Source organism: Neorhizobium petrolearium (assembly GCF_017873175.1).
GTDB classification, from domain to species: Bacteria; Pseudomonadota; Alphaproteobacteria; order Rhizobiales; family Rhizobiaceae; genus Neorhizobium; species Neorhizobium petrolearium.
In genome coordinates this window covers 1-56,203 of the sequence record NZ_JAGGJW010000010.1, presented here as the reverse complement: position 1 = coordinate 56,203, position 56,203 = coordinate 1, and the positions used below count along the sequence as shown (strand labels likewise).

Annotated in this window: 56 protein-coding genes and 3 pseudogenes (1 of these 59 cut by a window edge); 24 read left to right on the top strand and 35 right to left on the bottom strand. The window is 61.1% G+C overall.

Features of this window, described 5'->3' with window-relative positions:
- From J2046_RS19315 to J2046_RS19205, 23 genes and pseudogenes are all read right to left on the bottom strand, one after another.
- On the bottom strand, positions 1–59 hold the start of the coding sequence (locus tag J2046_RS19315) for a transketolase family protein (protein ID WP_210054639.1). It extends 943 nt beyond the left edge of the window; 59 of the gene's 1,002 nt are visible here — the first part of the coding sequence; its start codon is at positions 57–59; the stop codon falls past the left edge of the window.
- A complete protein-coding gene (locus J2046_RS19310) occupies positions 56–931 on the bottom strand; it encodes a transketolase (RefSeq protein ID WP_210054637.1) in 876 nt (291 codons plus the stop codon). Before J2046_RS19310 ends, J2046_RS19315 begins: the two co-directional genes overlap by 4 nt.
- Before the next feature lie 58 nt (positions 932–989).
- On the bottom strand, positions 990–2,657 hold the full coding sequence (locus tag J2046_RS19305; protein ID WP_233470104.1) for a N,N-dimethylformamidase beta subunit family domain-containing protein: 1,668 nt from the start codon (positions 2,655–2,657) through the stop codon (positions 990–992).
- An 83-nt stretch (positions 2,658–2,740) separates the two neighbouring features.
- Positions 2,741–4,987, bottom strand: coding sequence for a N,N-dimethylformamidase beta subunit family domain-containing protein (locus J2046_RS19300; protein WP_210054634.1), 2,247 nt, complete (start codon positions 4,985–4,987; stop codon positions 2,741–2,743).
- Positions 4,977–5,327, bottom strand: a complete 351-nt coding sequence (locus tag J2046_RS19295; protein WP_210054632.1) for a hypothetical protein — start codon at positions 5,325–5,327, stop codon at positions 4,977–4,979. The genes J2046_RS19300 and J2046_RS19295 overlap by 11 nt, the downstream gene beginning before the upstream one ends.
- Before the next feature lie 110 nt (positions 5,328–5,437).
- Entirely contained in the window at positions 5,438–6,505 is a 1,068-nt protein-coding gene (locus J2046_RS19290) for an extracellular solute-binding protein (protein ID WP_210054630.1), read from the bottom strand.
- Between the two features lie 42 nt (positions 6,506–6,547).
- Positions 6,548–7,339, bottom strand: coding sequence for an ABC transporter permease (locus J2046_RS19285; RefSeq protein WP_233470099.1), 792 nt, complete (start codon positions 7,337–7,339; stop codon positions 6,548–6,550).
- A complete protein-coding gene (locus J2046_RS19280; protein ID WP_210054628.1) occupies positions 7,339–8,214 on the bottom strand; it encodes an ABC transporter permease in 876 nt (291 codons plus the stop codon). Before J2046_RS19280 ends, J2046_RS19285 begins: the two co-directional genes overlap by 1 nt.
- Entirely contained in the window at positions 8,211–9,314 is a 1,104-nt protein-coding gene (locus J2046_RS19275) for an ABC transporter ATP-binding protein (RefSeq protein ID WP_233470097.1), read from the bottom strand. The genes J2046_RS19280 and J2046_RS19275 overlap by 4 nt, the downstream gene beginning before the upstream one ends.
- 129 nt (positions 9,315–9,443) lie before the next feature.
- A complete protein-coding gene (locus tag J2046_RS19270) occupies positions 9,444–10,232 on the bottom strand; it encodes a shikimate dehydrogenase family protein (RefSeq protein ID WP_210054624.1) in 789 nt (262 codons plus the stop codon).
- Between the two features lie 20 nt (positions 10,233–10,252).
- Positions 10,253–10,900 carry a class II aldolase/adducin family protein gene (locus J2046_RS19265; RefSeq protein ID WP_210054622.1) on the bottom strand — a complete coding sequence of 216 codons (648 nt, stop codon included), beginning with the start codon at positions 10,898–10,900 and terminating at the stop codon, positions 10,253–10,255.
- Positions 10,897–12,183, bottom strand: a complete 1,287-nt coding sequence (gene otnK, locus J2046_RS19260; RefSeq protein WP_233470096.1) for a 3-oxo-tetronate kinase — start codon at positions 12,181–12,183, stop codon at positions 10,897–10,899. The genes J2046_RS19265 and otnK overlap by 4 nt, the downstream gene beginning before the upstream one ends.
- 96 nt (positions 12,184–12,279) lie before the next feature.
- The gene (locus J2046_RS19255; RefSeq protein WP_210054620.1) at positions 12,280–13,176 is read right to left on the bottom strand and encodes a DMT family transporter; all 897 of its coding nucleotides are present in this window, start codon (positions 13,174–13,176) and stop codon (positions 12,280–12,282) included.
- A gap of 229 nt (positions 13,177–13,405) precedes the next feature.
- Positions 13,406–13,753: pseudogene (locus J2046_RS19250) on the bottom strand (sugar phosphate isomerase/epimerase family protein); the annotation flags it as partial.
- A 40-nt stretch (positions 13,754–13,793) separates the two neighbouring features.
- A complete protein-coding gene (locus tag J2046_RS19245; RefSeq protein WP_210054618.1) occupies positions 13,794–14,603 on the bottom strand; it encodes an HpcH/HpaI aldolase family protein in 810 nt (269 codons plus the stop codon).
- Between the two features lie 22 nt (positions 14,604–14,625).
- Positions 14,626–16,047, bottom strand: a complete 1,422-nt coding sequence (locus J2046_RS19240) for an FAD-binding oxidoreductase (protein ID WP_210054616.1) — start codon at positions 16,045–16,047, stop codon at positions 14,626–14,628.
- 59 nt (positions 16,048–16,106) lie between these two features.
- Positions 16,107–17,123 (bottom strand): DctP family TRAP transporter solute-binding subunit, encoded by a 1,017-nt coding sequence (locus tag J2046_RS19235; RefSeq protein ID WP_210054614.1) that lies wholly within the window; start codon positions 17,121–17,123, stop codon positions 16,107–16,109.
- A 47-nt stretch (positions 17,124–17,170) separates the two neighbouring features.
- On the bottom strand, positions 17,171–18,448 hold the full coding sequence (locus tag J2046_RS19230) for a TRAP transporter large permease (RefSeq protein WP_210054612.1): 1,278 nt from the start codon (positions 18,446–18,448) through the stop codon (positions 17,171–17,173).
- Positions 18,445–18,948: a TRAP transporter small permease gene (locus J2046_RS19225; protein WP_210054610.1), complete on the bottom strand. Its 504-nt coding sequence runs from the start codon at positions 18,946–18,948 to the stop codon at positions 18,445–18,447. Before J2046_RS19225 ends, J2046_RS19230 begins: the two co-directional genes overlap by 4 nt.
- Positions 18,945–19,670 (bottom strand): SDR family NAD(P)-dependent oxidoreductase, encoded by a 726-nt coding sequence (locus J2046_RS19220; RefSeq protein ID WP_210054608.1) that lies wholly within the window; start codon positions 19,668–19,670, stop codon positions 18,945–18,947. Before J2046_RS19220 ends, J2046_RS19225 begins: the two co-directional genes overlap by 4 nt.
- Positions 19,667–20,530, bottom strand: coding sequence for an isocitrate lyase/PEP mutase family protein (locus J2046_RS19215; protein WP_210054606.1), 864 nt, complete (start codon positions 20,528–20,530; stop codon positions 19,667–19,669). Before J2046_RS19215 ends, J2046_RS19220 begins: the two co-directional genes overlap by 4 nt.
- Entirely contained in the window at positions 20,527–21,219 is a 693-nt protein-coding gene (locus J2046_RS19210; protein ID WP_210054605.1) for a GntR family transcriptional regulator, read from the bottom strand. The genes J2046_RS19215 and J2046_RS19210 overlap by 4 nt, the downstream gene beginning before the upstream one ends.
- A 646-nt stretch (positions 21,220–21,865) precedes the next feature.
- Positions 21,866–23,485, bottom strand: coding sequence for a XylR N-terminal domain-containing protein (locus J2046_RS19205; RefSeq protein ID WP_210054603.1), 1,620 nt, complete (start codon positions 23,483–23,485; stop codon positions 21,866–21,868).
- Positions 23,486–23,770: 285 nt separating this feature from the next.
- Between J2046_RS19205 and J2046_RS19200 the strand changes: the two genes are divergently transcribed.
- The 10 genes from J2046_RS19200 (at position 23,771) to J2046_RS19155 (ending at position 31,684) form a co-directional block, all read left to right on the top strand.
- Complete coding sequence (locus J2046_RS19200; RefSeq protein WP_210054601.1) at positions 23,771–24,286, top strand: 2,4'-dihydroxyacetophenone dioxygenase family protein; 516 nt, start codon at positions 23,771–23,773, stop codon at positions 24,284–24,286.
- A 29-nt stretch (positions 24,287–24,315) separates the two neighbouring features.
- Positions 24,316–25,149: an SDR family NAD(P)-dependent oxidoreductase gene (locus J2046_RS19195; protein ID WP_210054599.1), complete on the top strand. Its 834-nt coding sequence runs from the start codon at positions 24,316–24,318 to the stop codon at positions 25,147–25,149.
- A gap of 66 nt (positions 25,150–25,215) precedes the next feature.
- Positions 25,216–26,511 (top strand): ABC transporter substrate-binding protein, encoded by a 1,296-nt coding sequence (locus J2046_RS19190; RefSeq protein WP_210054597.1) that lies wholly within the window; start codon positions 25,216–25,218, stop codon positions 26,509–26,511.
- 76 nt (positions 26,512–26,587) lie between these two features.
- Complete coding sequence (locus J2046_RS19185; RefSeq protein WP_210054595.1) at positions 26,588–27,313, top strand: ABC transporter ATP-binding protein; 726 nt, start codon at positions 26,588–26,590, stop codon at positions 27,311–27,313.
- On the top strand, positions 27,310–28,044 hold the full coding sequence (locus tag J2046_RS19180) for an ABC transporter ATP-binding protein (RefSeq protein ID WP_210054593.1): 735 nt from the start codon (positions 27,310–27,312) through the stop codon (positions 28,042–28,044). Before J2046_RS19185 ends, J2046_RS19180 begins: the two co-directional genes overlap by 4 nt.
- A complete protein-coding gene (locus J2046_RS19175) occupies positions 28,031–28,888 on the top strand; it encodes a branched-chain amino acid ABC transporter permease (RefSeq protein WP_210054591.1) in 858 nt (285 codons plus the stop codon). The genes J2046_RS19180 and J2046_RS19175 overlap by 14 nt, the downstream gene beginning before the upstream one ends.
- Before the next feature lie 4 nt (positions 28,889–28,892).
- A complete protein-coding gene (locus J2046_RS19170; protein ID WP_210054589.1) occupies positions 28,893–29,963 on the top strand; it encodes a branched-chain amino acid ABC transporter permease in 1,071 nt (356 codons plus the stop codon).
- A complete protein-coding gene (locus J2046_RS19165) occupies positions 29,960–30,970 on the top strand; it encodes an alcohol dehydrogenase catalytic domain-containing protein (RefSeq protein WP_210054586.1) in 1,011 nt (336 codons plus the stop codon). The genes J2046_RS19170 and J2046_RS19165 overlap by 4 nt, the downstream gene beginning before the upstream one ends.
- Positions 30,971–31,151: 181 nt before the next feature.
- Positions 31,152–31,397 (top strand): CopG family ribbon-helix-helix protein, encoded by a 246-nt coding sequence (locus tag J2046_RS19160; RefSeq protein ID WP_210054584.1) that lies wholly within the window; start codon positions 31,152–31,154, stop codon positions 31,395–31,397.
- Entirely contained in the window at positions 31,394–31,684 is a 291-nt protein-coding gene (locus J2046_RS19155; RefSeq protein ID WP_210054583.1) for a type II toxin-antitoxin system RelE/ParE family toxin, read from the top strand. The genes J2046_RS19160 and J2046_RS19155 overlap by 4 nt, the downstream gene beginning before the upstream one ends.
- A 196-nt stretch (positions 31,685–31,880) precedes the next feature.
- On the opposite strand, the gene J2046_RS19150 is transcribed toward J2046_RS19155, so the two are convergent.
- The gene (locus J2046_RS19150; protein ID WP_210054581.1) at positions 31,881–32,021 is read right to left on the bottom strand and encodes a hypothetical protein; all 141 of its coding nucleotides are present in this window, start codon (positions 32,019–32,021) and stop codon (positions 31,881–31,883) included.
- A gap of 176 nt (positions 32,022–32,197) precedes the next feature.
- Positions 32,198–33,094: a LysR family transcriptional regulator gene (locus J2046_RS19145; RefSeq protein ID WP_210054579.1), complete on the bottom strand. Its 897-nt coding sequence runs from the start codon at positions 33,092–33,094 to the stop codon at positions 32,198–32,200.
- A 114-nt stretch (positions 33,095–33,208) separates the two neighbouring features.
- On the opposite strand from J2046_RS19145, the gene J2046_RS19140 reads away from it, so the two are divergent.
- Genes J2046_RS19140 through J2046_RS19125 form a run of 4 tightly spaced genes read left to right on the top strand, consistent with a single transcriptional unit; the run spans position 33,209 to position 36,938 of the window.
- Entirely contained in the window at positions 33,209–34,291 is a 1,083-nt protein-coding gene (locus tag J2046_RS19140) for a 4-oxalomesaconate tautomerase (protein ID WP_210054577.1), read from the top strand.
- Positions 34,292–34,336: 45 nt separating this feature from the next.
- Positions 34,337–35,338 (top strand): ABC transporter substrate-binding protein, encoded by a 1,002-nt coding sequence (locus tag J2046_RS19135; protein ID WP_210054575.1) that lies wholly within the window; start codon positions 34,337–34,339, stop codon positions 35,336–35,338.
- 12 nt (positions 35,339–35,350) lie between these two features.
- Complete coding sequence (locus J2046_RS19130) at positions 35,351–36,181, top strand: ABC transporter ATP-binding protein (protein WP_210054574.1); 831 nt, start codon at positions 35,351–35,353, stop codon at positions 36,179–36,181.
- Positions 36,165–36,938 (top strand): ABC transporter permease, encoded by a 774-nt coding sequence (locus J2046_RS19125; protein WP_210054572.1) that lies wholly within the window; start codon positions 36,165–36,167, stop codon positions 36,936–36,938. Before J2046_RS19130 ends, J2046_RS19125 begins: the two co-directional genes overlap by 17 nt.
- Positions 36,939–37,136: 198 nt before the next feature.
- Here J2046_RS19125 and J2046_RS34350 read toward each other — a convergent pair whose 3' ends face one another.
- From J2046_RS34350 to J2046_RS19085, 9 genes and pseudogenes are all read right to left on the bottom strand, one after another.
- On the bottom strand, positions 37,137–37,358 hold the full coding sequence (locus tag J2046_RS34350; RefSeq protein WP_411828525.1) for a glutathione S-transferase family protein: 222 nt from the start codon (positions 37,356–37,358) through the stop codon (positions 37,137–37,139).
- 153 nt (positions 37,359–37,511) lie between these two features.
- Positions 37,512–37,736: pseudogene (locus J2046_RS34345) on the bottom strand (glutathione S-transferase N-terminal domain-containing protein); the annotation flags it as partial.
- 3 nt (positions 37,737–37,739) lie between these two features.
- The gene (locus J2046_RS19115) at positions 37,740–39,104 is read right to left on the bottom strand and encodes an MmgE/PrpD family protein (protein ID WP_210054567.1); all 1,365 of its coding nucleotides are present in this window, start codon (positions 39,102–39,104) and stop codon (positions 37,740–37,742) included.
- A gap of 24 nt (positions 39,105–39,128) precedes the next feature.
- Complete coding sequence (locus tag J2046_RS19110) at positions 39,129–40,484, bottom strand: MmgE/PrpD family protein (RefSeq protein WP_210054565.1); 1,356 nt, start codon at positions 40,482–40,484, stop codon at positions 39,129–39,131.
- A gap of 5 nt (positions 40,485–40,489) precedes the next feature.
- Positions 40,490–41,878 carry an MmgE/PrpD family protein gene (locus tag J2046_RS19105; protein ID WP_210054563.1) on the bottom strand — a complete coding sequence of 463 codons (1,389 nt, stop codon included), beginning with the start codon at positions 41,876–41,878 and terminating at the stop codon, positions 40,490–40,492.
- 56 nt (positions 41,879–41,934) lie between these two features.
- Positions 41,935–42,702: an amino acid ABC transporter ATP-binding protein gene (locus J2046_RS19100; protein WP_210054561.1), complete on the bottom strand. Its 768-nt coding sequence runs from the start codon at positions 42,700–42,702 to the stop codon at positions 41,935–41,937.
- 21 nt (positions 42,703–42,723) lie between these two features.
- On the bottom strand, positions 42,724–43,830 hold the full coding sequence (locus J2046_RS19095; RefSeq protein WP_210054559.1) for an amino acid ABC transporter permease: 1,107 nt from the start codon (positions 43,828–43,830) through the stop codon (positions 42,724–42,726).
- Positions 43,831–43,833: 3 nt separating this feature from the next.
- Complete coding sequence (locus J2046_RS19090) at positions 43,834–45,027, bottom strand: amino acid ABC transporter permease (protein ID WP_210054557.1); 1,194 nt, start codon at positions 45,025–45,027, stop codon at positions 43,834–43,836.
- An 82-nt stretch (positions 45,028–45,109) separates the two neighbouring features.
- Positions 45,110–46,147, bottom strand: coding sequence for an amino acid ABC transporter substrate-binding protein (locus J2046_RS19085; protein ID WP_233470088.1), 1,038 nt, complete (start codon positions 46,145–46,147; stop codon positions 45,110–45,112).
- 129 nt (positions 46,148–46,276) lie between these two features.
- Here J2046_RS19085 and metC point away from each other — a divergent pair, with 129 nt between their 5' ends.
- The 3 genes from metC to J2046_RS19070 all read left to right on the top strand — a co-directional run bounded on the left by metC (position 46,277) and on the right by J2046_RS19070 (position 49,856).
- Complete coding sequence (metC, locus tag J2046_RS19080; protein ID WP_210054555.1) at positions 46,277–47,440, top strand: cystathionine beta-lyase; 1,164 nt, start codon at positions 46,277–46,279, stop codon at positions 47,438–47,440.
- 172 nt (positions 47,441–47,612) lie between these two features.
- Positions 47,613–48,215, top strand: coding sequence for a GntR family transcriptional regulator (locus J2046_RS19075; RefSeq protein WP_233470087.1), 603 nt, complete (start codon positions 47,613–47,615; stop codon positions 48,213–48,215).
- Positions 48,216–48,554: 339 nt separating this feature from the next.
- The gene (locus J2046_RS19070; RefSeq protein ID WP_210054551.1) at positions 48,555–49,856 is read left to right on the top strand and encodes a PQQ-dependent sugar dehydrogenase; all 1,302 of its coding nucleotides are present in this window, start codon (positions 48,555–48,557) and stop codon (positions 49,854–49,856) included.
- 116 nt (positions 49,857–49,972) lie between these two features.
- On the opposite strand, the gene J2046_RS19065 is transcribed toward J2046_RS19070, so the two are convergent.
- Positions 49,973–50,803, bottom strand: coding sequence for a helix-turn-helix transcriptional regulator (locus tag J2046_RS19065; protein WP_210054549.1), 831 nt, complete (start codon positions 50,801–50,803; stop codon positions 49,973–49,975).
- 94 nt (positions 50,804–50,897) lie between these two features.
- On the opposite strand from J2046_RS19065, the gene J2046_RS19060 reads away from it, so the two are divergent.
- The 7 genes and pseudogenes from J2046_RS19060 to J2046_RS19030 all read left to right on the top strand — a co-directional run bounded on the left by J2046_RS19060 (position 50,898) and on the right by J2046_RS19030 (position 56,111).
- The gene (locus tag J2046_RS19060; protein WP_210054547.1) at positions 50,898–51,791 is read left to right on the top strand and encodes an SDR family oxidoreductase; all 894 of its coding nucleotides are present in this window, start codon (positions 50,898–50,900) and stop codon (positions 51,789–51,791) included.
- A 169-nt stretch (positions 51,792–51,960) separates the two neighbouring features.
- A pseudogene (locus J2046_RS19055) lies at positions 51,961–52,185 on the top strand (tyrosine-type recombinase/integrase); the annotation flags it as partial.
- Between the two features lie 207 nt (positions 52,186–52,392).
- The gene (locus J2046_RS19050) at positions 52,393–53,121 is read left to right on the top strand and encodes an HXXEE domain-containing protein (RefSeq protein WP_210054545.1); all 729 of its coding nucleotides are present in this window, start codon (positions 52,393–52,395) and stop codon (positions 53,119–53,121) included.
- 248 nt (positions 53,122–53,369) lie between these two features.
- Positions 53,370–54,302 (top strand): HEPN domain-containing protein, encoded by a 933-nt coding sequence (locus tag J2046_RS19045; protein WP_210054543.1) that lies wholly within the window; start codon positions 53,370–53,372, stop codon positions 54,300–54,302.
- Positions 54,303–54,439: 137 nt separating this feature from the next.
- On the top strand, positions 54,440–54,886 hold the full coding sequence (locus J2046_RS19040) for a MerR family transcriptional regulator (protein ID WP_210054541.1): 447 nt from the start codon (positions 54,440–54,442) through the stop codon (positions 54,884–54,886).
- The gene (locus J2046_RS19035; protein ID WP_210054539.1) at positions 54,876–55,454 is read left to right on the top strand and encodes a PIN domain-containing protein; all 579 of its coding nucleotides are present in this window, start codon (positions 54,876–54,878) and stop codon (positions 55,452–55,454) included. The genes J2046_RS19040 and J2046_RS19035 overlap by 11 nt, the downstream gene beginning before the upstream one ends.
- Positions 55,455–55,604: 150 nt before the next feature.
- The gene (locus J2046_RS19030; protein ID WP_210054537.1) at positions 55,605–56,111 is read left to right on the top strand and encodes a hypothetical protein; all 507 of its coding nucleotides are present in this window, start codon (positions 55,605–55,607) and stop codon (positions 56,109–56,111) included.
- The last annotated feature ends 92 nt before the right edge of the window (positions 56,112–56,203 follow it).

Below are 56,203 nucleotides of genomic sequence, written 5' to 3'. Positions count from 1 at the left end.
GCGTTCCGGGCATTGAAATCCGCCACTTCCAGTGACTTTCGGTGGTCCGCTTCGCTCACTTCCGCTCCTCCCCGCCATGGGTTTCGTCGAGAGCCGTCAGCGCTTCGGCGGCGATCTCCGGCGGCAGCTTGAGATTGTGGGCCAGCAGGCCTTCGAGCGACGGCACGCCCTTGCCGGCCATGGTCGCGGCGACGAGGCAGGTCGGTTTGTGACATCCGCGCGCCCTCTCCAGTGCGGCAAGAAGTGCCGGAATGTCATGCCCGTCGACCTCCTCCACAGCCCAGCCGAAGGCGCGGAATTTCCCGGCGATCGGGGCGACCGAAACCACTCTGTCGATATGTCCTTCGACCTGCATGCGGTTGTCGTCGACGATCAGGCAGAGATTGGAAATACCGGCGCTGCCCGCAAACAGCGCAGCCTCCCAGAGTTGCCCCTCTTGCAATTCGCCGTCGCCGAGCACGACATAGACGCGGCTCGGCGACAGACGGCGACGGGCGGAAAGCGCCATGCCGATGCCGACCGAAAGCCCCTGCCCCAGCGAGCCGAGCGTTGCTTCGATCGCCGTGCCGACGCGCTCGGAGGCGTTGATCTCAAAGGGCGATCCGTCCCTGCAATAGTCCCTGACGGCAACCGGATCGACGATCCCGCGGGCCGCCAGCGTCGCGTAGAAGATCGCCGTGTTATGGGCGGTCGAAAGCAGGAAGCGGTCGCGATCCGGCCAGTCCGAATCGGCCGGATCGAGCCGCAATTCGGCGAAATAGAGAACGGCGAAGAGGTCCGCCGCGCCAAGCCCCTGCTGCACATAACCCTGGCCTGTCGGCGCCACGAGATCGATGACGTCGCGGCGTAGCGACCGGGCTATGCTGGCAAGCTGCGCCGGATCGCGAACTCGCAGGGCAGGCTGCCGGTCTCGGCTGTTGACATTACTCATCGGAGCAGCCTTCCCAAACCGCCAATCAAACGTGACATATCATATATCAAAACTTGCCTCAGCCGGCCGTGAACCGATCCAGGACGTTGCGGGTAATGCGCTGGGTGAAAGGATCGCCGCGTTTCAGGCCCATGACCCATTCGCAGGTCGCCGCGGTCAGCACCTCGCCGGCCCCCCGGGTCATGTGCACCATCATGCCGGAACCGTATTTGTAGCGGGCGAGCCCTTCGGGCGTCACCTCGCCGGTCACGCATTCGACAAGCCCTTCGTGGTCGCTGCCGCGCACGTAGTAGCGGAAGCCTTCGCCCTGCGGCTCGTCCTCGGCCAGCACCGCTGGGGCCATGGCCAAGATCTCGATCGTCTCCGGCTGGCCTTCGACCGGCACCGGATAAGGCAGGCCGTGCCGGAAGGTATAATCGAGCCCGTCGACCTCGTAGGCGAAGATGCGCTGCTTGTCGCCGAAGATGTCGGCATAATGCAGGCCCGTGCCGGCGAAGGCCCAGTGGGTCGGCCGGTAGACGGTCAGGCCCTTCTGGCCGTTCGGGGCGAAGCCGCCCCAGGAGGCATACATGCCGTGCGCACCGTTGACGCCGACCGTGGAAGCGCCCGGCCAGCGGACATTGTGGTCCTCCCAAGCGCTGGTCAGCAGATGGCCCTTGTCGGTGCCGGCCACCGGGTCCTTGTGAATCGCCTTGAACTTGTGACACACCTGCCGCCTGCCGTCGTCTTCCAGCCGGATCTGCCAGAGGAAATTGGCGCCGAAACGGGCGAGCCGGCCTCCCTTTTCCACATAGCGTTCGATCGCCTCGCGCATTTCCCAGGTCCAGTACTCGTCATGGCCGATGATGGTGACGCAAGGATAGGCGTCGAGCAGTTCCGGCCGGTAATGCAGGTCGGTCTGGGTGATCATGTCCAGCTCGTAGCCCTCCTTCTCGGCCCAAAGCACGAAATGGCGGTCGAACTGCGCCCAGCCGGCGGCGGCGTAATACTGGCCGAAACCGTTGGCGAAGGCCCATTCCTTCATGGGATAACGCGGCGCGTCCCCCATTTCTGGCCCGGGATCGGCGCAGATGCGCGGCGCGCCGGCTGGCAGCCAGACGATGCCGCGCGTCCAGGGCCGTTCCAGCGACAGGACCGGCGAAGGCTGGCAACGGTCCTCGCCCTCGACGCCGAAATAGTGGTTGGCGCCGCCGAAATCGTTATAGGCCGTCCAGGTGCCGGTCGGCAGGACCATCAGGATCTTCGCCTTGCGGGTCTTTTCGGTCGGACGCACGACGAAGAAATGATGCTGCACGAAGCGGGTGCCGTTGCCCCGTTCGCAGGAAGAGACGACGCGGTAGAAGCCGGATCCGAGATCGGCGGGCAGTGTCCAGCGATGGCTGACCGGCCATTTGCAGCCGTTGCGATAGGCATCCCTGGGGGTCGGCGTGAAAACGCCCTCGATCGACTCGACCTCATGCACTGTCTTCGGCCTGTAGCCGTCGCGATAGATCTGCAGCCGCCATGTCGCGGCGGTCGAGGTCGAGTGGAAGACGACCTCCTCACCCGGATCGTAGGAAATCGAATTGGTGTAGGTATAGACCTCGGGGACATTCGGGTCCTCGCGCGGCGCCTCGTACCAGGGCTGGCTCTGCCAGTGCTCATCGGCAAACATCGGCCGCGTCCTGCGCTGGCCGAGATTGACCATGCCGAGTTCGGGGGATTGGAATTCGCTTTCGTTGGCCATGACCGTCTCTTGCAAAAGGTTTGCGGCGTCGGGCCGCCTGAAATCCGCGGGCCGCACTTTGCCGTGCGGCCCGGTCGAAGGCCTTATGCCAGGGCAGGCATGGCGAAGGGCTCGGGATCGAGGAAACGTTTCACGACATTCAGCGTGATGGCGCTGATATTGTTGTCGTAATTGTTGTAGCCGAGCGACATGCCGAATGTGATCGAGCCCGAGGCGAAGACCGCGCCACCATTGGGCGTTTCGAAGAACACCATGTCGGCGCGCACCAGCGCGTTCTGCGTGCCGTCGAGCCCGTCGACCATGGTGCGGAATTCCTCCGGCGTCGGTAGCGCGCCGGCGCCGAGACCTTCGGACGTGGCGAGCAGCAAGGCATGACGCGGCGTGCCGAGCTCGTAGTCGAGCCGGTCGATCTCGCTGCCGACGGCGCCGTTGTAGCGGAAGCCGAAATCGCCGAATTTCTCGCGCCGCCCGGTGCCTTCGAAGATGAAGGCGGCGCGCGGGTCCTCGCTGTCCGGCTGGCGCAGGTAGTAACCGCAGGTATCGTTGATCATCGCCGAAAAGCCGGCACCGACCAGCTTCTGGGGCGCAAAGCCGCTGTGGCGCCACAGCGAGCCGGGTTCGCCGGTGCCGGCGAGATGCACCTCGCCGGGAGCCGATTCCCAGGTGCGCGTGCCGGCCATGCCGCGGCGCACTTCGAGCGCCTCCGGTGCAGCCGGATGGAAACCGCAGCGCCAGTAGAACCCGTTGCCGCCCATGGAAATATGCCGGCCGCCGGCATTCTGGTACTCCATGATGCCGTTCATCATGTTGAACGAGTAATATTCCGGGTGGGTCGGCGTCATCATGGCGCGATAGGGCTTCAGCGCCCTCGAACCTTCGCGGTCCAGCTCCACGTCGGTGATGACGTCGTAGGCGATGCCCTTTTCCTCCAGCCAGTCGAGGATATGGGTATCGTTGATCAGGTTGAACCAGTAGCCGCGCGGCCGCGTGCTCAGCACCGGCCGCAGCCACGAACTGTAGCAACGGCCCGAACCGTCCACATGGCAGTCGTAGGTGGATTGGCCGATCTCGGGATGCTCCTGCATGAACACGTCGTCCATCGGCAGCCACAGCACGTGCTCCATCAGCGTCTCGAAATGCACTTGGTAGAGGCGCAGCGCGCTGTTGGCATAGGCGAGATAGGTGGCGACCGAGAGCACGACGACGAGATCGGCGCGCTTCGTCTTCTTGCCCGGCGTCACGAAAAAGGTGACGTAGCTTTCGCAATCGGGCTCCGGCGTGTCGCCGACCGGCGTCAGCCGCAGGGAATAGACGCCGGTGCGCCAGCCGTCTGGCACGTCAAGCATCAGGGTCGTCTGCCACTGGCAGTCGTAGATGTCGTCGCTGTGGAAATGGATCGCCGCATATTCCTTCGGCGCCAGGCGGAAGTCATGCACCGCGCCGGACCAGAAGAAGCCGGTGACGCCGCGGCGCGGCAGCTGGTGCAGCCGGCCGTTTAGGCAGTTCGGCGAGATATCCTTGACCGATAGCCCGGTAATCCCGTCAGAGAAATCCCAGAAGGCGACGAGGCCGGCGGTCGTCGCGCCGGTGCGCGGCTGCCAGTCGAACACTCGCAGCATCTCGGCATCGAGCGCCCGGGAAAAGACGCGCGGCGCCTCGATCTTGCCGTCGAAATGGGCGGTGTATCGCGCCGCCTCGTCGAGATGCTGGGCGGCAATCAGGAAATCGAGCCCGGAATCGAGCGCCGGATCGCCCGACAGCGCGAAAGTCTCAGCATGCGCCATTGTCGGGACAGTACTATCTGCCGGCACGATCAGCGACAATGTCGCCGTCTTCCTCACGGGATCGAGCGTCGCGGAAACAAACGACCAGACCCGTGCGGCCACTTTCACCTTCAGCGCAAAACGTGCCGCGCCGAGCACCAGAACGGGATAGCCCTCTGCATCGATTTCGAGCGCATAGCCGCGCTCCGTGGCCGCGCACCAGTTGCCCATGATGGCCTTGGCGTTGTCGGCAATGAGGGTCGGCCAGACATAAGCGCCGAAGGACCAGGCCGCGCCGCTGGGCACTAGTGCACCGCCATGCTCGATGACGGCGCAGGAGCCGGGGCGGATCTCCTGGTCGAGGCAGGCATGCACGCCGTCGACGCCGCTTTCCATCACCTCGTACTTGAAACCGGGGCCGGCGGCGTCGACATCGCCGCAGCGCAGCCGCAGCACCTCCACATTGACCTTGTCCCGCTTGCTCGACAGCTGGAACTTGACCGTTTCCCCGGCCGGAACGCTGATGCGGTCGGGATAACCGAGATATTCGTTGGTCCTATAGATCACCTTGATACTCCGGGGGTAGCGTGACGCCGGTCATGGCCTGCCAGCGGATCTTAAAGACATGCCATTCCGCCGCGGCCAGCGACGTGAAGATGCGCTCGTCGACGAAGGGCATCGGGTCGCCGCGGCGTTCGGGAATGCGCGACAGGCGCCAGGCCTTACCGGCTTCCAGCACGACCAGCACGAGGCGCCCCTGGGCCTTACCCCACCGCATCCTGGCGAGCATGGCGCGCAGCTCCGGACTGTGGACGCCGAGCGGGCTCTTGCGGAATTCGGCGACGAGGTCGAGCCGCTCCGGATCGATGACGTAACGCATCGCATTGGGGTCACTGGTGTGATCCATTTTCCAATCCTGTTCTCGGAAATGCCGTCAGGAACGACATCATGGCGATACCCGATCATTCGACGCCGTGTCTGAAAGGGGCGGCATGGCCGCCCCGGGATTTTAAGCCGTTACCGGTTCAGCCAGGCGGTCCAGCGCTGGCGCAGCTCTTCGCGATGGGCGCCAATCCAGGCGAAGTCCGGCTTGACCAGTTTCGCGTAGTTTTCCGGCGAGGTCGCGTAGAGATTGCGTTCTTCCGGCGGAAGCAGGTCGATGACCGTCTTGCTGCCCGTCGCGTAGTTCACGTCGCGCATGAAGGGAATGTGAGCGTCGGAATTGGCGTAGAAGAAGTCGAGATAGGCAAGCGCCGCATTCTTGTCCGGTGCCCCCTTCAGGATCGACATGTAGCCGGTGTCGCGGATGGCCCCGTCCCAGGACATGCCGGCATGCACGCCTTCCTTGATGACCGCCAGCGCGCGGCCGGAATAGCTCATCGTCATGACGACTTCCTTGTTGCGCATGATCTGCTGCACCTGGTCGCCAGTCTTCCACCATACCCCGACATAGGGACGGATTTCGTCGAGCTTCTTGTAGGCGCGGTCAAGATCGAGCGGGAAGAGTTTATCCGGCGCCACGCCGTCGGCCAGAAGAGCTGCCACCGGCACCCACCAGTCGCGATCGCCCGTGTCGGGAAGCCCGCGCGGACCGGGGAAATCCTTGACGTTCCAGAAGTCGGCCCAGTTCTTCGGGGCCTTGTCCTTGAAGACGTCGGTATTGTAGTTGATCAGCATGCCGCCGGTCGTGCGCGCCACGCCATATTCGGTACAAGCGTCAGAAACGCCGTATTTGAGGACATTCGGCAGCTTGGAGCAATCAATCTTTTCAAGCATGTTGGTACGGGCAACAAGGTCCGGACCGGTCGAGGTGACGATATCGAATTCGATATTGCCGGTGCGCATCATCGCTTCGGAACGGGCCCACTGGTCGGGAACCTCGATGGCCACTGGAACGACTTCCACGTCCTTCGCCTTCGTGAAGGGATCGTAGAAATATTTCTGGAGCGAATTGCCCATCAGGCCGCCGGTCGTGGCGATGACCATCTGGTCTTCCAGATCCTCGGCCATGGCGGGCGCCGTGCCGGCGAGCACCGCAGTCAGCGCGATGCCTGCCACTGTCCATTTCCAGGTATGTTTCGGCATAGACGTTCTCCTCTGTTTTTTGCCGTTTGCTGTTTTTCCCTGTTAGTTCTTGGTGCGTGATCGCATCAGGTGCGCGCCGAGAAGGACCACGATGGAAAGGACGATGAGCAGCGTGGCGATCGCCGGGATGATCGGCGTCAGATTCTGCTCGATGTCTTCGAACATGCGGCGCGGCAGCGTCTTGTAGCGCACGCCCGACAGGAAGAAGGACACGACGGGCTCGTCGAACGAGATGATGAATGCGAAGAGCGCGCCGCTGACGACGTTCGGCAGGATCAACGGCAGCGTCACCAGTCGGAAGGCCGAGAAGCGGGAGGCTCCGCAGCTCATCGCCGCCGCCTCCAGGCTCGCATCGACCTTCCCGAGCGCCGCCGTGGTGGTGAATACCACGAAGGGCAGCGCCAGCACCGTATGGGCGAGCACGAAACCGGGGACCGTGCCGGAAAGCCCGATCGTCTGGAAGAACAGATAGAGCCCCACCGCGAGCGCGATATGCGGCACGATGATCGGCCCGATCAGCAGGATCTGGAACAGCGTGGCGAGCCGTCCGCGGCCGCGCACCATCGCATAGGTCGCCGCCGTGCCTATGACCGAAGCGCAGATCGCCGTCAGGAACGCTACTTCGACGCTGAGCGAGGTGGCGCTCCACCATTGTCGACTGCTGAAGTATTCAGCATACCACCTTAGGGTGAATCCCTTGGGCGGGAATTCGAGATAGTCGTTCTGGCCGAAGGACATGGGGATGACGATGACCAGCGGAATGACGATGAAGGCCAGCACGGCATAGACATAGGTGCCGAGCGCAAGCGATCCTTTGTCGATGGACGGTTTCATCACTGTGCCCCCATCAGCCGGTCGAAACGCAGCGTCTTGCTGAAGATCAGCGCAAGCAGCGTGACGAACAGGGTGAGCACGCCAACCAGCGCGGACGCGAAGGGCCAGTCGAGCACCTCGCGGATCTGTTGCGAGACGAGCGTGGCGATCATCAGCTCCTGCGGCGAGCCGAGCAGCGCCGGCGTGATGAAGAAGCCGAGCGCCGTCAGGAACACCAGCAGTGAGCCGCTGGCGATGCCGGGCAGGCTGAGCGGCAGGATCACTTCGAGGAAGGTGCGGAACCGGGGCGCGCCGAGCACCGCCGCCGCCCGCATGTAGTCGTCCGGGATGCTGCGCAGCGCGCCGAAGATCGGCAGGATCATGAAGGGCAGCAGCACATGGGCCATGGCGACGACGACCGCGCTCTGGGTATAGAGCAACTTCAGCGGTTCGGACGTGATGCCGGTCGCCATCAGCCCCGAATTGACGAGCCCCTGGCGCTGAAGCAGAAACGACCAGGCGGCGGTGCGTACCAGCACGCTCGACCAGAGGGGCAGGATCACGCAGACGCCGACGAAGGCGGCAACCGCCGCCCGCGCGCGGCTCATGTAATAGGCGACCGGGAAGCCGAGGATGACGCAGAGGCCGGTCACGAGCACGGCCGTCCACAGCGTGCGCAACAACACGCGGGCATAGACCGGATTGGTGACGACGCGGGCATAATTGTCGAGCGTCGGCTTCGGCTCCGTGAAGCTGATCCAGAGCAACTGGCCGATCGGATAGACGAAGACGAAGGCGATGATCGCGAAAAACGGCAAAAGCAGCAGGAGCGTCGAAAGACCGGAAAGCCGCCGTCCATCCGAATGCCAGAACTGGGAACGGATACCGCTGGTCATTTCGCTCCCCCGGCGTAAAGCAGGATCGCTTCCTTCGGCACGCTGAAGACGGCCGTGGCGCCGGGGGTGAGCGTGCTGAGATCCGATGCGCCGGGCAGGCGGGCGCGGATCTCCGTGCCATCCGGCAGATGACCGATCAGAAGCAGGGCCGAACCGGCATAAACGATATCTGCGAGCTTGACGTGAAACGCGAAGGCCGCCCCCTCCCCGCCGATCTGGAGACGTTCCGGCCGCACTGCGAGCACCGCTTTCTGCCCGGCTTGCAGTGGGTCCACGGCAGAGGTCGACGGCACATTCCAGTGCTCGCCGGAAGGCAACGAGACGGCGATCGCCTCGCCGACGCTCTCGACCGTCACGCCGATGAAGTTCATCTCGCCGATGAAGCCGGCGGTGAAGAGATTGGCCGGCCGTTCGTAGAGTTCGCGCGAGGGACCGATCTGCTGGATCCTGCCGTCCTTGAGCACCGCCACCCGGTCGGCCATGGTCAGCGCCTCGCTCTGGTCATGGGTGACGAAGATAACGGTGATGCCGAGCTCGGCATGCAGCCTCTTGATTTCTAGCTGCATGTCCTCGCGCAGGTTCTTGTCGAGCGCGCTCAGCGGCTCATCCATGAGCAGTACGCGCGGCCGGTAGACGATGGCGCGGGCAAGCGCCACACGCTGCTGCTGGCCACCGGAAAGCTGGCTGGAAAAGCGTTCGCCATAACCGGCCAGCCGAACGGTCGCGAGCGCCTCCTCCGCGCGAGCGTAACGTTCGGGCTTCGCGACGCCGCGCATCTTCAGGGGAAAAGCGACATTGTCCAAAATCGACATGTGCGGAAACAGGGTGTAGTTCTGGAACACCATGCCCAGATTGCGCTTGTTGGCCGGGACATAGGTCAGGTCCTCGGAACCGATGACGATGTTTCCGGCTGTCGGAAACTCGAACCCGGCGAGGCTCATCAGGATCGTGGTCTTGCCGGAGCCGCTCGGCCCCAGCAGCGCAAGGAACTCGCCGGCCGAGATGTCGATATCGACCCCGTCGACGGCTGATACGTTTCCGAAACGCTTTTCCAGACGGCTGATGCGGATGGAGGCGCCTGCCGTCTGTTCTCTGTTCATTGCCATAGTCACTAAAGCCTGTTCCCACTTTTATTGTCTGGCTTGGGTGAAGGGATGGAGTTTCAGCTGCTTGGTTGGTCCGTTCTGGTTTTGCCGATCTCCAATATCATATTTGATATATCACGGATGCTAGCGCCTAATGAAATCGGCGACAAGGGCCATTTGTTCGTTGAGCATGGCTTTTCCGCCGATCGCCTTGGCGCCGCGGGCTTCCGCAAGCGCCATCAGGCGGGTAACGGGCGGATTGACGATGATGTCGTACACGATGGTTGCCGGCCCGATACGGTCGATATCGACCGGCAGGGCGTCGTCGGGCTTCATGCCGAGCGAGGTCGTGTTGACGACAAGGTCGAAATCCTCCGCCGACGCCGCTCCCGCCGTCACCTTCACCTCCCGGTGAAGTGCCGCGACCGCCTCGGCGAGCGCCTGCGCCTTGGCCCGGTCGCGATTGGAGATCACGAGTTCGGCGGCACCCGCCCGGGCTAGCGCAAGCGCCGTCGCCCGGCCCGCACCGCCTGCTCCGACCTGCAGTACCCGCTTGCCGGCCACTGCATGGCCCTGCCGGGCAAGGCCGGCGATAAAGCCCGGCGCATCGAGATTGTCGCCGATCAGGCATCCCTCGTCCGTGCGCTTCACGAAATTGACGGCGCCGATGGTTTCGGCGATCGGGGTCACGGCATCGAGATGCGGGATGATCGCCACCTTGTGGGGGATCGTCACGCCGAAACCGACGACATTGCCCATCCGCCGGATGGCATCGACGACGGTCGCGAGATCGTCCGGCTGCACATGCAGCGGCGAGGTCGCGACGTCCTGCCCGATCGATTGGAAATAAGCGTTCAGGACGGCGCTGGCACGGACATGGTCCACGGGGTTTGCCAGCACGAACATCAGCTTCGATCTGCCTGTGATCTCCATGGATTGCACCCCTTTCCGGCTCAGCCCGGCAACCGGCTGCGGCCGTATCCCTTGTAGCGTTCGAGCACCCGTTCGATCTCGTCGTCGGGAATGATGGCCGATTCGCCCGCCTGCTGGGCGAGAATGTATTGGCGGGCTAGCGTTTCGAGCTTGACGGTCAGGTCGAAGGCCTGCTGCAGGCTCGCCGCCGCGACGATCATGCCGTGGTTAGCGAGCAGGCAGGCCTTGCGCTCCTTGAGCGCCGCAACCGCGCCGTCGGCGAGCGCGCGGGTGCCGAAGGTCGCATAGGGCGCGCAGGGCACGTCGTTTCCGCCGAAGCTCGCGATCATGTAATGGAAGGCCGGAATGGGCTTGGCGAGACAGGAAAGCGCCACGCAGCAGTCGGCATGGGTGTGGACCACCGCCCGGACATGCGGATAGGCATTCAGGATCGCCAGGTGCATGTGCCATTCGCTGGAGGGAATGCCCTCGCCGACGTTCTTGCCCTCGGCATCGAGGCGCACCAGCTTGTCCGGGGTCATGTTGGCTCTGTTGCCGCCGGTCGGGGTGATGAGGACATCATCACCGATCCGGCAGCTGACATTGCCGCTGCTGCCGTGGTTGAATCCCTTGTCTTCCAGTTTCGCGACGACGTCGAGGAGGGATCGCCGAAGTTCCAGTTCGCTCATGCCGCCTTCTCCGGGTTCTGCATCGAGGCGAGTGCCGCCGTAAAAAGATCGACAGGCCCGAGCTTGCCGGACTTGAGGCACAGCGCGACGGGGTCCGGCCCCTCGGTCACGGCCGTTCCGATGCCTGGCCCGCCGTAAGGCCCGACCAGAAGGCTGCGGATGCCGAGCCGGTCGACCACCGCGCCGGAAGTCTCCCCGCCCGCCACGACGAAGCGCCGCACGCCCGCCTCCCGTAACGCGACCGCGAGGTCGCCGACGATATACTCCGCCAGGGCGGCGGCACCGTCGCGGCCGTAACGCACCTGGGCAGAGGCCACGATTTCCGGCGTGGCCGACGTGGAGATGCCGACCGGACCGGCTTCGAGCTTCGGCAGTGCCCAGCCGAGCGCCACCTCCCCGGCGGCAGCCCGGCTTTCGACCGCCGTCAGATCGATACGCAGCACCGGATGGTTTTTCTCGAAGTCGGCGAGCTGCTCCAGCGTGCGCTCCGCGCAACTGCCGGAAAGCACCACGCCCCTACCCCCGACCGCCGGCAAATTACGCTTGTGCGGCACAGCAGGAAGGAGACCCTTCGCGCGCCAGATCGCCGGATAGTGCTGCACGATCGTGGCATTGCCGGTCATCAGCTTCCAGTCGCCGGTCAATGCCGCGATACTATCGAGATCGCTGTCGTAGATCGTATCGGTGATGAAATAACGGACGCCCTGGCGAGTCTGATCGGCAACGGCCTGTTCGAGCGCACTGCCGCCAGCGCTCACGGCCGGGTGAGCCAGCAGCCCGACCTTCATTTTCGTCTGTCGCTGCAGCACCCGTACCAGATCGGGATCGGTCATCGGCGTCAGCGGATCACGACGCTTGGGCGAGTCCGAAACGAGCTCCGTGCCGAGAAACAGGTGGCCGTTGTAGACGGTACGCTTCAGGCCCGGCGCGGAGGGGCAGAAACCGGTGAAGGAAGCCCCTGTAACCTCCATCAGCATGTCTGAGACAGGGCCGATATTGCCCTTGTCAGTGGAATCGAACGTGGCGCAGTATTTGAAGAACAGTTGCCGCGTTCCTCGTGCCGCGAGCGCCCGGGCGGCCTGCTCGGTCTTCGCCACCGCAATATCGGGCGCGATCACGCGTGTCTTCTGCGCGACGACGATCGCTTCGACGGGGCCGAGCGCCTCCAGCATGTCCGGATCGGTGACAAAGGCGCAATCAAGGCCAGCGGCGACCAGCATCGCCGCGGTCTCCATTCCGCCGGTCAGATCGTCGGCGAGCACGCCAAAAATCGTTTTCGTCATGTGCCTGTCCCAGTTCCGGCGTTATCGCTCGATTTTTCAATACATGATATATCAAATATTGAGAAAAGCAATTCCGTCGTCTCCTTTTTCGATCTTTCAGGAAAAATGCCGGCGCCCGTTGGCTTCGGTCTTGCGGGCCTGCTCATGCCGGATCCTTTCGCGGACCACGGTAAAGAGCCCGGCGCCGCCGATCACCGCGAGGCCGACGATCGCCAGCGCGTCCGGATATTCGCCGAAGATGGCGGCGCCGAACAGCACGGCCCAGGCCAGTTGCGAATAATGCATCGGCGCCATCTGGTTGGCGTTTCCGTGGCGCGCGGCCAGGACGAACGCCCATTGGCCGAGGCCGTAGCTGACGCCTGCAAGGCAGAGAAGCGCGGCCTCCCGCAGGGTCGGCACGCGCACGCCCAGGAAGCACATCATGATCGCGTTCATGACGAGCAGATAGCTGACCAGCATGCCGAGGATGCTGGTCGTTTTTGCCCTGCCGCCCAGGCCGCGCAGGATGATCACCGCGCTCCCCGTGCCAATTCCCGTTCCAACGGCGGCGAGATGCCCCCATTCGAAGGCCTGGTAACCCGGCTTCACGACGAGAAGCACCCCGACGAAGCCGACCAGCACCGCCGACCAGCGCCAGGGGCCGACCTGTTCCTTCAACACCAGCGCCGACATGATGGTCACGAACAGCGGCGCCAGGAAGACCAGCGCATAGGCTTCGGCAAGCGGTATCGTGGTGAAAGCATAAACGCCGCAAAGGCTGGCAACCAGGCCGCACACCGCCCGCCCATGCACCGCCCAGGGGCGATCGATGCGCCAGAAATCCCGCCATTGCTCATCGGGATGGCGCGTCAGCAGCAGGGTCATCGCCGCGAAGACGTTGACCAGGAAAGCGGTTTCGAAAACGGATAGATGGGAGCCAGCAGCCTTGACCGACGAATCCGTGAGGGAAAAAGCCGCATAGGCGACCAAGGCAAGCACATACACATTTCTCACGCCGTTGGCCCTTCCCTGCATCTGACGCCGCGAGAAAATGATTACGATATATCATATGTCAACAGGAATCTCGCCGTGAACACGCGATCCGCCCGATTCCGGGAACGCAAGGACGTGGTGCGGCGGCGTATGAGGTCTCGCTGCCCTCGACGTTCTCGATCAACTGGAGACAAAACGGTCGGAACTTTCCGCACAACTGGTGGCGCCAGTGCAGACGGCTTGCGATAATATCGGCTGAGCGCGGACGATTGGTCGAGAGCGAGACCGGATAGCCGTTGGAGCAGACCAGAACGAGATCGGTGCCAAGTTCCTGCATCACGTCGAACTTGCGCTAGGCCCGATCAAAGGTGCGGGTGCGGTGCGGCTCCGGCATACCCTCAAAGCCGCGGAATGGCTGGAAGAGGCTGATCTCCAGCCCGAAATCGCGCACCAAGCGGCCGACATCGCGCGGGCTTCCGTCAAAGGCGAGAAAGTCGTTCTCGAAGATCTCCACCGCATCGAAACCGGCGCCGGCAATGGCTAAGAGCTTGGCAGGCAGATCTCCGCTGATCGAAACCGTTGCTATCGACGTCTTCATCTTTCCACTCCCGGCAAGCGTCTCTCTCTCTCTCTCTCTCTTAGTAGCGCGAGATCGGTGCTCCCTCCGCCGGTGCGCCCGTGATGCCCAGCATCTCGTCCCGCTCACTTGCGGCTTGTCGTGCGCCGTTGACGATCAGAGAGACGTCATTGGGTCCGATCACGAGACGATAGCCGAGCGCGCGGAGGTCGCCCCAGCTTCGCCCCGCACCGACGATCGTCGCCAGCATCCTGTTCTGCCGAGCGCATTCGTCCTCGACCTTCTTGATCAGGGCCTGGGGCAAGGGCTCCAGCATGCGTTCCAGATGATTGGCCGAGCCGGAAAGATCGTTTGGACCGATGAATATCGCGTCGATGCCGGGTACGCTTGCGATCTCGCCGATATTCTCGACGGCATCGACGTGTTCGCACTGGATCATCAGCAACAGTTCTTCATGCGCCTCCTCCAATGCATAGCGTTGCCTTGCGCCAAAGCCGGAGGCGCGGACAATCGGCGCTGCATAACCGCGGCTGCCATGGGGCGGATAACGACAGAAGTCGGCAATGGACCGTGCCTCTGCGGCCGAATTGACGCGCGGAACCAGGATTGACTGGAAACCACGGTCGAGCGCGCGATTGAGCATCCATTGCTCTGCATTGGGGACGCGCAGGATAACCTGGCCACCAGCGGCCTCCACTGCGCGCGCAACGGCGACCCATTGTTCCAGGTCACCTATGCCATGTTCGCCGTCGATGAGGATGACCGACCATCCGTTTCGGACCATGGCTTCCGCATTGTCGGGAGAGCCCATCTCGGCCCATGCGGCCGTGACGAATTCGCCGGAAAGCAGACGTTGCTTTATTCTATTCACAGGAGCCTCCTTGTCGGACGGGTTATGGCGCGGATGGAAGATCGAAGACCTTGCCGGGATTGAGGATGCCTTTGGGATCGAGGGCCGCCTTGATGCGGGCCATCAGCGCCATTTCCTCGGGCGAACGAGTATAGCCGAGATAGGGTTTCTTCACCGTCCCGATGCCGTGTTCGGCCGATATTGTTCCGTCGAATTCCCGGACGGTCTCGTAGACGACGCGGGAGATCTGTGCGGCCGGCTGCGGAGAGGCTCCCCGTTGTAGCGCCACGATATGGATATTGCCGTCGCCGATATGTCCGTAATAGACCGACAGTATGTCGGGAATGGCATCCGCCAGCCGCTGACGGCAGGTCCGGGCGAAGGCGTCCATCCGTGAGACGGGCAGGCCGATGTCGAAGGCGACATGCGGCCCGAGAATGGTCTGGAATTCGCCGGCGGCGTCGCGCGTGCGCCAGAACATTGCAACATCCGCCATGCTCTGCGCGATCGCTGCGTCCTCGATAAGGCCCGCTTCAAACTGGTTTTCCAACCACCCCATGAACCGCGGGCCGTCAATATCCTCCGAGAGGCCTTGGGCCTCGATCAGCACATAGAAGGCGTGCTGACCCTCAATGGGCTTGCGCACCCCGGTGACCGTTTCGGTAGCTTCCTTCCAGTAATCCGGCCACATCACCTCAAAAGCGGAGAGAAGCGGGCCGAGGCCACGCCGCGCGGCCCCCAGAAGGGAGACGACATCGTCATAGCTACCGACGCCGCAAAGCGCGGCCAGCGTGCAACCCGGACGCGGCTGGAGGCGCAGAACCACCCTAGTTATGATGCCCAAGGTGCCCTCGGAGCCGATGAAGAGCTGCTTCAGGTCGTAGCCGGCATTGTTCTTGATCATCTTGTTAAGGCCGGTGACGAGGGTTCCGTCGGCAAGCACATATTCCAGCCCCAGCACCATGTCCCGCGTCATGCCGTAGCGGATAACCCGGTTTCCCCCGGCATTCGTCGCGAGATTGCCGCCGATAAGGCAGCTGCCGCGTGCTCCAAGGTCGAGGGGGACAAAAAAACCAGCGTCAAGCGCGGATTGTTGTATCACCTCAAGGGGCGTCCCGGCCCTGACCGTCATGGTCGCCGCCGCTGCATCGATCTCCTCGATGCCGCTCAGCCGCTCCACCGAGATTGCAACTGCGCCAGGTACGGGATGAGCCCCACCCGCGAGCCCGGTCAATCCTCCCTGGGGGACGATTGCCACGCCATGAGCTGCGCAGATTCGCACGGCGTCGGCCACGCCTTGGGGGGTATCGGGCCGCACCAGCGCGATCGGCCTCGTTCTCGGCAGAAAGCTGGTATCCGCCTCGTTGCGGATCGGAACGTCTTCGCCAGCAAGGCAGGTTGCTGGGGAAAAATGTGCCGCAAGAGCGGCGAGGCATGCGGTCTGTTGGGGCGAAAGCTCGGCCATTCGATTTACCTGGTTGGGTGGAGGCGCCGCCGCATCAAAGCGGCGGCGCCTTGAGTGGATCAGTGACCGCGAATGACCTTGAGCTCCGTCGTCATCTTGTTGTAGTTTTCCTCGCCGATGGTGGGCAATGCGGCTTCGTAGACAGGTGCCACGATCTCGCGCAGCTTCGTCATCTCGTTCGCCGGCAGCTCCGACACTTCCATGCCTGCCGACCTCAGCTTTTCGAGCGCTTCGTTCACCGCTTCACGGGAGCGTGCGATCTGGGCCACGCGGCCTTCCTGCGCGCATTTTTCAAGCAGGGCCTGTTCATCGGCGTTCAACTTGTCCCACACCATCTTGGAAATCAGTACGGGCGTCGGTGAATAGGCATGGCGGGTCAGCGTCAGGTATTTCTGGACCTCGTAGAAGCGGCTCGCCTCGATCAGCGGCAACGGATTTTCCTGGCCGTCCACGGCCTTGGTCTCCAGGGCCGTGAAAACCTCCCCGAAAGCCATCGGCACGGGATTGGCCCCTAGCCGGCGGAAGGTGTCGAGGAAGATGTTGTTCTGCATCACCCTGAAATTCAGGCCTTGGAAATCGGCGACGGCCTTGATCGGATGCTTGGAATTTGTCGAGTTGCGGAACCCGTTTTCCCAGATCGAGAGGAGTACGAGGCCATGTGCCGGCATTTTCGCCGCGACATAGTCGAAGTAAGGGCCGGTCATGATTGCGTCGACTTCTGCGTCATTGGCAAACAGGAACGGCAGTTCGAAAGCGCTCATGGCCGGTTCGATACCGCCGATGGCGGCGGCTCCGGTCACAACCATCTCGATCGAACCGGATCGCACCGACTGGGTCGCTTCGGCATCATCTCCCAATTGGCCATTGTAGAAGCCGCGAAGCTTCATCTTTCCGTCCGATGCCTTCTCCATACAGGCCGACATGCCCTTGACGCCCGCCGACACGGGGTGATCTTCGGCTGCGCCATTCGACACCTTGAAGGTCCGTGCGTTATATTTGGCACTGGCGGGCATCGCCGACAGGACGGTTGCAATCGCCAGCACGGACGCGGCGATAAGATTGGCAGAGCGTTTCATTTCAGCATTTCCTCCCATTGAAACGACAGGTTGGTTGGTCGTGGCTGTCAGCGCAACCACGCCATTGGCGTCAGAACCAGCTCGGGAAACATCACGAGCAGGAACATCACGAAAATCTGGGCGCACAGGAACGGAAGGGCTCCGACTATGACGCGGTGCATCGGGACCTGAGAAACGCCCGATGCCACGGATAGAACAATGCCGACGGGCGGGGTTACGAGCCCGATCGCGTTGTTGATGACGAAGAGCACGCCGAAATAGATGGGATCTATGCCCGCTGCGGTGACGACCGGCAACAACACCGGTGCGAGGATCAGGATGGTGGGGCCCATATCCAGCGCGGTGCCCACGGCCAGCACCAGCAGCACGATGACGAACATCAGCAGCTTGGGATGCTCGACGAGCGGCTCCACCAGATCGAGCACGATACCCGAAAGGTCCGCGATGGAGATGAACCAGGAGGTTGCAAGGGCCGCGGCGGCGAGCAGCATGACAACGGCCGTGGTCATCGCCGCATTGCGGAAGGCCTCGAACAGCTGACTGATCTTCAGTTCCCGATAGATGAAGAGCCCGACGAAGAGGGCGTAGACGGCCGCCACCACGGCCGCCTCGGTTGGGGTGACAACCCCGAAGCGAATGCCGCCGAGGATGATGACAGGCAGCCCGAGCGACCAGAGCGCCTCGTAGGTGACGCGGACACGTTGCGACCAGCTCTGCCGCGGCAGTGGCGCGACGTTGTCACGACGGGCAACGACGATCCAAGCGATCAGGGCGCCGAGACCCATCATCACGCCGGGAACGATGCCTGCCATGAACAGCTGGCTGATCGACAGATTGGTCGCGACGCCGAGGATGATATAGGCGATCGAGGGTGGAATGATGGGGGCGATGATACCGCCCGATGCCATGAGGCCCACAGCGCGCGCCTCGTCATGGCCGGCTGCGCGCCTCATCGGCAGTAGGATGGCGATCAGCGCCGCCGTATCGGCGGCGGCCGAGCCCGAAAGGGAGGCGAGAATGATGGACGCGAAGATCGCCACCACGCCAAGGCCGCCGCGCAGGTGTCCGACAAAGGCCATGGCAAAGGCGATGATCCGCTTCGACATGCCGCCCGCATTCATGAGTTCGCCGGCTACAAGGAAAAACGGAATGGCAAGCAGCGCAAAGCTGTTGGCACCGACGACCAGCCGCTGGGTGATGATCTGCGGATCGAACATGTCGAGCGCGAGGCCCATGGTGACCGCGCAGATGATCAGTGCGAAGGCGACCGGTACGCCGGTGGCAAGGGTTGCGGCCAGCGTGAAGAGGAAGATGACGAGTGTCATTCGTGAAGCTCCGCATTGGCCTGCGGCACATTCTCGAGCCGGCCGGTGATATAGCCGACGAAGCGGAAAGCGGCCATGATGCCCACGAAAAGACTCATCGGCAGTGCAACGCCGAACAGCCAGGTCATAGGCAACCCGCTGACGGGTGCAATATTCGTGGAGTTCACCTTCCACTGCATGATCGTGCCGACGAGGATCAGAACGCAGCAGCCGAGGACCAGCGCGTTGGCGATCGCAAGAAGGCTGCGTCGTGTTCGGGGCCCGACCGAGATGACAAGAAGATCAAAGCCCATATGGAGGTTGCGTCGCATCGCAGAGATCGATCCGAGAAAGATCAGCCAGACGAAGAAGAACCGCGACATCTCTTCCGAAATGTCGATACCCGACCTGAAGCCGTAGCGCAGCACGACATTGCCGAACACCATGATCGTCATGCCGGCCAGAAGCAGAACCAGCAGCCAGTCCAGTGCCCTGAACATCACATCCACAGCCTGTTTCATATCCGTCCTCCCGCGACCCGGATCATCTCGCCCGTGGTGTAGTGCGCGCCGAAGAGCAGCCAGCCGGCCGCCTCGGCGACGTCATCCGGGGAACCGAGCCTTTTCTGCGGGATTGCTGTCACCACTTCCTGCAGAGCCGCCTCCGAGGCAAAGACTCCCTTCTGCATGTCTGTCGCGATGATGCCGGGGGCTATCGCGTTGACACGGATCTCCGGCGCAAGATCCCGGGCCATGGCGCGGGTCAGCGCAAGAATGGCACCCTTGGTAGCGCCATAGACCGACAGCCCCGGCGCCCCGCCGTTGACACCCGCGATCGATGTCATGTTGACGATCGCGGCAGACTGCAAAGGACGCCGTGCCCGCAGAAATGCGGAGGTGGCGAGCAGCACGCTCCGCAGATTGACAGCCAGTACCCGGTCGATCTCATCCGGGTCCATCTCGTGGAAGGACATCTTTCGCCCGAGAATTCCAGCGTTGTTGACCAGGTGCGTCGGCGCCCACTCACCGGTCAGCTCATTGATCGCCAGACCGACCGCGTCCGCCTCGGACATGTCCACGACCAGGCCGCGCGCGAGCGGGCCAAGAGATTCCAGCGCGGTATCCAGTAAGGGGTTGTCACGATCCAGAAGGACCGCCCGTTGACCGCGCTTCACAACGTCCCGTGCGATGGCAAGACCGATCCCGCGCGCCGCGCCCGTGATGATGACGCTCGCCTCGCTCATGATCCGAACCTGTCACCAAGCGCCTGATGATCGGCCAGCCCGACCACGCCGGAGAAATCGGCATAGCTCATCGATGCGGGACCGCCGGCCGGTGTGCCGGCTGCCTTCAGGTGTGTCAGCGCATCCGCCGCAGCCCGGGCGGCAGCAAACAGGGTAGTTACCGCATAGAAAACCATGGAAAATCCCATGGCCTGAAGGTCCTCGCGACTCAGTCCGGTGGTCTCGTTGCCGTCGACGATCGAGACGACCTTCGGTCCTTCCAGACCGCGTGCGACCGCCTCGACCTCCGCGATCGTCTTGATGCCATCTACGAAAACCAGATCGACACCGGCGTCCTGATAGCGTTTCGCGCGATCGATCGCTTCAGCGGCGCCCAGCGCAGGCAGGGCGTCAGTGCGGCCGATCATCAACAGCGGGTCCTTGCCCTTCGCCTCGACTGCCGCCTTCAGGCGAAGGGATGCTTCGATGGGATCGATCAGCTTGATCCCCGCGAGCTGGCCGCAGCGCTTGGGGGCAACCTGGTCCTCCAGATGCAGTGCCGCCACGCGCGCCTGCGTATATTCCTCGACCGTGCGCTTGATGTTCGATATCCCGCCATATCCCGTATCTGCATCGGCGATCACCGGAATATCGACTGCCCGCACCATGTTCCGAGCGTGCTCCGCCATCTCGCTCAGGGTCAGGAGGCCGATATCTGGCTGACCGAGCCGCATGGCCGTGGCGCCGAAGCCCGTCATGTAGACGGCCGGGAACCCTGCCCTTGCGACGAGACGAGCCGTGAAGCAGTCCGGAGCTCCGGGTGCCGCGACGATCTCGCCCGACGAGAGGAGGGTGCGCAGCGTCAGGGCATTTTTGTTCATCGCGAACCTCCTGCCGACGGCGGGGAAAGGATGGAGCGCACGCCCCGCATCGTGCGGCCAACATGTTCGCTCATCAATTCCTGGAAACGGTCCCAATTTCGCTCGCGCAGCGCGTCCGCAATCATGCAATGCTCGGAAAAGCTCAGCTCGCGCTGCTCCTTGTTCGGAGCCGTCAGGATTGTACGGATGGTCGCGATCCGCCCTTCCGCGAGTTGATAGGCGTCCTGCACCAGACGGTTGCCGCAAAAGGTGAAGAAGTTCTTGTGAAAGGCCGTATCTGCGCGCCCGTAGCCACGATCGTCGCCGGCTTCAAGCGCATTGCGCATGGCGCCGGTCGCCTTGTCGAGAGCTCCGGTAAAGGCATCCGGCGCTCGACGCATGGACAGAATCGCCGCCTGCGTTTCCGCGATCAACCGGAACTCGCAGAGCTCTTCCACGTCCTCGATGGAGGGCGCGAAGATGAAGCTTCCTCTCTTGGGGCGAACCTCCACCAGGCCCTCAAACTCCAGAGCTTTGAGCGCCTCCCGGACAGGGCTCCGACTCACCCCGAACACCGCCGACAACTGGTCTTCGGACATGCTCTCGCCGAGCTGGAAGTCACCGTCGATGATGGCCTGCCGCAGGCGCTCCGTCACCATCGACGTCAGCGCCTTCGGGTGCTCCAAACGCAACCTATCCGAGTCTCGCATGCATCTCCTCCCAATATGCGGCCCTTATATGTAACATGTAACATGGCAGTCAAGAGACTTGGGGTTTGGTGTGCTGTTTCGAGGGCAGAGAGGCACCTTCTTACGATTTCGCTTTTGTTTCAGTGGACCGGCCCGCCGGGGAGCACCACAAGCTCAAGGGACATGCGGCAGTCGGAGCCTGCTTGAATCGAGCTGCTTCAAATCACAGCGACATTTGCGACGCTTCCTCACCATTGTGATTCGATCGGCAACCTGCTCCAAATCCCTCGCCACGACATCTGCTCCCGCCATCACCGCGAGCTGCGTTCAGAGGCAATGAACCTCTGGACGAAAATAGCCTGAGCATGAAGCGCCGGATCCAGGCCGGCTACGACTGCCTCGCCTTAAGTTTTGCGATGCCTTTCCGACACGGCTCAAGGTCCGACATGGCACGCAGAGGTGCTGAAGCCTCGCATTTGATAAGAGTGGACTCGCTGACACATTGCCGCTCCGCGCCGCATTGTAGAGGTAGAAATCGGCGGGATCTGCGACCATAATTTACAAAGCAGTCCCTGTGGCGTTCACCTTCAAGGCGTCCGATCAAGGAGAAAGCGGGATCGTCATCGGGATTCGAAGTCGACTAGCCATTTTGGTAGCGCATAGGTCCTCATATTGGGCCCTTCGTTGCATGTAGTCTGTAGGCAAGTTGCGGTCTCGTCAGGCCAAGCAACTGCGCAGCCCGAGCGACATTTCCTGCGGCGCGTTCCATGGCAAGTGCATAAAGCATCTCATTCAACCGTTCGATTCCAAATCCTTCCGCATCGAGGGCCAAGAGGGCGGCGACCTTGAGAGGTTCGGTAATGTCCGGGGTTGTCGTATCCACGCGGAGTTCGGTCCATGCTTTTTCAATCGAAGCTGCCTCGATTTGCTGCAGCGGTGACGCCTCCAGCATCGCTTTGGTCAAGATTGACTCAAGGCAAACCAGGTTCTCTCGTAATGGCAAGTCCGAAAGAAGGCGTGTTGCTCCCGGGCTTAACTCTCGGAAGGGCACATGCATTCTCAAGGCAATATTCTCGGCAATACTGCGCGCAATTTCCGGAATATCGCTGCGGCGCAGTGACAGCGGCTGCATCACGATCTGAGCTGTCATCAGGATGCATCGAAGCGCTGGACGCAGGCGACTGTCGGCACTGAAGGCTGCAGGCGACGATTCAGTCAACATGATCAACAGCGGGGCATGACGTGACATATCAGGAGCGGTTCTCAGATGGTTCTCCAGCAATGCCTGAACACCCGCATCCAGCACCTCCGGATTCTGCACCACAACCACCTTCCGCATACCGGACCGGCTTGTCGATGGCGCGAGCAAGGCAAGCAGTTTCTCCCGTGTCAATCCATGTCCAGGCACGAAGTCCAGCGACTTGGTTCCTGGAGCCGCAAGCTTTGCGAGGTAGCTGGCAGCAATCGACTTGCCGCTGCCGACGGGGCCGCTGATAAGGGCCGGGAGGCTCGATGTGGCAATTCGCTCAAGCTGCACGCGCACGGGTTCCACGACGATGGCTTCAAGCCGCGCGGCCGCATCCTTGGGTATCGGCCGCGGACTGGCCTGCGGCGGCCGCGCGCGGATTTCCTCACTGAGATAACGCGGCATGATCTGTCGGCGAAACAGTTGCACCGTGGGATCGTCCTCGCTCCAAACCTCCGCTGGCTTTCCCACCACACGGCAATGTTTGTGTCCCATCGCCTTACATTCGATCTCCTTGTAGACGATCAGTTTTCCGAGCGAGTGGGTGGCGTAGCCGGATGCATAGCCAACTAGCGACCAACAAACCGGCTCAGTAGCGTCGCCATAATGTTTGCGGTGCTCGGAAGCTTCTGCGCTTTCGTGCCAGAGGAACTCCCCCGAAAACTTGCCCTTCTTGAAGTCGAAATCGTTGTGGATCGTTTCCACGCGGGTAACGCCGCTGACGGTGTGCAGCCTCGTGCCGGCGGTAAAGGCATCGCCCGGATCGAGATTGGGCCAGGACGCCTGGACAAAACGGGAGTCCTCCACGCCGGCCTGGAAACCCAGCCGCATCAGAAGGACAAATGCATCCTCGCGCCCGTAATTGCGCACGATCTCCTCGCGCAGATGGCTGAGAAAGCTCGTTCTCTGCAGGACCATCCGGGTGTCGCCGAGACGCAAGACGCCATTGACGGGACTGAAGACGAGGTGCGCAAGCAATTCGCGCAAGGTCGGTCGCCCGCCCCGGTCGAGAAGCGCCTCCTGACCGCTGTTGATCTTCATCATGACCTCCCGTTCACGCCAGGCCGCGATGTATTCTGCCCCGGCGCCAAATTGATGAAATGATAAACCGATATCATCATTTCATTCACTGAAAACTTCAAGATGGATAAGCGCGCCTGCCGTTACCGCACTGCAATGACGATTTTCATGTTATCAAGTCAGTTACTTATCGTGACATGTCGGGGTTCTAGTAGTTTTCAGAAATTATCCCGTTGACCCTCTTCAAACGCGAAACCCAGACTGCTTCCACTTGCTGAAACAGGAAAAATCGGGAGGAGATTTTCCATGAACAAGCTGGCGCAGATCGTCAAACTTCCGGAAGAACCGCATCACCAGACGATCCTGAAATATGCCCGTGAGGGCGCCCATATTCCGGGTGACGATGACAAAAATCCCTGGGTCCCCTTCGGCGACAGCGCCGCGATCAAGCATTTCTGTTTCGATGTGCGCACCAACTCGGTGGCCAACATCCTCTGGGTCAAGGGCGGCGGCAGGATCGGCACCCATCGCCATCGCGGCGTCGTCTCGGCACTGACGCTGGAAGGCTCGTTCGCCTATTACGAATACAGCTGGGTCGCACGTCCGGGCGACTTCATCTACGAACTGCCCGGCACGGACCACACGCTCTATTCCGACGATCCGAACGGGGTGAAGGCCATTTTCTGGATCAATGGTCCGATCGAATTCTACGACGACAAGGGCCAGTACGACTTCACCGCCGACGTCTTCTGGTTCATCAATCACTACACGAGCTACTGCGAGGAAAAGGGCATTCCGATCAACCACGAAATGTTCATCTGAAACCTTTCATCCAGATACGGATTGCTCGCATGTCATTGCAGGAAATGTTCAATGTGGCCGGAAAGTCGGCCATCGTCACAGGCGCGGCCAGCGGGCTTGGCCGCGCTTATGCGGAGGTTCTGGCGGAGAACGGCGCCAAAGTGTGCCTGTTCGACATCAACCGCGCCGAACTCGACAGCACGATTGAGGAACTGCGTCGGGCCGACGGTAACATCTGGGGCGGCAATGTCTGGGGCCAGATCGTCGATGTCACCGACCGAACGAACATGGCGGAAGCCTTTGCCAAGGTCTTCGCCGAACACGGCAGCATCGATATCGTCTTTGCCAATGCCGGCATTGATGCGGGGCCGGGTTTCCTGACCCCCGAGGGCGAGCGCAATCCGCATGGCGAGATCGACAATCTCGAGGACGAGCATTGGGACAAGGTGATCGCCACCAACCTGACGAGCGTCTTCAACACGATCAAGCTTTCGGCGCATTACATGAAGCAGACGGGCGGCGGGCGGATCATCGCGACATCGTCCTGCGCCGCGCTCTACAATGACGGCATTGTCGGCACGCCCTACATGCCGGCCAAGGCGGGTGTGGCGCATCTGGTTCGCCAGGCGGCGATGGAACTCGGCCGCTACAACATTCTCGTCAATGCCATCGCGCCGGGGCCATTCATTACCAATATCGCCGGAGGACGGTTGCGCAACGTCGCCGACCGCGCTGCCTTCGAGAAATGGTCGGTCCTGCATCGCGTGGCTGAAACATCCGAAATCAAGGGGCTGGCGCTCTATCTCGCCTCGCCCGCCTCGTCCTACGTGACGGGTGCACAGATGGTGATCGACGGGGGGCTGCATCTGCGCCCCGGCGACTGATTCATCGGAGGCGGCGGGCATGGAGGAGATGATCCGTCGCCGATTTTCCAACAACGGGAGGAGAGCATGAAAACATTATTGGAAGGCATCAATCGGATGCGACTATCGCGTCGCACCGCATTGAAAACCATGGGGGCGGCTGCCGCGACGCTCGCCATGCCTGGACTGGTCCGGGCATCCGGCGGCACGATCAAAGTGGGGTTCATCAGCCCGCTGACAGGCCCGCTTTCGCCCTTCGGCGAGTCCGACGGCTACACGGTTGACATCATCAAGGGGCTGCTGGCAAACGGCATCCAGAACAACGGCAAGACCTATGAGGTCGAGATCCTGGTGCGCGACGCCCAGTCGGATCCCAACAAGTCGGCCGAACTCGCAGGCGAACTGATCCTGAACGACAACGTCCAGCTTCTGATCCCGGCCTCGACCACCGATGTCATCAACTCGGCAGCCGATCAGGCCGAGCTGAACGGCGTGCCCAGCATCTCGTCCGCTGCCCCCTGGCAGGCCTTCGTCATGCCGCGTGGCGGCGACAAGAAGCCTTTCGACTGGACCTATCACTTCTTCTGGGGCCTGGAGGACGCGCTCGCAACCTTCGTCGGTCTCTGGCAGTCGGTCGAGACGAACAAGAATGTTGGCATGCTTTTTCCGCGCAACGCGGACGGCGAGACCTGGGGCAACCGCGACTACGGCCTGCCGCCTGCGGTCGAGAAGGCCGGCTTCAAGACGATCGTGCCGAGCATGTTCCAACCGCGCACGAACGATTTCTCCGCGCAGATTTCTGAATACAAGAGCGGCGGCTGCGATATCGTCGGCGGCATCACCTATGTGTCGGACCTGAAGACCTTCATCACCCAGTGCAGCCAACAGAAGTTCAATCCGACGGTCGTGACCGTTGCTGCCGCCCTGCTCTTCCCCTCCGGCGTCGAGGCCATGGGACCGCTCGGCGAAGGCATGAGCTCGGAAGTCTGGTGGACACCGGCCTTCCCGTTCAAGTCGTCGCTGACCGGCGAAGTCAGCCGCGATGTGGCCAACGCTTGGGAAGCCAAGATGAAGAAGCAATGGATCCAGCCGCTGGGCTATGCCCACGCGCTCTGGGAAGTTGCCATCGACACCCTGAAGCGCGCGAAGGATCCCATGGATCGCACCTCCGTGCGCGATGCCCTGAAGGCGACCGACCTCAACACGCTTGTCGGCCCGATCAAGTTCGGCACCGGCCCGCATGCCAACATCTGCAAGACGCCGATCTTCGGCGGCCAATGGATGAAGAGCGACAAGTGGATGTACGATCTCAAGATCGTCGACAACTCTGTCAGCAAGCTCATCCAGCCGGAAGCCAAGCTGCAGCCGATCAAGTGGTCGTAATGCACTAAAACGCTCCCGGACGACCGGTTTCGGTTCGTCCGGGAGTGCAGTTTTCGCTAAATAAGAAGAGCATGCGATGGGGCAGATCATTCTATCGGGCACCGGGATATCCAAGTCCTATGGTGCGTTGAGGGTCCTGCAGGGCGTGGATATCGAGGTCCATGCCGGGGAAATCCTTGGCATATTGGGACCAAACGGCGCCGGCAAGACGACGCTGTTCAACATGATCAGTGGCGATGCCACGCTGGATGCCGGCGCGTTCACCTTTAACGGCGAGGCGCTGCGCTCCGAGCCGCCGCACAAGCGCTGTCGCCGCGGCATCGGCCGCACCTATCAGATCCCGAAGCCCTATGCGGGCATGACGACGTTTGAAAACCTGATGGTCGCCGCTATGTTCGGTGCGTCGCTCAGCGAAAAGCAGGCGAACGCCTTCTGCGCGACGATCCTTGCTGAATGCGGACTTTCGGCCAAGGCCAATCTCGCGGCCGGCTCTCTCACGCTTCTCGACAGAAAGCGGCTTGAGCTGGCGCGCGCGCTGGCAAGCAACCCGACGCTGCTCCTGCTCGATGAAATTGCCGGCGGGCTCACGGAAGAGGAAGCCCGCCAACTGGTCGAACTCGTCCGGCAGATCCGGCAGCGCAACATCACGATCATCTGGATCGAGCACGTTCTCAACGCGATCATGGCGGTGGCCGACCGGCTTCTCGTCCTGAACTTCGGCGAGAAGATCGCCGACGGGCCTCCAAGGGAGGTGATCTCCAATCCGGATGTCCAGCGCGTTTACATGGGGATCGAGGCATGACGCCCACGCCACATCTTCTTGCGACAAGGAGCCTCAGCGCCCGCTACGGCGACTTCCAGGCCTTGTTTTCCGTCGATTTCCGCATTGCCGCCGGCGAGGTCGTCGCCCTGATCGGAGCTAATGGCGCCGGCAAGTCGACATTCCTGCGCGCGCTCATGGGTCTGCTGCCCGTCGGGCGCGACATGGTCCTCTTCGAGGATCAGCCGGTCGGCGGCAACCCGCCGCATCACATGGTTCAGCTCGGCGTCGCCATGGTGCCGGAAGGACGGCGGCTCTTTGCCGGCATGTCGGTGGAAGACAATCTCAAGGTCGCCATCGATCATGCCCGCAAGACCGGCGACAAGACCTGGACGCTTGAGCGCATATACAGGCTCTTTCCAATCCTTCAGGAAAAGCGCAACGCTCAGGTGGAGAAGCTCTCCGGGGGGCAGCAGCAGATGGTGGCGATCGGCCGCGCGCTTCTCGCCCAGCCGCGGCTCCTGCTTTGCGACGAAATCTCGCTCGGCCTTGCGCCGAAAGTGATCCGGGAAATCTACGAGGTCCTGCCGGAAATCGCCCGCACAGGCACTTCGATCGTGTTGGTGGAGCAGGACGTCATGCTCGCCCAGCGCGCCTCCAACCGCCTCTACTGCATGCTCGAGGGCCATATCACCCTTGAAAGCACGTCGTCTGAGGTGACCCGCGCGGATATCGCGCAAGCTTATTTCGGAGCCGGTCATGAAGTGGCTTGACGCATTGATCCAGGGTGTTCTGCTCGGCGGCATGTATGCGCAATATGCGCTCGGCATGGCGCTGATGTTCGGCGTGATGCGGATCGTCAATATCGCCCACGGCGACCTCGTCGTACTGCTTGCGCTGATCGGCATAACGCTGTCGGTCGCTGTCGGGCTCGGACCGCTGCCCCTGGTCCTGGTCCTGGTGCCGCTGGCGGCGCTGATCGGCTGGGGCCTGCAGAAATTCGTGCTGAACAAGGTGGTCGGCGCAGACTCGCTACCCTCGCTGATCGCCACCTTCGGCCTGTCGATCGCGCTTCAGAACCTGATGCTGGAAATCTGGTCGGCCGATACCCGCTCGATGAGCGGTGGCGGCATCGAAGCGGCCTCTGTCAATGTCGGCGGAATCTATATTGGCCTGCTGCCTGTCCTGATCCTGATCGCGGCAACGCTGCTGACCGGCGGCCTCGACCTCACCATGCGCCGCACCCGTTTCGGCCGCGCGCTGCGCGCTGCCGCCGCAGATACGGAGGCTGCGGCAATGACGGGCGTCAATCCTCGGGTCGTCTATGCCTATGCCACCGCCATCGCGGTGGGCATTCTCGGCCTGTCAGGCGTCTTCTTCGCGCTCCGCGCCACCGTCTCGCCTGCCGACGGGCCGGCCCAGCTGATCTACGCCTTCGAGGCCGTCATCATCGGCGGCATGGGGTCGATCTGGGGCGGCTTTGTCGGATCGATGGTGCTCGGCATCGCACAGGCTATCGGCTTCCGCATCGATCCGGGCTTCGGGACCCTCGCCGGCCATCTCGTTTTCCTGACCGTCCTTGCCACCCGCCCGCAAGGCCTGATGAGCAAAGGTTGAATCCATGACCACGGCGAACACAGCCCTCCTGGCAAATGCCGGCACACTCGCGCCACCCGCCCATGATGTCACCGTGATCCGCCATACCGGTTCCAGCCGGATCGCGGCGGCGGCCTGCATCGTCCTCCTTGTCGCCATGGTGACGATGCCCTGGTGGGGACAATCCGGCCATATTCGCTGGGTGGTGGAATTCTCGGTCTATCTGGCGATCGCCCAGATGTGGAACCTGCTCGCCGGCTATGCGGGTCTCGTCTCCGTCGGCCAGCAGGCCTTTGTCGGCGTTGCCGGCTACACGATGTTCGTGCTGACGTCCAATTTCGGGATCAATCCGTTTCTGGCCGTCTGGCTCAGCGTTCTTGTCCCCGGCCTGTTGGCACTTCCGACCTACGCTCTGCTGCACCGGCTCGACGGCCCTTATTTCGCCATCGGCACCTGGGTCGTGGCGGAAGCGGTCAAGCTCATCGTGTTGAACATCGATTATGTCAACGCCGGCTCGGGCATGACCCTTCGCGTCATGAGCCAGTATTCCCTTCATGAGCGGGAAGTCGGGATCATCTGGCTCTGCGCCTCCATGCTTCTGGCGACCGTCGGCGGCAGCTATTGGCTATTGCGCTCGCGGCATGGCCTGGCGCTGACCGCCATGCGCGACAATCCTGTCGCCGCCGAAAGCCAAGGAGTCAACGTCAAGCGGCTGCGCTTCCTGATCTTCGTCGCCGCCGCCATGGGAACCGGGCTTGCCGGGTCGATCTACTACATGGCGCAGCTGCGCATCACGCCCGCGGCGGGCTTCAATCCGAGCTGGGCGAATATCTGCATCTTCATCGTCATGGTCGGCGGCATCGGCACCATCGAAGGCGTGCTTGTCGGCGCGCTCATCTATTTCGTCGCGGACCGCTTCTTCGCGCAATATGGCGCGGTCTACATGGTCGTGCTCGGCCTGATGACATTGTTGACCGCTCTTTACGCCCGGCAGGGCATCTGGGGCCTGATCGTAAGCCGCATCCACATTCCGCTTTTCCCCGTCGGTCGCAAACTGATCATGCCGTCACAGACCGCGACCGGGAGGCCGCAATGAAAGCAGCGCTTTTCGACACGATCGGCAAACCGCTCGTCATCGGCGATGTCGATGACCCGAAACCTCAGCGCGGGCAGCTTCTTCTCAAGATCTGCCGATGCGGAATTTGCGGCAGCGATCTGCACATGACCGCAGAGGAAGTGTTCGGCGTTCGCAAGGGCGACGTGCTCGGCCACGAATTTTCCGGCGAGATCGTCGAAGTCGGCGGCGATGCCGGTGGGCTGAAGGTCGGCGATCAGGTGAGCGTCGCCCCGATCCGCGGATGCGGAACCTGCGCATCCTGCCTGCGTGGCGAACCTGCGTGGTGCGAGAAAATGACGTTGATCGGTGGCGGCTACGCCCAATATGCCGCAGTCGAGGCGCATCAGTGCCGGCGATTGCCATGGGGGATTTCTGCCGCCGATGGCGCGCTGGCGGAACCGCTGGCGGTTGGACTGCACGGCGTGACCCAATCGGCGATGAAGCCCGGGGACACGGTCCTGATCGTCGGCGCCGGCGCCATCGGGCTTGCCGTTGCTTTCTGGGCGCGGCGGCAGGGTGCGCGCAAGGTCGTGCTGGCGGACCTGACGGATTTGCAGGCGGAGCGCACGATGGCTCTCGGCGCAACGGGATTCGTTGTCTCGGACGAGGAGGTCGCAGGCAAGGTTGCGACAGCCTGCGACGGGCTGCCGGACATCGTGTTCGAATGCGTGGGGCGACCGGGCATGATCGATCACTGCATCTCGCTGGTTCGCCCGCGCGGCAAGGTCGTGGTGCTCGGACTTTGCACTGCACCCGATCACATGGACTCTTTCCGGGCGATCTCCAAGGAAGTCACGATCATCATGTCGGTCTTCTTCAACATGCACGAATTTGCAAACTCGATCGACGCGCTGGATTCCGGCCGCTTCGCGCCACAAAATCTGATTTCGGATCTCGTCGGCCTGAAGGATATGCCGGCAACGTTCGAGGCTCTGCGCAAGCGTACAACGCAATGCAAAGTGCTCGTTGATCCTTTTGCTGAGTAGATCTATCCAGCGAAACGCTGCCATGAGGGCCAAGCAGCAGTCATCAGCGTTGCGCGCCATCGGCTTTTCGTGGGTCCAGCACAAAGAAATCGGGAATGCGGGCGTTCGATTGATCAAGCATGAACCTTGATGAACCAAAGTGGTTCGACTACATTCAAGGTGAACTAGAAAGGGGCTATTCATGACAGCATTCACAATTCGCGTCCCGGACGACGTTGCCGAGCGCCTAAACCAACTCGCTCAGAAGCTCGACCGTTCCCGCTCCTATATGGCTGCGCAGGCCATTGAGGATTTTGTAGCACGTGAAGAATGGCAGCTAGCAGAGATCGAGGCCGGAATTGTCGAGGCAGACCGCGGTGATTTTGCCAGTGACGACGACGTAGCACGCGTGGTCAGCAAATACGTCAAGACGACTTCTCTGGCATGAAGCCGAGGCGCATCCGTTGGACCGTTCGGGCGTTGCGGCGGCTGGACGAAATCGGTGCATATATCGAACATGACAACCCGGATGCCGCAGCCCGGGTTATTGCCCGTCTCGTAGCGTCAGTCGATAGGCTGGTAGATCTGCCGACAGCGGGACGCATCGGTCGCATCGCAGGCACGCGCGAACTTGTACTGTCCGACATTCCCTACATCATACCGTATAGGGTTCGTCAGGACGTTGAAATCATTACCGTGATGCACGCTTCTCAGAAATGGCCCACGAGGCTGTAAGTGACTGTGTCCAGTGCGCATCCCAGCAGCGGCCGAGCAAAATGCGAAAGCCCGTTCCTGCAGTTGAAGGGATCAGAATCAACGACCTGTTATTGAAAAAGCCCCCGGCTCAAATTTCCTCGTAGCGAACATCGGCGTAGCCTCAAGTGGAATGCTCAATTTGGGTTGGGTTAGGGACTGGCCCGCGGCCATTTCTTCAATAGGGCGCGGCAACCCCCTTGGTATAAACGGCGCGCGTCGGATTCTCCCGCATCACATCAGGGAACAGCCCCGGCAAGGCACAGGCTTCATCGAGGCGGAGACCCTGCGCATGCCAGGCAGCGACTTCTTCGGCCAAGAGCTTTCGGGCGAGCCAGCAATCGGAGCTTCACCGCGCCTCACCCCCTGCCTACCGAATTGGATAGAGAGCTTCTCGCTTTTCGGAGCACGCTGAAGCATGGTTTATCACTAGGAATCCGGGCCAGACACGGTCGAGTTCTTCGTCGGCGCAAGCCACCTTGCTGGACCAAACTCTCAACTTCCCCAGACATCTATCAGCATCTTGAGAAACCGCTCCGCCGCCGGCGACAAGGTGCCGCCGCGGCGGCGAACCACGCCGATCGTGCGTGATATCTCCGGATTACTGATTGGGCGGGTGATCAGAAACGGATGATCTTCTCGCGGGGTTGCCATCTGCGGCAGCACCGAAATCCCGAGGCCTGCCTCGACCAACCCGAGGGAGGTGGACAGATGGGTTACTTCGTAGAACCAGCGAAGCTTGATGTTCGATTTTGCCAGTGCCGCGTCGAGCAGCGTTCTGTTGCCACTTGATCGATGAACCGTGATCAGATGATAGGGTTCCAGGTCCGCCCACCCGACCGTGGGCTTGGCGGCGAGGGGATGGTCCCTGCGCGCTGCCAGCACGAAAGGGTCTTCCACAAGCCGCTCAAACGTCAGGTCCGGATCTGACGTGCCCATGAGGTTTATGCCGAACTCCACCTCCCCGCGCGCCACGGCTTGAAGACCGTCGGTCGCCGGCAGGTCGAGGATACGAAAGCGGATGTTCGGATACTCCTCATTGAACTGTCGGATGACGGTCGGCAGGAAATAGAATGCCGCGGTCGGGAGGCATGCGATCGTCACCAATCCGCTTCGATTGGGTCCAACGTCACGGACAGCAAAGAGAGAGCCATCGAACTCCTCCAGCATGCGTCGGACGAGCGGCACGAGTTCCGTACCGAGAGCCGTCGCGGACACATGCCTCGTTGTCCGTTCCAGGAGGGGCGCTCCGATAACCTGCTCCAGTTTTTGAATGCGGCGGCTCAATGCGGGTTGTGACAGATGCAGGGCGTCGGCCGCGCGATGAAAACTCTCCAACTCCACGACGCTCATGAAGGCTCGAAGATCGAGGATCTCACAATTAATGCTCATTTTGCATCAATCTCCCGATTCTTAGCATTTCACAAATAAACGCCTCTTCCGATAATTGGATCAAATGGCGCTGATTGATACGGCGATGACATAATTTCAACGGAAGCACAAGCGATGAACGATCTGCTCGCGATCCCTTGCGTACTGATGAGAGGCGGCACCTCAAAGGGGCCGTTCTTCCTGGCTCGCGACCTTCCCGCCGATACCCACGAGCGCGACCAAATCCTGCTCTCTGTGATGGGTTCGGGTCATCCGCTGCAGATCGACGGCATTGGTGGTGGCAACCCCGTCACGAGCAAGGTGGCCATCGTCGGGCCATCGAGTATTCCTGGCGCCGATGTCGATTATCTCTTTGCGCAGGTGCGCGTCGATCAACAGATCGTCGATACCTCGCCGAATTGCGGCAACATGCTGGCTGCGGTAGGCCCGTTCGCCATCGAAGCCGGACTTGTTCCGGTTCGTGGAGAAACGACCCTCGTCCGGATCCATAACGTCAACACCAGCAAGCTGATCGATGCAGAAGTTCCCACTCCAAACGGCAGCGTCTCCTATCTCGGTGAAGCTGCAATTGACGGCGTGCCCGGCCGTGCAGCACCGATCGCATTGACCTTCATAGACGCAGCCGGGGCCCGGACCGGACAGCTCTTTCCCACCGGAAAGCCAATCGACTTGATCGATGGCGTGGAGGTCACCTGCATCGACTGTGCAATGCCGATGATGTTGATCGAGGCAGACTCGATCGGTGCAAGCGGCTTCGAGACAACGGCTGAACTCAACGCCGATAAGGAATTGCTGGGACGGCTGGAAATGCTGCGCATCGCAGCCGGCGAACGGATGGGCCTCGGCGACGTGCGCAACCAGGTGACGCCGAAACCCGTCCTCATATCAAGGCCGAATTCCGGAGGGGGCATCAACGTGCGCTATTTCATGCCGCATCAATGTCACCCCTCGCTGGCAACCACGGGGGCCGTGGGGATCGCTACCGCCTGTATCAAGGAAGGCACCGTTGCCTCGTTTCTGATCGGCACGCAGAAACCGCCGCTGGTGCTCTCGATTGAACACCCGAGCGGCCACTTGGACGTCAAGCTTTATGAAAGGGACGGCAAAGTCGTTGCCGGGATTCTTCGGACAGCCAGACGACTGTTCGACGGACAAGTCTTCGCAAAACCTGTCACACAACTGGGTTGTGCGGCATAATCATCGTGGCCGCCAGGAGGGCGCCACCGACAGGAGGAGAATATCATGCGCAAATTCATGCTCGCCCTCGCGGCAACCGTCGCTTTTGCCGGTTCCGCATTCGCGGATCCGGTCCGCATCAGTGTCGGCTCTTACAACCTCAACAATCTTCCTTTTCCGGTCGCACAGGGCCTCGGCCTTTATGAAAAGGAAGGCCTGGAGGTAACCGTCGAGAACTTCGCATCGGGCGGCTCAAAGACACTTCAGGCGCTTGTGGCCGGCTCGACGGATATCGCCGTCGGCTTCTACGACCATACGATCCAGATGCAGTCGCAGAAGAAGGCCGTCGTGGCGTTTGTGCAGCTTGCCCGCAATTCCGGGCTCGTCCTGGCCGGCGGCAAGAACAGCAAGTTCGACCCGACAAAACCGGAAACGATCAAGGGCGCAAAAATCGGCATCACCTCGCCAGGCTCGTCCTCCGATTTCTTCGTTCGCTATTACCTGCAGCGCAACGGCCTGTCCGCAAACGACGTTTCGCTGATCGGCGTCGGCTCCGGGTCTGCCGCTGTCGCTGCCCTCGAACAGGGCAAGGTCGACCTTCTCGTCAACTACGACCCCGCAGCAACCTTCATCGAGGCCAAGGGCGTCGGCAAGATCCTGATCGACGGGCGCAGCGACGAAGGTGCCAAAGCGATCTATGACGGGATTTATCCGACCTCTGTCCTTTATGCCACACAGAGCTATATCGAGGACAATCCGGAGACCATCCAGAAGGTCACAAATGCTACGGTCAAGGCGCTCGAGTGGATGAATATCCACTCCGCCGAAGAGATCGTCGAAAAGCTGCCGAAGGAGTTCATCTCCGGCGATCGTGATACCTACATCAAGGCGGTCGAGAATGCGAAGGCGATCTTTTCGAAGGACGGGCGCATCAACGAGGAAGATATCAAGACTCCGCTCGCCGTCCTGAAGAGCTTCAACGAAAAAGTCGCCGCGGCCGAAATCGACCTTACAAAAACCTACACAAACGAGTTCGTTGGCAAGGTCCCGAACGTCGCCGCCAACTGACAGGAGGAGGTCATGGCATTGGCTGTAGTGAAAACCACACCCCCGACGGACAGTCAGCATCAACTAAAGCCGATGGTTTCAATCGACGCGGTCACCATGTCCTTCGGCTCCTATGTGGCCGTGCAGGATGTGAACCTGAGCGTTGCCGATGGCGAGTTTCTCGCCATCGTTGGACCGACCGGCTGCGGCAAAAGCACGATTCTCAATGCAATCGCCGGGCTGTTGAAACCAGCAAACGGCACTGTAGCGATTGACGGCCAGCCGGTACGTGGGGTCCAGAATGATATCGGCTATCTGTTCCAGCAGGACGCCCTGCTTCCATGGAAGACCGCGCTGGAGAATGTGGAACTTGGCCCGATGTTCAAGGGTACAGGTGCTGCCGAACGGCGCGAGCAGTCGATGAGGTGGTTGGCGAAGGTTGGTTTGAAGGGCTTCGAGCATCGCTATCCGCATCAGCTCTCGGGTGGTCAGCGCAAGCGTGTGCAGATGGCGCAGGCGCTGATCACCGGCCCCAAGGTCATTTTGATGGACGAGCCCTTCTCCGCGCTCGATATTCATACCCGCCACCTGATGCAAAACGAGCTGTTGCGGCTTTGGCAGGAAGAGCGGCGGGCCGTGGTGATGATCACGCACGACCTCGAAGAGGCAATTGCTCTCGGAGATCGGGTCGTGGTGCTTGCCGCCGGACCACGCTCGCGCGTGATCGACAGCTTCCCCGTCCACCTCGAACGTCCGCGCGATGTCGCCGAAATCAAGCTCGATCCACGCTTCATGGATCTTTATCGCAACATCTGGTCATCGCTGCGCGGCGAAGTGGAGAAAAGCTATGAACGCCATGACTGAACGTCTCATCCAGGTCGTGCTGCTGGTGGCAATTGTCGGCGGCTGGCAGCTCGGTGTCACGGCTGGCGTCATCGACGTCTTCTTTTTTCCGGCGCCGGCCGACATCTTCGGCCAGGTGGTATCCTGGGTCATGGATGCCAGCTTCTATAGCCATGTGGCCATCACCCTGACGGAAACGGTGCTCGGCTATCTGGTCGGAACGGCCCTTGGCGTGGCAGCAGGTGTCTGGCTCGGCCTCAGCCGTTCGGCCGCACGCATTCTGGACCCTTTCATCAAGGGCTTGAACGCGATCCCTCGAGTCGTGCTTGCGCCGATCTTCGTCCTCTGGCTCGGCCTTGGTCTCTGGTCCAAGGTGGCGCTTGCCGTGACGCTGGTGTTCTTCGTCACCTTCTTCAACGCCATGCAGGGCGTCCGTGAGGTGAACCCGGTGGTGCTGTCGAACGCCCGCATTCTGGGAGCCAGGCGGTCGGACCTGCTCCGCCACGTCTACTTCCCCGCAGCGGCAAGCTGGATCCTGTCTTCGCTGCGCACTTCGGTCGGCTTTGCCGTCGTCGGGGCGATTATCGGGGAGTATCTCGGCTCCTCCGCCGGGCTTGGCTATCTGATCGCTCAGGCGGAAGGCAATTTTGATGCGGTCGGCGTCTTCGCAGGCATCCTGATCCTCGCGATCTTTGTCCTGATTATCGACAGCATCCTGGACGTCGCCGAGAAGCACCTCATCAAGTGGCGGCCGAGCGCTTCAGAACGGCCTGCGTGACGATCTTCAGCTGCAACCGAGAAGCCTATTCACAAGCGTTCTCCCTTTAGCTCAAGAAGGGAGAACGCAAGCGTTTTGTGTACCAGCTGGAGGTAGCGACTTTCTGGCCTCTTCAGCGTCGTCTGGCGGAAAGCCAATCTGGATGGCTTCGTTCGCCCGATCGAGAGACGTGCAGCATTCTGCCCCCGGGGGCGGAGATCAGCTCAGCGGATCAAGAATGTGACGACGATAACCGGGCCTGTCGGCAAGCCGTTCCGCATAGGCCGACAGGTTGGCAAGTCCGATCCCCGCCTCCGGCAACCGGAACCAGCGGTGGACAGAGGGTGCCGCCGCGATATCGGCGAGCGACAACCGATCCCCGGCAAGGAAGTCGCTATGAGCCAGGCGTTCGTTCATGGCCGTAAAGGTCGCCAGGACCATCGGCAGGTCCCCGTCGCCAGACCGGCCGGCCGCACGTGCCTTTCGCAGCCGCGTTAGCGGTGGCGTTAGTGAAATCGAAGCCCAATCCATCCAGCGGTCCACCTTGCTGCGTTCAGCCTCTTCCGAAGGCCAGAGGGAAGTCGGACCATGGCGGACTGCCAGATAACGCAGCACGGCGTTTGATTCCCAAACGACCGTATCGCCGTCGCGGACCACCGGCACCTTTCCGAAGGGATTCATCGCACGGAATTCCGGCGTGTCGGTCGGGCCAAAGCCTCGCCCGGTAGGAATCAACTCGTAGTCCAGACCAAGCTCGTCCAGCAACCAGAACACCTTGGCGCTGTTAGATGAGTTCGGGCGTCCATAAACCGTCAACATTTTTTATCTCCTCCCACCGGAAAGTTGCGCAAGCAGCGGGCCAAGCTGGCTGTCCGCGCTAAGCTCAAGAAAGCCTCGATACACGTCCCCAGCCTCTTTCAGGCCGAGCCGTGTGGTCGCACAATCGAGGAATTTTTCACCGAGTTCGGCATCCGACATCGGATTGGCCGGTCCGCGCCCGAAATTGGTGGAAGCGCTGTCCTCAAGCACGCGCCCATCCTTCATCACCACGCGGACGTGACCGAGATAGGCGTCCGTGCCTTGATGTCCGGTCGAACTAACACGTGGCAACAGGTCGGCAAGGTCCGGCGTGAGGAAGCCGGCGTCGTCGAAATCAGCAAGCCGGATGCGTCCGGCTGTCAGCGCCTTCGCGGTCAGGAACTGGACGCTGAACTTTGCATCCAGTCCCGAACGCGGCTGGGGCCGGTTGGTGTGGGCAAGACGACGGTCATGGGTCCGGGTCTCGATCGCTTCGATGGCACCAGCGGAAAGAAGGCCTTCGCGTGCTACGATGCTGAGGGCGGCATCTATCGCCGAGTGGGCGCTGCCGCAACAGGGGTGCTGTTTGATCGCGATACCAGGCTGAAGCACTTCCAGTGGGCCGTCCCACCCGTCGAGAATCGCATCGGCATCGTAGGTTCCGACACCGTTGAATAGATTGAAGAAGCCGTAGTTGTGCTCGAAGGCTTCATGGTTGGCAGTCATGCCACGCCGCGTGATAAGTGCGGCCATGATCCCATTGTGCGCGGCCTGGCCGACATGCATCGGCTTTACGGGCGTTCCGAAGTTTGACTTCAGCCCCGAAGCCATCGATACCGCCACGGCGAGTGCTGTCGTGGTTTGCTCTTCATCGAAATCAAGCATGCGGGCCGCCGCGGCCGTCGCGCCAAAAACGCCGAGTGTCGCGGTTGGATGCCAGCCCTTTTCATAGTGATGGGGTAGCAGACCGCGTGCGAGGCGCGTCTCCACCTCGACGCCGACGATCCATGCTTCCAGCGCCTTGCCGGTTGTTCTGCCGAGAGCCTCAGCCAGGCCCAGCACCACAGGCACCACGGGGGCAGAGGGATGCCCTCCCATGGTGGTCGAGCAATCGTCGAAATCCAGCGCGTGCGCCGCCGTGCCGTTGATGAGCGCTGCATGCAGTATGGAGGCGCGCCGCCCACCCCTGCCCCAGAGCGTCACTTGCCCCGGCGCAGCCTCGTACTCCAGCACCGCCTCCAGCACATCGAGATAAGGAGCGTCGGCCCCGGCGAGTGCCACGCCGACGGTATCGGCAAAGGCGCGGCGGCCGATGCGGATCGCCTCCTCGGGAACGGTATCCAAGCTTATCGACAGCGCCCTTCGGGAAAGTTCGCGTGCAAAACTCATGTCTTTCACTCCTTTAGGCATCAATCAGAACGTGGCGGCTTCGATGGCATCGGTAAGGTTCGCCACGCCCGGCAAAGCATCGATGCGCATGATCATGTCAAAGACGCCAGCGGTGCCGGCAACGGTCAGGCTGCGGCGCGCGCAGTCGGTAAATTTTGCCTCGAGCATGTCCTGCGGCAGGGGCGTTTCCGGCCCCCGACCCAGGGGCGCGGCGACCGCCTGGCGTAGGACAGAACCGTCCGAGAGCGTCACCACGACCTCGGCGCCGTAGTCGTTCGCATCGTCGTCATGTGGCTCCATGCGGATCGTCCCCATGACCCGACTGACTTCGGGATCATGAAGCGCGGCGTCCTCGAAGTGGTCGAGCAGGACTGCGCCATTCACCAGGCCACGCGACACCGCGTAAGGAAGCGAGAACTTGGCATTGAGAGCGCTGGTAGCTGGATTGCGTACGTGGGGCAGTAGACGACGCGGGTGCATTCTTACAAGCACATCTCGAATCGGCGAACTGTCACCGATTGGCCCGTTATGGAGTTTTATCGCCGCGTCGATCGCGCCATGGGCGCTGTAAACGCAGGGATATTTCTTGATCGAGATTCCCGGCGCCATCAGATCGAGGGGCTCGGCCCATCTATCCAGCATTCGGTCCGGATTGTATTGGCCGGCGCCGTTGAATACCTCCAGGAACCCCTGCGGATGCTCAAGCGCGACCGGCGAGCCGTTCACGCCCTTCGATGCCATCAACGCGGCGAAAAGTCCGTTCCGCGCGGCGATGCCGGCGTGCAACGGCTTGGTCGAGGTGCCGAAGTTTGCTTTCAGCCCCGATGCGAGCGAGGCTGAAATCGAGATGGCGTTCGCAATTTCATCTTCCGAAAGCTCCATCAGCACCGCAGCAGCGACGGCAGCGCCGAATATGCCGAGCGTGGCGGTCGGGTGCCAACCCTTCTCGTAGTGCTGGAAGTTGACGCCGCGTGCAAAGCGCGTCGCGGCCTCCACGCCGATAATGTACGCGTTGACAAATGCCTTGCCGGTCGCGCCACGTGATTCTGCGAGCGCCAGCAGGCCCGGTATGATGATGACGGTGGGGTGGCCGGACAGGGATTTCGACGTGTCGTCATAATCGAGGGCGTGGCCCGCCGTTCCGTTAACGAAGGCGGCATCCAACATGCCGAGCCGTTCGCGTCTGCCCAGCACGAGGCAAGGGCCCGCGCCGTAGAGGTCGGGCATGCGGGCGGCTTCGGCCGTCTCGGTCGGGGCGCCCAGCAGCGTGCAGCCGATCATGTCGGCAATGGCGTTGCGCGCCCATTTCACCGCCTCCGGATCGAAGCCGGCCGGATTAAGCGCGACGACGCGTTTGGCGAGTTCCCGTGACAGGGACATAGGGATCACCTTTCGTTGGCCGTGCGTATGGCAGCACGGTTCTGGAGGGCGCGAGCAGGCTGCATGAGGTCGGTCAGTCGCCGCGCCGAGGGTTGATCGGGCAGTGTCATGAGCTGCTCGTAGAGGCGGCCGGCAGTGTCCGGCGAGAGCACGCGCCGGACACAATCGTCGAACTTGGCGCGGAACTGGGCCTGCGTCATCGGATTGGAGGGATCCCGACCCATGGCCACTCTGGCACCGGCGGAAAAGCTGCGGCCATCGGCAAGGCGTACCGTGACGCGGCCGAAGGAAAGGTCCGCCTCGTCGTGGGCGGTGAGCCGCACCCGGGCCGACAATGCAGCTGTGGCGGGATCGGAAATCGAGGGCGCCTCGAAATCGGAAAAGCCTATGCCGCCGGCAATCAGCGCACGCGCCGTCAGGTATTGGGTGGAGAACTTTGCATCCAGCCCGTCGCGCGGATGGGGCCTGTCTATGTTCTTCAACCGCCTGCCGTGCAGCGCCACCTCGACGTCTTCAATCAGGCCTCCTTCGATGAGACCTCGCAGATCGCTGGCCGCGTCGATCGCACAATGGATGTAGGCGCAGCAAGGATATTGCTTGATTGCGATGCCGGGCGACAGCAGTGCGAAATCTCTGCCCCAGCCGTCCAGTGCCGGCGCGAAATCAGGCGCAATGCCCCCGTTGAAGGCGGCCATGAAACCGAACTTGTGTTCGAGCGCCGTAGGACGCGCAGTGAAACCCGCATCCGCCAGAAGCGCAGCCTGCAGGCCGTTGCGGTTGGCCTGCCCTGCATGCAGCGGCTTCGTCATCGTACCGGAATTGGCCCGCAGTCCCGCTGCGCAGGAGGCCGCGATCCCGATGGCGACTGCCATGCGCTCGGGCGACAGCCGCAGGAGCCGCCCCGTCGCCACCGCGGCGCCGATCACGCCGAAGGTCACCGTCGGATGCCAGCCGCGATCTGCATGCGCCGGGTTCGACAGTCGTGCGATGCGGATCTCCGCCTCCACTCCGGCGACGTAGGCGGTCAAAAGGTCCGCCCCACTGCAATCCAGCCGGTCGCCGAGCGCCAGAAGGGCGGGCACGATCGAAACGGAGGGATGGCCGTCCATTTCAAGGTTGCAGTCGTCGAAGTCCAGGGCATGGGCGGCAATGCCGTTGAGCTGTGCCGCATCAAGTTCGTGCAACCGTCCTCCACGCCCGAAAAGTGCGGCAGGCCCGGGGGAGGCCGGAAGGATGGCGCCGGCGAGACGGACAGCATCCTCAGTGGCACCGGCAATTCCGCAGGCGACCGTGTCGGCGAATGTACGGCAGGCCCACTCTCGGGCCGCTGTGCTGAGGTCAGCAAGGGACAGGCCTGCGGCGAGGGCCGCAAGCTCGGGCGTCAGCGACGTCACGGGAAATCTCCTGTTGATTGTGATCGCGCCCGCTATACGTGCGGGCTGGCTATTCGTCAGTGCTTCAAGATCTGGTCAAGGAATGCACGAGTACGCTCTTCGCGCGGATTGCCGAAGAACTCCTCGGGCGGCGCGCTTTCGATCTTGCGCCCGTCAGCCATGAACACGACATTATCGGCCACGGTTCGAGCAAACCCCATTTCGTGAGTCACAACGATCATGGTCATTCCGCTTTGCGCCAGCTCGATCATGGTATCGAGCACCTCCTTGATCATCTCGGGATCGAGCGCCGAGGTCGGTTCGTCGAAGAGCATAATCTCCGGTTCCATGCAGAGTGAGCGGGCGATCGCCACGCGCTGCTGCTGGCCGCCCGAAAGCTGAAGCGGGTACTTCTGTGCCTGCTCAGGAATGCGGACCTTGCGAAGGAAATGCATGGCGAGTTCGTCGGCATCGGCCTTCTTCATCTGACGGGTCAGTGTCGGGCCAAGGGTCAGGTTCTCAAGGACCGTCAGATGCGGAAACAGGTTGAAGTTCTGGAACACCATGCCGATATTCCGGCGGATTGCGTCGATGCTCTTGATGTTGTCCGTCATCTCAAGCCCCTTGACGACAATCTGCCCCTCCTGATGGACTTCAAGACGGTTGATGCAGCGGATGAGCGTCGATTTGCCCGAGCCTGAAGGGCCGCAGACCACGACGCGCTCGCCTTTTCCGACGTCGAGGCTCACGTTATGAAGGCACTGGAACTGCCCGTACCATTTGGAGACGTTGTGCAGGCTGATGACGGGATCGCCAGCGTTAAGTGTGGAAGTGGACTTAGTCATGGATATCTCCGAAAAGGGCCATCAGATCCGGCCTGAAGCAATCCACCCCTCGACCTTGCGCGCATAAAGAGAGAGCGCATAGCCGAAGAAGAGATAGACCCCCGCGACGAACAGGTAAGCCTCGACGTAGAACTTGCGCCAGAGCGGGTCCTGCATAACGGCCGTCGTTGCGGTGAGGATGTCGAACAGGCCGATGATGATCACGAAGGATGTGTTCTTCATCGCTGCGATGATGTGGTTGGTGATCGCCGGCAGGCAGATGCGCAGGGCCTGGGGCAGGATGATCCGGCGCGTTGTTTGCCAATACGTCAGGCTAAGCGAGGCTGCAGCTTCGTACTGGCCGCGCGGGATGGCCTGCAGGCCGCCGCGAATGACTTCCGCCTGATAACAGGCAAAGAAGATGGCGATGCCAATGGTGATGCGCAGCAGCTTGTTCACCTCGACTCCCGCCGGCAGGAAAAGCGGAAAGACATTCACCGCAACGAAGAGGATGGTGATGAGCGGCACGCCCCGCAGCGCCTCGATGAAGACGACGGAGACGCCTCGAGCGACCGGCAGCGGCGACCGGCGGCCAAGCGCAAGCAGCACGGCGACCGGCATGCCGAACAGCACCGTCCCGGTGAAGAGCAGCATGGTCAGCGGCAGCCCTCCCCATTCGGATGTCGGCACATAGCGCAAGCCAAGAACGCCGCCGAACATCAGCACGCCGATCGACACGACGGCGATGACCCAGAGCGGCACCAGCAGACGCAGGTTCCAGTTGCGCGGCATCAGCGACACGACGATCGTCACCAGATAGATCGCCATCATCAGCACCAGCCGCCAGTGCTCGTCATAGGGATAGAGACCGAAGAGCATCGGCCGGTGTTTTTCGACGATCACCGCCCAACAGGCACCGGCAGCCGCGCGGCAGACATCGGGATCGGAGGTGTACCAGACCGCGTTGATGACGCCCCAGTCCAATACGAACCAGGCGAAACGCAGAAAAATGGCGGCGGTGATCAGCGTCAGCAGGCCTTGCCAAACGGAACCGAACAGGTTCTTCTTCAGCCAGTCGCCTGCCGATATCCGCGCGAGCGGATCATAGGCCGGGAGAGCGGCGGGGAATTGCGGAGAAGCCGTTGTCATCGCTTACCGCTCCTTGATTGCCACGAGGCGATTATAGAGGTTCATGAGAGTGGATGTCACAAGGCTGACGATCAGATAGACCAGCATCATCACTGCGATCGCCTCGACCGCCTGGCCCGTCTGGTTCATCACAGTGTTGCCGATGTTCACCAGGTCGGGATAACCCACAACGACGGCGATGGAGCTGTTCTTGATCAGGCTGACATACTGACTGGTCAGCGGCGGCACGATTACCCGCAGCGCCTGCGGCAATACGACGTAGCGCATGATGAAGCGCGGCCGCAGGGCGATCGACCGCGCCGCCTCGACTTGCCCTTTTGGAGTAGCCTGTATGCCGGCACGCACGATTTCGGCAATGAAGCCCGAGGCATACAGGGAGATGCCTGTCATCAGCGCGACAAATTCAGGGCTGACGGTGGAACCGCCAGCGAAGTTGAAGCCCTTGCGCTCCGGAAAGCTGATCGCATGCGGTGCGCCGAAGGCCAGCCAGACCAGGAGCGGCAGTCCGACAATCAGTGCAAGGCCGGGCCAGAGTATATCGACATGCCTGCCGGTCGCCTCGCGATGGCGTTTGGCCCAGCGGTCGCCGGCCACCATGAGCGCGACGCCCGCGACAAAGGCAAGGATCATCCATAAATGGGCCGGATCGCTAGCTGGCGTTGCGACAGTCAGGCCACGATTGCTGAGAAAGCCGGTTCCCCAAAGATCGAGCGCCTGGCGCGGCGCGGGCAAGTTGCGGATAACCGCCGCCCAGAAGATGACCTGAAGGATGACAGGAATGTTACGGACGATCTCGACATAGCCCGTGGCGATGCGCTGGAGCAGCCAGTTGTTCGACACCCGGGCAATCCCGACGCAAAAGCCGACGAGAGTGGCAAGAACGATACCGGCTGCAGAAACCTTCAGTGTGTTCAGCAGGCCCACGACAAGCGCGCGGAAATACGTGTCACGAGAGGAATATTCGATAAGCGTCTCGCCGATCTCGAACTGCGAGATTTCGCGAAGGAAACCAAAACCGGTCGCGATATTCTGTCGCTGCAAGTTTTCGATGACGTTCTGATAGAGGAAAAGCCCCAAAAGGCCGACCGCACCGGCGAGGGCGATCTGGTAAATCGCAGTGCGGAAACTCTCGCTGTAGAGAATGTCCCTCATGCGCCGGGACGGACGCTGGCGATAAGCCGGATTTGCGTCGAGCATGTGGTACCTCCAATACGGTGTACTTTCCCGCCTTCGCGCTGCGAGTAGCGCGAAGGTCCAGAGAAGCTGTGCAGTGTCGAATTCACTGCATCGGAAGACCGTAAAGGAGGCCACCTTGGATCCACAGCGTGTTTTTATCACGGTCAAGCGCTATAGGGCTCTCAGGTCCGAAGTGGCGCATGTAGATGTCTTTGTAGTTCCCGACCTGTTTGATGATGTTGTAGGCCCAGGCATTGTCCACGCCAAGTTTGGCGCCATTGTCGCCAATGACGCCGAGCAGGGTTTGGACGTCGGGATCCTTCGATGACTTCTTTTCATCAACGTTTGCCTGGCTAACGTCCATTTCTTCGGCATCGAAGGTGGCATAGGTCACCCACTTGATCAGGTCATACCACTGGTCATCACCCTGACGCACAGCCATGGCGAGCGGCTCCTTGGAATAGATTCCCGGCAGCAAGACGTGGGCGGATGGATCCTCCGTATCGAAGGCACGTACGCCCGGAAGCGCAGCCTTGTCCTTGGTCAGCGCGTCACAACGGCCAGTAACATAAGCATCGACCAATTGTTTGTTGTTCTCGATCACGACCGGCGTGTACGTCATACTGCGCGCTGCAAAGATCTGCGCGACATTGCGCTCCGTCGTCGAGCCCGGCGCCATGCAGATCGCGGCGCCGTTAAGATCCTCGACCTTGGCGATGCCATCGTCCTTGCGAACCAGGAAACCGGTCCCAGTGTAGAAGATCGGCGGCGCAAAGTTCAGTCCGAGCGCAGTGTCGCGGCCCAGAGTGGCAGTCACGTTGCGTGCAAGCACATCGACTTCTCCCGACTGAATGGCGGGGAAGCGCTGCTGTGACGACAGCGCGACGAAACGCACCTTGGTCGCATCGCCGAAGATCGCAGCGGCTACAGCATGACAGAAATCGACCTCGAAACCACTCCACTTGCCCTGACTGTCGGGCGAGGCAAAACCGTGTCGCGCCGGATGAACCCCGCACAGAACTTCGCCACGCGCCTTCACGGCGGCGAGCGTGTCACCGGAGTTTGCCTGCGCGCCGTGGGCAATCAAAGCGCCGATCACGACGCCTACCAACGAAGAGAGTCGGGTTGCGTTGAGCATCATCATTTTTTTCCTCACTACTGTTCCCCGGGGCTGAAGGCATCGTTTGCTACGATTGATTGACGCCCCACGAAGTACGGTATACATATGTTTTTATCAGTATGCAATAGACCAATCCGTCGGGAAACAACCATGAAAAAAGACGACTTCGGCTTCGACACGCTTCTGGCCCACTGCGGGCGCTTGCCAGCCAACCATTCCGGTACGGTCAACACACCCGTATACCGCGCCTCGACCATCCTCTTTCCCAACCTCGCGGCATTGGAGGCGAAGGAGAGCGCCCGGCTGCGGTACGGCCGGCGCGGTACTCCCACCACTCATGCGCTGGAAGATGCGATCTGCGCACTTGAAGGCAGTGATCGGGCATTGGCGACACCGTCGGGCGTCAGCGCGATCAGCGTCGTACTCATGAGCTATGCCGAACCCGGCGCACACTTCCTCATGACAGACAGCGTCTATGGTCCCGCACGCAAGTTCTGCGAGTCCACGCTGAAGAAGTTCGGGATTGAGACGACCTATTACGACCCGACGATCGGAGTGGATATTGAAAGCCTGATTCGCCCGAATACCCGGCTCGTATGGATGGAATCACCCGGCTCACAGACCTTCGAAGTCCAGGACGTGACCGCCATCGCAGAAGTGGCGCGCCGTCGAGGTATCGTATCCGCGATCGACAACACCTGGAGCGGTGGTTACTTCTGTCAGCCGATTTCCCAGGGCGTCGACATATCTGTTCAAGCCGGAACAAAATACATCTCAGGTCATTCCGACCTGATGCTTGGCACCATCGCCTGTCGGGAAGCTGAATATGAACGTCTTCGCGAGACCTACCTGCGGTTTGGTCTCTGCATCGGTTCGGACGACGCGTTTCTCGCCCTGCGCGGTCTTCGCACGATTGGCGTACGAATGGTCCAACACCATGCCAACGGACTGGAAATAGCGAACTGGCTAAGCCAACAAGAGGAAGTGCTGCGTGTCATGCATCCGGCCTTGCCGGACGACCCGGGTCACGATCTGTGGCGACGACATTTTACCGGTGCTTCCGGCCTGTTCGGCTTTGTCATGCGCGCCGTCGACCGAGCCGCTCTGGCCCGAATGTTCGACAGTTTCACGTTATTTGGCATGGGGTCTAGCTGGGGCGGCTTCGAAAGTTTGATGGTGCCGAGCAACCCCTCCGTCTACAGAACTGCGACAACCTGGGCTCCGGGGGGCCAGACAGTCCGCATCCATGTGGGGCTCGAGAATCCCGGCGACCTGATTCGCGAGATACGAGATGGTTTCAATCGCCTCAAATAAAGCGATGGCTGACTAGCACCATTCCCAACGGACTGGCGGAGATAGAAAAACATTTGTATACAGGGCGGATCGAATACCCCGGCACCGGTCGGGCAAACGTGAAAGGCATTCCAAGCGTATGAAGCAGGTGTCGGAGTCCACCCTCGCACGACGAAATCCGCTAGATCACCTGATGCAGCTCATCGAAAATGGCGACCTGCGCCCCGGAAGCCGCCTGACGGAGGCCGATCTGGCGCAACGCCTCGGGATAAGCCGCACGCCCGTGCGCGAAGCGCTGCATCGTCTCCACACGATGGGGCTGGCTGAGCACGGTCCGCAGCGCGGGCTCATCGTCGCACATTTGAGCTATGACCAAGTGCGCCAGCTTTTCGCCGTTCGCGAAGGTCTTGAAGGAATGGCAACCCGCCTTGCGGCCGAACATGCGTCCCGCGCCGAGGTCAATCTGCTCCGTGAAATGGTGATGCAGGATCGCGAAATCACGGATCCGGGCAAACTCCTCGAGCGCAACAAGCTCCTGCATCGGCAGATAGTGCAGGCCTCGCACAACAAGTTCATGATCGATGCGCTCGGCAATCTGCGCGTACATCTCAGTTTGTTGCCCGGTTCGACCTACACAAGAGCAGGGCGTATGAAATCGGCCCAAGCTGAGCATGAGGAAATCGTGGATGCCATCGCGCAGGGCGACGGCGATCGAGCTGAGCATGCTGCACGTAAACACATTTCGGAAGGATACCAGATCCGGCTGAAGATGATGGCCGCAGACGACAACGGATAGCCGCGAAACGGTCGATAGATGCTGATAGTTCACAAAATTTTCTCCGCTCGGAACCCCAAAAAACAACAGCGGCGTTCATTCGCGCTCTCGATCCGAGAAAGAAGCTTCGCGAACAGCGGACGGAACGCACTGAAGGAAACGGTCCCGGCCCACGAAAGACAAGGGTACGACAGGCCCAACCCGGGATCGACGATGCGAGGATCGAAGTCGATCACCCAGATTTGCCCGAACACTCTCCTTCCCTTTTAAAATTTTCGCACCGCCCTCTAGTGTTGGCCGCGCAAAGGCTTTAGCGTCTGGGCTTCTCCTGACTTTTCCTCACTATTCTGGAGGCGACCGATGGCCGATCCTTCTCTCTTCGCCCGCTTTGTGGCCTTTGTCGGCCGAGGCGCTATTGCCATTCGTCATTCGGCGGATGGCCCGAGGCAGCCTGTTTATGGCACGACGCCAGTCATTCCGGTGGCCAAACCGCAGGGTAAGATACCGACGTTGAAGATGCCGACGGCCAAGGGCTGGGAAGGCGAGCACAAACCGACAACGGCCGCCGGGGTTAAGGTCAATGCTTTTGCGCGGGGTCTGGTGCATCCACGCAATGTACATGTACTGCCCAATGGCGATGTGCTGGTGGCGGAATCCATGGGCGAACGTGGAAATCCGCGCACTTTGTTCGACCATGCCATGTCAGCCACGATGCGGCGGGCGGGCGCTTCCGGCGACAGCCCCAACCGCGTAACGCTGCTGCGCGATACCGACGGCGACGGAGTGGCCGAAGAACGTCACGCCTACATCGAAAATGTGCGGCAGCCTTTCGGCATCGCCCTAGTCGGGGAGACGCTTTTTGTCGGCACCAGCGACGCGCTTTTGGCCTATCCCTATGAGGCAGGCGCGACGAGAATCAGCAAGCCGGCCAAAAAACTGATGGATCTGGTGCCTGGCGGACATTGGACGCGTAATCTGATTGCCAGCAAGGATGGCACCAAGCTTTACGTAGCTGTCGGGTCACTGAGCAATATCGGCGACGCAGGCATGGCCGCGGAGGAAAACCGCGCCTGCATTCACGAATATGACCTGAAATCGGGGCAATCCCGGATTTTTGCCAGTGGCTTGCGCAATCCTGTGGGCATGGCTTGGGAACCCGAGAGTGGAGTGCTTTGGACGGTTGTCAATGAGCGTGACGGGTTGGGCGACGAGACGCCGCCCGATTATCTGACATCGGTACGCGATGGCGGGTTTTATGGCTGGCCTTATTGCTACTGGAACCGGGTGGTGGATGATCGTGTGCCGCAGGACGATGCCAAGGTGGCCTCTGCGCTGCAGCCGGATTATGCCTTGGGCGGCCACACGGCATCACTCGGCCTTTGCTGGCTGCCCGAAGGGACGCTGCCGGGCTTTCCTGCGGGCATGGCCATCGGTCAGCACGGGTCGTGGAACCGCTCCAAGCTCTCGGGCTATAAGCTGGCGTTTGTCGCTTTCGAGAAGGGCAAACCCGTGGGAATGCCGCGCGAAATTCTTACCGATTTCCTGTCGGCGGACGAGAACTATTCCTATGGCCGCCCGGTCGGGGTGGCGCTGGCGGCCGACGGCGCCGTATTGATGGCAGACGATGTGGGCGACGCCATCTGGCGCGTCACCGGCGCCTGAAAACGGGGCGCCCCGATGTTTCCGTGGAATGGCGGCTGTTAGCTTCATGGCCCACCGCATCCCACATTATGAATTCCGCACCTTCTTTTCGTGCGACTAATCCCGTCATCGTAGGCTCAGCGAGCCTTGGCAATCAGCGAGCGAAATTGCTCCATCACCTCTGGGTTTGCCGGACTGTAGACCATCATGTTGAGGTCGGACCGGCCTTCCACCGCGAAGGTCGAGAACTCCAGCTCGATCACTCCAAGGTCAGGGTGGTGAAGGCGCTTGATGCCTTCGCGCGTGCCTGTGATCTCGTTGTTGGCCCACATCGCCCTGAATTCCGGGCTGCTGGCGCAGAGTTCATCAACCAACTGGCGGATTTCCACCCCGGCGCCGGCCCGCGCGGCGTCGGCCCGAAACGCGCCAACGACATAACGGGCGACGTTGCGCCAGTCGTCCTGCGCAGCACGTACGCGTTCGTCGGAGAACATCATGCGAAGGATGTTGCGCCGCTCCTTCGGCAGCTTGGCGTAGTCCGTCAGAATTACGGTCGCAGCCTTGTTCCACGCCACCACATCCCATGTCGCCGTCCTGATGATGGCAGGACTGAAGGGCATGGCCTCCAGCACGTGTTGCAGCCGCGGCGTGATGCTTTCTCGCTGGTGGTAACGCGGCTCGGGAGGATGACCGAAAGCGAGAATATACAGATGATCACGCTCGGGCTCGGTCAGCATCAGTCCCTTTGCAATGCGATCGAGCACATGGGCGGAAGGTGACCCGCCCCGCCCCTGCTCCAGCCAAGTATACCAGGTCGGGCTTATATTGGCGCGCTGGGCGACTTCTTCGCGGCGCAGGCCTGGCGTACGCCGGCGTCCGACGGGGAAGCCGAATGTAGCCGGATCGAGGCGCATGCGCCGGTCGCGCAGGAATGTGCCAAGAGCGTTTTCAGACGTGTTCTCGCTCATGCGATCCTGTTGATGGTTATACTAGGATAATGTCACGACTTTAACAGGACAATTTTTCATGAGATCGCCTGATACGTCAATGCAGGAGATTCCCATGCGTGTTTTTCTAACAGGTGCCACCGGGTTCATAGGATCCCGTATCCTTCGCGAACTCAAGGCCTCAGGCCATGAAGTGGTCGGCCTCACCCGTTCCGACCTTGGAGCGAAAGAACTGATGAGTGTCGGTGCATCCGCTTATCGCGGGACATTGGAAGATCCTCTTGCCCTGTCGAAAGGAGCCGAGAATGCCGACGCCGTCATTCATACGGCGTTCGATCATGACTTTACGAATTTCGTGGCCAATTGCGAAAAGGACCGACGCGTCATTGCCGCGCTCGGGGCCGTCCTGAAGGGATCGGACCGGCCGCTGCTCATCACTTCGGGCGTCGGCATTGGCGACCCGGGCAATGGCGAACCCGCACGCGAGGATGTGTTCGACGCTCATCATGCCAATCCACGCATAGCCTCGGAACTGGCTGGCCAGGAACAACTCGAAGCCGGCGTCAACCTGGGCGTCGTTCGGCTTCCGCAGGTGCACGACACTGTCAAACAAGGTCTGATCTCGCCCTATATCGAAATGGCGCGCGAGAAGGGCGTCGTCGCCTGTGTCGATCATGGCGCCAACCGCTGGGCCGCAGGTCACGTGAGCGATGTGGCAAAGCTTTACGTTCTGGCTCTCCTTCGCGGCGAACCTGGCGCCCGCTACAATGCGGTAGCGGAAGAGGGGGTTGCCGTGCGCGATATCGCCAATGTCGTGGCCACCGGGCTCGGGCTGTCCACCGTCTCGCTTGCGAAAGAAAAGGCGAAAGCCCATTTCGGCTGGTTCGCCATGTTCGCGTCGGCGGACATCACTGCTTCGAGCACACTGACGCGGAAGAAGCTGGGTTGGGCGCCGGAGGGGCCAAGCTTGCTCGACGACCTGAGAGACATGAACTATTCGGCGACGTAGGTCTGAGCCTCACATCTCGCCCTGCCAAAAGGCAGCTCCGCCGGGATGTTATCGGCACCTCGAAAAAGGTCTAGGGATTGCCTCGGCTGAAGACTGCGGTCGCGAAACAGACGGCAGCTTTGGGGGGCGGGAACGCACCCAAGGACAACGATGAGGACGGCTGGGGCATTACGCTCGCTTGGTTGACGAATGGGTGAGCGCGATTGGTCTGCGTCCAGAGGAGTATGGCACTCACTCGCTTCGTCGCACGAAGGCGTCAATGATATACAATGCGACAGGAAATTTCCGCACCATTCAGATCCTGCTTGGCCACTCCAAGATCGGCAACACCGTCCGGCATCTCGGCATCGACGTCGAGGATGCGCTGCTGTTAGCCGGGCGAACTAAAATCTGACATTGAAGCGGTCACCCGATCTATCCTGGGTGACCGCGTCGGCTCCCAGGATACGTTTGCTGTTCAGTCTACCTTGGGGAAAGCGGGGTTTCCGCAGATCGCAATTCACCGGTCCGGTATTGACACGGTCCAGTTTCGCTCCGAGGTGCGATAACGCTCTGGGATCACTGGAGTTGGATTCGATCTGTTGTCCCCGGGAGGGCCGCCATGTATTACTGGCACTGGTTCGACATCGCCTTTCCTTGGATTGGCGGGGTTGGCGCAATCGTCCTGGTGGTCCTGCTTTTTGCAACCCACTGTCTCCGGAGCGATCCAAGCCGCTCGCGATGGCATGACTGGGTGTGGTTATCCTGGCTCGGGATGGCGGCCTACCTGCTTCACAACTTCGAAGAATACGGCATCGATCTGTTTGGGACATTCCATGCATTTCCGGGCATGTTTTGCGCACAGCTCGGTTTGCCGCCTTATCCGAACTGCCCGATCCCACCTGTGTTTTTCCTTGCAGTCAATGTAACTGCGTTTTGGGTCGCGGCTCCCATTGCAGCCCTGCTGAGCCGACGACACCCGCTTGTCGGGCTTTCTGTCTACAGCATCATAATCATCAACGCCCTGGTACATATGGCGGCCGCGCTTGCGGGTAACTTCGGCGGAGGATTTTTCACTTCATTACTATTCGCGGCTCTGGCCGTGTGGATTATCTGCGCCTGCTTCGGTCCAGGCCGAATGAGCTACGGCGCGCTCGCGCTCCTTGTGGCTGGCGGGATCATTGTTCACATCGTCTTGGCGGCCCCGCTGTTGCTGTTCCTCAATTTTGGCTTGAGCACGGCCGTGGTCGTCTTGCTGCAACTGGTGAATCCCTTCCTGCTGATGCTCATCCTGTGGCTTGGTGAGCGGTGGAGTAATGGGGCACTGATCTCGAACCCGCGAACCAATTGACCTCCGGCGCGGCGCGGACCTAACCGTGAATGCCCGCTTTGGCGTCCCCAAGTGGGTCATCGCCCGTCATCGCACATCGGATTCCAGTTTTTCGTTAAGTTGACGATGCGCCCAAAACATCATCGAGATTGTGTCAGAGCCAATATTCCACGCCGAAACACAGCATGCTCTAATTTCACTTACAGATCGCATTCTTGATAAGGCTTCGCTAGAAGGTTTTGGTGATAATTATCGGGCGAACCGTTACCATGGATTCGATTCCCACCAAAGGCTTTGATGTGGCTTTGACACTGACCGACACTCTTGATCATCTGCCGGCCAGCAAACGGCGGGAACTTGCCCGCGTGCTTGAGATCATCTTTTTCGAGGTCGAGCAGTTTCGATCAACCAAGCAGTCCGCAAAGAAAGCGAATGGCAAGATCCTCAAGGTCATCCTCTACGGTTCTTACGCACGCGGCGACTGGGTGGAAGACCGGCTGAGTGGCTATCGCTCGGATTATGATCTGCTGATCGTCGTCAATTCCGAGAGCTTTGCGCAGGAACAGGAACTATGGCTTTCGCTCGATGAACGCTTTCTGCAGGAACAGATTGCCCACCGGATCGAAACGCCGGTGATTCCGATCGTCCATAGCCTGCATGACGTCAACGACCAACTGTCGCGCGGCCGGCCCTTTTTCGTCGATATCGCCAAGGACGGAAAGGTCCTCTATGAGGAAGAGGGTCATCCCCTCGCCCAGCCGAAGACGCTGACGACAGACGAGGCCAATGCGGAGGCGCGGCGGTATTTCGAGAAATGGTTTCCTGATGCATCGTACTGGTTGAAGCAGGGACAAAACGCGATCGTCGATGGAATGCCCAATCATGCCGCCTTCGACCTTCATCAGGCTACGGAACGGCTCTATCATTGCCTTCTACTGACGCTAACGCTCTACAGCCCGAAATCGCACCGTATTAAGGTGCTGCGCTCGAAGGCCGAAGATCTGGACAAGCGGTTGATCGAAGCATGGCCGCGAGACGACCGGATCGCTCGCCGGCGGTTCGAGCTCCTGTCGCGGGCTTACGTCGAAGCTCGGTATTCACCAAACTATGAGATCAGTGCGGAAGTGCTTGGTTGGTCGGTTGAACGAGTGAAGGTTCTGCAGGAGCTGGTCGAGGTGAGCTGTCGCGAACGTCTTTCGTAGTCTGCTCGCCTTGATGGGAATCGAACCAGCGTTCCGAAGAACGGCCCCTCCATTACAACCATTGCAACCAACCCGCACTTTCAGTTATTGCAGTTAGAGGCCTTGTTCGCTATATTGACGACTAAGGAGATATCGTCATGGCCAGCCAGATTGTTCATTTCGCCAGACTCTCAGATCGCGACCGAAAAATAGCGACGCCCCTACCAAAGATGGTTGCCGGCGACAGGCTGGAACTCCACGTTCGTGATGCAGGTGGCAAGGAGCGGAAGCTCCCGATCCCGCCCTCGGCCGCCGCGGCTGTTGAAGCCCTTCTGACGCACATGCTGCGCGGGGAGCGGGTTGCCGTACTGGCCGAGGACCAGGAACTGAGCCCGAGTGAAGCTTCAGCCATTCTCGGCATCTCCCGCCCGCTCGTCGTCTTGCGCATGGACCGGGGCGATCTGCCATTCCGCTACGTCGGCAAACACCGCCGCGCCCTCCTTAAGGATGTGCTCACGTTGAAGTCGAAGCTCGACAAACGACAGACGGCGATGGAAGCGTTAGCCGAGGACACAGAGGACCTGATCGAGACCTATGGCCTCTGATCCGCCCGTCGCGGTCTACGATGCCTGCGTCCTCTACCCCTTCCACCTGCGCAACATTCTGATCCAGTGCGCCTTCGACGGTCTCGTCGAGGCGCGCTGGACCGACGATATACATGATGAGTGGATGCGCAATCTCGCCGCCAACACACCAGGCTTGTCCATCGAACGCCTGAAAGCCACGCGCGACCGGATGAACGCTGTCCTCCCAGAGGCAGTCGTGGAAGACCATCGCCCGTTTATTGCGGATCTCACGCTACCGGATCCCGACGATCGACATGTCCTCGCGGCAGCCATCGCCGGCAAAGCGTCCGTCATCGTTACCTGGAACCTTAAGGACTTTCCCGCAAGAAACCTTCTCGCACATGGTGTGACCAGCAAGTCGCCAGATGATTTTCTTACCGATCTCCATGCGGCGTTTCCGGAAGCGCTAATCTCCAGCGTCAGAAGTGCGAGGCATAATCTGCGTAAGACAATCCCATCCGTTGAGGCGTTCGTCGACGCGCTTGAACAAGGCAGGTTGAAGAAGTTTTCAGGAGTGCTCCGCCGAAACATGACCGGATTGAAGTGAGCAGGCGCAATCCTTGAAAAGCCTGCCGAGGGTGCCCGACGACTTCGTTGGGTTACCGGGTCGCCCTCGCCAGCTTCACGGATTCTTAACTGTCTGCCCCTAATTCCGCACGCCCTCGGCCTGAGGCCCCGAGAAACTGCGGAATGACACATGCCAAACGAAGACCTTTCCAAACTCCATTTTCAGAAGAAGATTTCGACCTACTGCGATGTCCGTATTGCGCCCGTCGCGCCGGATTGGGTCGTAGAGAACATACGGCCGTACCTTCTGGGTTTGATCACCTTTAAAAAGACGCCTGCGCTTGCGAGCAACCGGTATGACTGGCGGCAGATCGCACACGATTGTGGGATCGATGAAGCGCTGACGACAACGTTGAAGAAACAACTGCGACCAGCGCTGGATGCGATCATGCGTTGGATGAAGGCGCCGCCTGCAGAAGACGAAGCTCCTAAAGGCAGAAGACTGCAAGCTGCGCCGAAATCCGGTGCCATGGGACAGTTTACCCCCTCCCCGACGAACCAGCATCACGAAGTCGAAGAGGTCGAGAGCTCGCCCTCACCTGGCCGCCCCGGCCATAAGCCGAGACCAGTTTCTGACAAACCAGTTCCATTGTTCGACGCGAACGAAGACCCGAGTTCATTCGCCGATGCACTCTGAACCGCACCGGGTTTGCCGGAGACCCCAACTCGTGAGAAGTAGGGTCTATGACAAGCAAAACGACGAACAAGTTTTCTCCTGAAGTTCGTGCC

Excerpts from the sequence above, each read along its gene's own strand:
- J2046_RS34350 (WP_411828525.1), bottom strand. The coding sequence starts at position 37,358 with ATGGTCCTGGCGACCTTTACGGCCATGAACGAACGCCTGGCTCATAGC.
- J2046_RS19060 (WP_210054547.1), top strand. The coding sequence starts at position 50,898 with ATGCGTGTTTTTCTAACAGGTGCCACCGGGTTCATAGGATCCCGTATC.
- J2046_RS19270 (WP_210054624.1), bottom strand. The coding sequence starts at position 10,232 with ATGGAGATCACAGGCAGATCGAAGCTGATGTTCGTGCTGGCAAACCCC.
- J2046_RS19115 (WP_210054567.1), bottom strand. The coding sequence starts at position 39,104 with ATGAGTTTTGCACGCGAACTTTCCCGAAGGGCGCTGTCGATAAGCTTG.
- J2046_RS19085 (WP_233470088.1), bottom strand. The coding sequence starts at position 46,147 with ATGATGCTCAACGCAACCCGACTCTCTTCGTTGGTAGGCGTCGTGATC.
- J2046_RS19195 (WP_210054599.1), top strand. The coding sequence starts at position 24,316 with ATGTCATTGCAGGAAATGTTCAATGTGGCCGGAAAGTCGGCCATCGTC.
- J2046_RS19170 (WP_210054589.1), top strand. The coding sequence starts at position 28,893 with ATGACCACGGCGAACACAGCCCTCCTGGCAAATGCCGGCACACTCGCG.
- J2046_RS19265 (WP_210054622.1), bottom strand. The coding sequence starts at position 10,900 with ATGAGCGAACTGGAACTTCGGCGATCCCTCCTCGACGTCGTCGCGAAA.
- metC (WP_210054555.1), top strand. The coding sequence starts at position 46,277 with ATGAAAAAAGACGACTTCGGCTTCGACACGCTTCTGGCCCACTGCGGG.
- J2046_RS19135 (WP_210054575.1), top strand. The coding sequence starts at position 34,337 with ATGCGCAAATTCATGCTCGCCCTCGCGGCAACCGTCGCTTTTGCCGGT.
- J2046_RS19285 (WP_233470099.1), bottom strand. The coding sequence starts at position 7,339 with ATGAAACCGTCCATCGACAAAGGATCGCTTGCGCTCGGCACCTATGTC.
- J2046_RS19290 (WP_210054630.1), bottom strand. The coding sequence starts at position 6,505 with ATGCCGAAACATACCTGGAAATGGACAGTGGCAGGCATCGCGCTGACT.
- J2046_RS19230 (WP_210054612.1), bottom strand. The coding sequence starts at position 18,448 with ATGACACTCGTCATCTTCCTCTTCACGCTGGCCGCAACCCTTGCCACC.
- J2046_RS19145 (WP_210054579.1), bottom strand. The coding sequence starts at position 33,094 with ATGAGCATTAATTGTGAGATCCTCGATCTTCGAGCCTTCATGAGCGTC.
- J2046_RS19190 (WP_210054597.1), top strand. The coding sequence starts at position 25,216 with ATGAAAACATTATTGGAAGGCATCAATCGGATGCGACTATCGCGTCGC.
- J2046_RS19140 (WP_210054577.1), top strand. The coding sequence starts at position 33,209 with ATGAACGATCTGCTCGCGATCCCTTGCGTACTGATGAGAGGCGGCACC.
- J2046_RS19065 (WP_210054549.1), bottom strand. The coding sequence starts at position 50,803 with ATGAGCGAGAACACGTCTGAAAACGCTCTTGGCACATTCCTGCGCGAC.
- J2046_RS19095 (WP_210054559.1), bottom strand. The coding sequence starts at position 43,830 with ATGACAACGGCTTCTCCGCAATTCCCCGCCGCTCTCCCGGCCTATGAT.
- J2046_RS19050 (WP_210054545.1), top strand. The coding sequence starts at position 52,393 with ATGTATTACTGGCACTGGTTCGACATCGCCTTTCCTTGGATTGGCGGG.
- J2046_RS19180 (WP_210054593.1), top strand. The coding sequence starts at position 27,310 with ATGACGCCCACGCCACATCTTCTTGCGACAAGGAGCCTCAGCGCCCGC.
- J2046_RS19070 (WP_210054551.1), top strand. The coding sequence starts at position 48,555 with ATGGCCGATCCTTCTCTCTTCGCCCGCTTTGTGGCCTTTGTCGGCCGA.
- J2046_RS19240 (WP_210054616.1), bottom strand. The coding sequence starts at position 16,047 with ATGGCCGAGCTTTCGCCCCAACAGACCGCATGCCTCGCCGCTCTTGCG.
- otnK (WP_233470096.1), bottom strand. The coding sequence starts at position 12,183 with ATGACGAAAACGATTTTTGGCGTGCTCGCCGACGATCTGACCGGCGGA.
- J2046_RS19075 (WP_233470087.1), top strand. The coding sequence starts at position 47,613 with ATGCAGCTCATCGAAAATGGCGACCTGCGCCCCGGAAGCCGCCTGACG.
- J2046_RS19305 (WP_233470104.1), bottom strand. The coding sequence starts at position 2,657 with ATGGCCAACGAAAGCGAATTCCAATCCCCCGAACTCGGCATGGTCAAT.
- J2046_RS19090 (WP_210054557.1), bottom strand. The coding sequence starts at position 45,027 with ATGCTCGACGCAAATCCGGCTTATCGCCAGCGTCCGTCCCGGCGCATG.
- J2046_RS19210 (WP_210054605.1), bottom strand. The coding sequence starts at position 21,219 with ATGCGAGACTCGGATAGGTTGCGTTTGGAGCACCCGAAGGCGCTGACG.
- J2046_RS19225 (WP_210054610.1), bottom strand. The coding sequence starts at position 18,948 with ATGAAACAGGCTGTGGATGTGATGTTCAGGGCACTGGACTGGCTGCTG.
- J2046_RS19035 (WP_210054539.1), top strand. The coding sequence starts at position 54,876 with ATGGCCTCTGATCCGCCCGTCGCGGTCTACGATGCCTGCGTCCTCTAC.
- J2046_RS19235 (WP_210054614.1), bottom strand. The coding sequence starts at position 17,123 with ATGAAACGCTCTGCCAATCTTATCGCCGCGTCCGTGCTGGCGATTGCA.
- J2046_RS19220 (WP_210054608.1), bottom strand. The coding sequence starts at position 19,670 with ATGAGCGAGGCGAGCGTCATCATCACGGGCGCGGCGCGCGGGATCGGT.
- J2046_RS19110 (WP_210054565.1), bottom strand. The coding sequence starts at position 40,484 with ATGTCCCTGTCACGGGAACTCGCCAAACGCGTCGTCGCGCTTAATCCG.
- J2046_RS19100 (WP_210054561.1), bottom strand. The coding sequence starts at position 42,702 with ATGACTAAGTCCACTTCCACACTTAACGCTGGCGATCCCGTCATCAGC.
- J2046_RS19040 (WP_210054541.1), top strand. The coding sequence starts at position 54,440 with ATGGCCAGCCAGATTGTTCATTTCGCCAGACTCTCAGATCGCGACCGA.
- J2046_RS19125 (WP_210054572.1), top strand. The coding sequence starts at position 36,165 with ATGAACGCCATGACTGAACGTCTCATCCAGGTCGTGCTGCTGGTGGCA.
- J2046_RS19045 (WP_210054543.1), top strand. The coding sequence starts at position 53,370 with ATGGATTCGATTCCCACCAAAGGCTTTGATGTGGCTTTGACACTGACC.
- J2046_RS19200 (WP_210054601.1), top strand. The coding sequence starts at position 23,771 with ATGAACAAGCTGGCGCAGATCGTCAAACTTCCGGAAGAACCGCATCAC.
- J2046_RS19165 (WP_210054586.1), top strand. The coding sequence starts at position 29,960 with ATGAAAGCAGCGCTTTTCGACACGATCGGCAAACCGCTCGTCATCGGC.
- J2046_RS19295 (WP_210054632.1), bottom strand. The coding sequence starts at position 5,327 with ATGGATCACACCAGTGACCCCAATGCGATGCGTTACGTCATCGATCCG.
- J2046_RS19155 (WP_210054583.1), top strand. The coding sequence starts at position 31,394 with ATGAAGCCGAGGCGCATCCGTTGGACCGTTCGGGCGTTGCGGCGGCTG.
- J2046_RS19175 (WP_210054591.1), top strand. The coding sequence starts at position 28,031 with ATGAAGTGGCTTGACGCATTGATCCAGGGTGTTCTGCTCGGCGGCATG.
- J2046_RS19280 (WP_210054628.1), bottom strand. The coding sequence starts at position 8,214 with ATGACCAGCGGTATCCGTTCCCAGTTCTGGCATTCGGATGGACGGCGG.
- J2046_RS19160 (WP_210054584.1), top strand. The coding sequence starts at position 31,152 with ATGACAGCATTCACAATTCGCGTCCCGGACGACGTTGCCGAGCGCCTA.
- J2046_RS19275 (WP_233470097.1), bottom strand. The coding sequence starts at position 9,314 with ATGAACAGAGAACAGACGGCAGGCGCCTCCATCCGCATCAGCCGTCTG.
- J2046_RS19205 (WP_210054603.1), bottom strand. The coding sequence starts at position 23,485 with ATGAAGATCAACAGCGGTCAGGAGGCGCTTCTCGACCGGGGCGGGCGA.
- J2046_RS19310 (WP_210054637.1), bottom strand. The coding sequence starts at position 931 with ATGAGTAATGTCAACAGCCGAGACCGGCAGCCTGCCCTGCGAGTTCGC.
- J2046_RS19030 (WP_210054537.1), top strand. The coding sequence starts at position 55,605 with ATGCCAAACGAAGACCTTTCCAAACTCCATTTTCAGAAGAAGATTTCG.
- J2046_RS19185 (WP_210054595.1), top strand. The coding sequence starts at position 26,588 with ATGGGGCAGATCATTCTATCGGGCACCGGGATATCCAAGTCCTATGGT.
- J2046_RS19130 (WP_210054574.1), top strand. The coding sequence starts at position 35,351 with ATGGCATTGGCTGTAGTGAAAACCACACCCCCGACGGACAGTCAGCAT.
- J2046_RS19215 (WP_210054606.1), bottom strand. The coding sequence starts at position 20,530 with ATGAACAAAAATGCCCTGACGCTGCGCACCCTCCTCTCGTCGGGCGAG.